Source organism: Janthinobacterium saanense, from assembly GCF_014200675.1.
In the GTDB taxonomy this organism is placed as follows: domain Bacteria; phylum Pseudomonadota; class Gammaproteobacteria; order Burkholderiales; family Burkholderiaceae_D; genus Janthinobacterium.
Genome location: NZ_JACHCI010000022.1, coordinates 1 through 57,032, shown reverse-complemented (window position 1 = coordinate 57,032; position 57,032 = coordinate 1). Strand labels below are relative to the sequence as shown.

General features: G+C 61.0%; 52 protein-coding genes and 3 tRNA genes (1 of these 55 running past the window's edge). 18 read left to right on the top strand and 37 right to left on the bottom strand.

The features are described from left to right. From HDE72_RS23240 to HDE72_RS23230, 3 genes are all read left to right on the top strand, one after another. A protein-coding gene (locus HDE72_RS23240; RefSeq protein WP_183746578.1) for a glycoside hydrolase family 65 protein crosses the window boundary here: on the top strand, positions 1-1,928 show its 3' portion. Its footprint begins 439 nt before the window's first position; the window shows 1,928 of its 2,367 coding nt (coding positions 440-2,367); the start codon falls outside the window, past its left edge; the stop codon is at positions 1,926-1,928. 15 nt (positions 1,929-1,943) lie between these two features. Beyond that, positions 1,944-2,594, top strand: a complete 651-nt coding sequence (gene pgmB / locus HDE72_RS23235) for a beta-phosphoglucomutase (RefSeq protein ID WP_183746575.1) — start codon at positions 1,944-1,946, stop codon at positions 2,592-2,594. Positions 2,595-2,672: 78 nt separating this feature from the next. Next, positions 2,673-3,926, top strand: coding sequence for an MFS transporter (locus HDE72_RS23230; protein ID WP_183746572.1), 1,254 nt, complete (start codon positions 2,673-2,675; stop codon positions 3,924-3,926). A 72-nt stretch (positions 3,927-3,998) separates the two neighbouring features. Here HDE72_RS23230 and HDE72_RS23225 read toward each other — a convergent pair whose 3' ends face one another. The 12 genes from HDE72_RS23225 to HDE72_RS23170 all read right to left on the bottom strand — a co-directional run bounded on the left by HDE72_RS23225 (position 3,999) and on the right by HDE72_RS23170 (position 16,532). After that, a complete protein-coding gene (locus HDE72_RS23225) occupies positions 3,999-5,141 on the bottom strand; it encodes a PA0069 family radical SAM protein (RefSeq protein WP_183746678.1) in 1,143 nt (380 codons plus the stop codon). Positions 5,142-5,299: 158 nt separating this feature from the next. After that, positions 5,300-5,740: a hypothetical protein gene (locus HDE72_RS23220; RefSeq protein WP_183746569.1), complete on the bottom strand. Its 441-nt coding sequence runs from the start codon at positions 5,738-5,740 to the stop codon at positions 5,300-5,302. A gap of 191 nt (positions 5,741-5,931) precedes the next feature. Continuing rightward, the gene (locus HDE72_RS23215) at positions 5,932-6,585 is read right to left on the bottom strand and encodes a tRNA-uridine aminocarboxypropyltransferase (protein ID WP_183746566.1); all 654 of its coding nucleotides are present in this window, start codon (positions 6,583-6,585) and stop codon (positions 5,932-5,934) included. A gap of 86 nt (positions 6,586-6,671) precedes the next feature. Continuing rightward, the gene (locus HDE72_RS23210; RefSeq protein ID WP_183746563.1) at positions 6,672-8,366 is read right to left on the bottom strand and encodes a methyl-accepting chemotaxis protein; all 1,695 of its coding nucleotides are present in this window, start codon (positions 8,364-8,366) and stop codon (positions 6,672-6,674) included. A gap of 149 nt (positions 8,367-8,515) precedes the next feature. After that, positions 8,516-9,028, bottom strand: coding sequence for a lipocalin family protein (locus HDE72_RS23205; RefSeq protein ID WP_183746559.1), 513 nt, complete (start codon positions 9,026-9,028; stop codon positions 8,516-8,518). Between the two features lie 39 nt (positions 9,029-9,067). After that, a complete protein-coding gene (tssA, locus tag HDE72_RS23200; RefSeq protein ID WP_183746556.1) occupies positions 9,068-10,105 on the bottom strand; it encodes a type VI secretion system protein TssA in 1,038 nt (345 codons plus the stop codon). 21 nt (positions 10,106-10,126) lie between these two features. Continuing rightward, entirely contained in the window at positions 10,127-12,760 is a 2,634-nt protein-coding gene (tssH, locus tag HDE72_RS23195) for a type VI secretion system ATPase TssH (RefSeq protein WP_183746540.1), read from the bottom strand. Then, complete coding sequence (tssE, locus tag HDE72_RS23190) at positions 12,757-13,242, bottom strand: type VI secretion system baseplate subunit TssE (RefSeq protein ID WP_183746675.1); 486 nt, start codon at positions 13,240-13,242, stop codon at positions 12,757-12,759. The genes tssH and tssE overlap by 4 nt, the downstream gene beginning before the upstream one ends. A gap of 78 nt (positions 13,243-13,320) precedes the next feature. Beyond that, on the bottom strand, positions 13,321-13,812 hold the full coding sequence (locus tag HDE72_RS23185) for an Hcp family type VI secretion system effector (RefSeq protein WP_034750126.1): 492 nt from the start codon (positions 13,810-13,812) through the stop codon (positions 13,321-13,323). Positions 13,813-13,848: 36 nt separating this feature from the next. Next, positions 13,849-15,345, bottom strand: a complete 1,497-nt coding sequence (gene tssC / locus HDE72_RS23180) for a type VI secretion system contractile sheath large subunit (protein WP_183746537.1) — start codon at positions 15,343-15,345, stop codon at positions 13,849-13,851. 1 nt (position 15,346) lies between these two features. Next, positions 15,347-15,856, bottom strand: a complete 510-nt coding sequence (gene tssB / locus HDE72_RS23175) for a type VI secretion system contractile sheath small subunit (RefSeq protein WP_183746522.1) — start codon at positions 15,854-15,856, stop codon at positions 15,347-15,349. Between the two features lie 64 nt (positions 15,857-15,920). Next, positions 15,921-16,532, bottom strand: coding sequence for a tetratricopeptide repeat protein (locus HDE72_RS23170; protein WP_260176881.1), 612 nt, complete (start codon positions 16,530-16,532; stop codon positions 15,921-15,923). Positions 16,533-16,801: 269 nt separating this feature from the next. Between HDE72_RS23170 and tssJ the strand changes: the two genes are divergently transcribed. The 3 genes from tssJ to icmH are packed head-to-tail and all read left to right on the top strand — an operon-like array spanning position 16,802 to position 19,601. Next, a complete protein-coding gene (tssJ, locus tag HDE72_RS23165; RefSeq protein WP_183746509.1) occupies positions 16,802-17,392 on the top strand; it encodes a type VI secretion system lipoprotein TssJ in 591 nt (196 codons plus the stop codon). A 44-nt stretch (positions 17,393-17,436) separates the two neighbouring features. Next, positions 17,437-18,813, top strand: a complete 1,377-nt coding sequence (gene tssK, locus HDE72_RS23160) for a type VI secretion system baseplate subunit TssK (RefSeq protein ID WP_183746506.1) — start codon at positions 17,437-17,439, stop codon at positions 18,811-18,813. Next, positions 18,810-19,601 (top strand): type IVB secretion system protein IcmH/DotU, encoded by a 792-nt coding sequence (gene icmH, locus HDE72_RS23155; RefSeq protein WP_183746489.1) that lies wholly within the window; start codon positions 18,810-18,812, stop codon positions 19,599-19,601. The genes tssK and icmH overlap by 4 nt, the downstream gene beginning before the upstream one ends. Positions 19,602-19,616: 15 nt before the next feature. Here the strand turns inward: icmH and HDE72_RS23150 are convergent, their stop codons facing one another. The 4 genes from HDE72_RS23150 to HDE72_RS23135 all read right to left on the bottom strand — a co-directional run bounded on the left by HDE72_RS23150 (position 19,617) and on the right by HDE72_RS23135 (position 26,216). Beyond that, positions 19,617-20,372, bottom strand: coding sequence for an OmpA family protein (locus HDE72_RS23150; RefSeq protein ID WP_260176880.1), 756 nt, complete (start codon positions 20,370-20,372; stop codon positions 19,617-19,619). Positions 20,373-20,402: 30 nt separating this feature from the next. Further along, a complete protein-coding gene (tagF, locus tag HDE72_RS23145; protein WP_183746482.1) occupies positions 20,403-21,383 on the bottom strand; it encodes a type VI secretion system-associated protein TagF in 981 nt (326 codons plus the stop codon). Then, entirely contained in the window at positions 21,380-25,153 is a 3,774-nt protein-coding gene (gene tssM, locus HDE72_RS23140) for a type VI secretion system membrane subunit TssM (protein WP_183746479.1), read from the bottom strand. The genes tagF and tssM overlap by 4 nt, the downstream gene beginning before the upstream one ends. A 223-nt stretch (positions 25,154-25,376) precedes the next feature. After that, positions 25,377-26,216, bottom strand: coding sequence for a M15 family metallopeptidase (locus HDE72_RS23135; RefSeq protein ID WP_183746461.1), 840 nt, complete (start codon positions 26,214-26,216; stop codon positions 25,377-25,379). A 146-nt stretch (positions 26,217-26,362) separates the two neighbouring features. On the opposite strand from HDE72_RS23135, the gene HDE72_RS23130 reads away from it, so the two are divergent. Continuing rightward, positions 26,363-27,052, top strand: coding sequence for a hypothetical protein (locus HDE72_RS23130; RefSeq protein ID WP_311735278.1), 690 nt, complete (start codon positions 26,363-26,365; stop codon positions 27,050-27,052). Here the strand turns inward: HDE72_RS23130 and HDE72_RS23125 are convergent. Next, complete coding sequence (locus HDE72_RS23125; RefSeq protein WP_183746458.1) at positions 27,049-27,846, bottom strand: alpha/beta fold hydrolase; 798 nt, start codon at positions 27,844-27,846, stop codon at positions 27,049-27,051. The genes HDE72_RS23130 and HDE72_RS23125 overlap by 4 nt on opposite strands. 331 nt (positions 27,847-28,177) lie before the next feature. On the opposite strand from HDE72_RS23125, the gene HDE72_RS23120 reads away from it, so the two are divergent. Continuing rightward, complete coding sequence (locus tag HDE72_RS23120) at positions 28,178-28,561, top strand: hypothetical protein (protein WP_260176879.1); 384 nt, start codon at positions 28,178-28,180, stop codon at positions 28,559-28,561. 188 nt (positions 28,562-28,749) lie between these two features. Here HDE72_RS23120 and HDE72_RS23115 read toward each other — a convergent pair. Next, positions 28,750-28,825 (bottom strand) — tRNA-Asn (locus HDE72_RS23115). A 93-nt stretch (positions 28,826-28,918) separates the two neighbouring features. Further along, complete coding sequence (locus HDE72_RS23110) at positions 28,919-29,383, bottom strand: MarR family winged helix-turn-helix transcriptional regulator (protein WP_183746455.1); 465 nt, start codon at positions 29,381-29,383, stop codon at positions 28,919-28,921. Positions 29,384-29,444: 61 nt separating this feature from the next. Between HDE72_RS23110 and HDE72_RS23105 the strand changes: the two genes are divergently transcribed. Then, a complete protein-coding gene (locus tag HDE72_RS23105) occupies positions 29,445-30,584 on the top strand; it encodes an FAD-dependent oxidoreductase (protein WP_183746452.1) in 1,140 nt (379 codons plus the stop codon). On the opposite strand, the gene HDE72_RS23100 is transcribed toward HDE72_RS23105, so the two are convergent. Both HDE72_RS23100 and HDE72_RS23095 read right to left on the bottom strand, forming a co-directional pair. Continuing rightward, positions 30,562-31,863 carry an NCS2 family permease gene (locus HDE72_RS23100; RefSeq protein WP_183746448.1) on the bottom strand — a complete coding sequence of 434 codons (1,302 nt, stop codon included), beginning with the start codon at positions 31,861-31,863 and terminating at the stop codon, positions 30,562-30,564. The two genes, HDE72_RS23105 and HDE72_RS23100, sit on opposite strands and share 23 nt — an antisense overlap. A gap of 32 nt (positions 31,864-31,895) precedes the next feature. After that, positions 31,896-32,294 carry a GtrA family protein gene (locus tag HDE72_RS23095; protein ID WP_183746445.1) on the bottom strand — a complete coding sequence of 133 codons (399 nt, stop codon included), beginning with the start codon at positions 32,292-32,294 and terminating at the stop codon, positions 31,896-31,898. A 263-nt stretch (positions 32,295-32,557) separates the two neighbouring features. Here HDE72_RS23095 and HDE72_RS23090 point away from each other — a divergent pair, with 263 nt between their 5' ends. The 4 genes from HDE72_RS23090 (at position 32,558) to HDE72_RS23075 (ending at position 36,985) form a co-directional block, all read left to right on the top strand. Then, a complete protein-coding gene (locus tag HDE72_RS23090; protein ID WP_183746442.1) occupies positions 32,558-33,079 on the top strand; it encodes a GNAT family N-acetyltransferase in 522 nt (173 codons plus the stop codon). After that, positions 33,076-33,807 (top strand): aspartyl/asparaginyl beta-hydroxylase domain-containing protein, encoded by a 732-nt coding sequence (locus HDE72_RS23085; RefSeq protein WP_183746439.1) that lies wholly within the window; start codon positions 33,076-33,078, stop codon positions 33,805-33,807. The genes HDE72_RS23090 and HDE72_RS23085 overlap by 4 nt, the downstream gene beginning before the upstream one ends. Continuing rightward, positions 33,804-34,832, top strand: coding sequence for a sulfotransferase family protein (locus HDE72_RS23080; protein ID WP_183746436.1), 1,029 nt, complete (start codon positions 33,804-33,806; stop codon positions 34,830-34,832). Before HDE72_RS23085 ends, HDE72_RS23080 begins: the two co-directional genes overlap by 4 nt. A gap of 95 nt (positions 34,833-34,927) precedes the next feature. Continuing rightward, entirely contained in the window at positions 34,928-36,985 is a 2,058-nt protein-coding gene (locus HDE72_RS23075; RefSeq protein ID WP_183746433.1) for a M13 family metallopeptidase, read from the top strand. A 63-nt stretch (positions 36,986-37,048) separates the two neighbouring features. On the opposite strand, the gene HDE72_RS23070 is transcribed toward HDE72_RS23075, so the two are convergent. Both HDE72_RS23070 and HDE72_RS23065 read right to left on the bottom strand, forming a co-directional pair. After that, the gene (locus HDE72_RS23070) at positions 37,049-37,717 is read right to left on the bottom strand and encodes an NAD(P)H-binding protein (RefSeq protein WP_183746431.1); all 669 of its coding nucleotides are present in this window, start codon (positions 37,715-37,717) and stop codon (positions 37,049-37,051) included. Next, positions 37,714-38,541, bottom strand: coding sequence for an inositol monophosphatase family protein (locus HDE72_RS23065; RefSeq protein ID WP_183746428.1), 828 nt, complete (start codon positions 38,539-38,541; stop codon positions 37,714-37,716). Before HDE72_RS23065 ends, HDE72_RS23070 begins: the two co-directional genes overlap by 4 nt. Positions 38,542-38,621: 80 nt before the next feature. On the opposite strand from HDE72_RS23065, the gene HDE72_RS23060 reads away from it, so the two are divergent. Continuing rightward, complete coding sequence (locus tag HDE72_RS23060; protein WP_183746426.1) at positions 38,622-39,239, top strand: TetR/AcrR family transcriptional regulator; 618 nt, start codon at positions 38,622-38,624, stop codon at positions 39,237-39,239. Positions 39,240-39,287: 48 nt separating this feature from the next. On the opposite strand, the gene HDE72_RS23055 is transcribed toward HDE72_RS23060, so the two are convergent. Beyond that, on the bottom strand, positions 39,288-39,587 hold the full coding sequence (locus HDE72_RS23055; RefSeq protein ID WP_221291376.1) for a hypothetical protein: 300 nt from the start codon (positions 39,585-39,587) through the stop codon (positions 39,288-39,290). A gap of 216 nt (positions 39,588-39,803) precedes the next feature. Here HDE72_RS23055 and HDE72_RS23050 point away from each other — a divergent pair, with 216 nt between their 5' ends. Continuing rightward, positions 39,804-40,100, top strand: coding sequence for a type II toxin-antitoxin system TacA family antitoxin (locus HDE72_RS23050; RefSeq protein WP_183746423.1), 297 nt, complete (start codon positions 39,804-39,806; stop codon positions 40,098-40,100). Further along, positions 40,101-40,619 carry a GNAT family N-acetyltransferase gene (locus HDE72_RS23045; protein ID WP_183746421.1) on the top strand — a complete coding sequence of 173 codons (519 nt, stop codon included), beginning with the start codon at positions 40,101-40,103 and terminating at the stop codon, positions 40,617-40,619. Between the two features lie 121 nt (positions 40,620-40,740). On the opposite strand, the gene HDE72_RS23040 is transcribed toward HDE72_RS23045, so the two are convergent. The 4 genes from HDE72_RS23040 to HDE72_RS23025 form a co-directional block, all read right to left on the bottom strand. Further along, positions 40,741-40,816, bottom strand: a tRNA-Asn gene (locus HDE72_RS23040). A gap of 91 nt (positions 40,817-40,907) precedes the next feature. Then, positions 40,908-41,237, bottom strand: coding sequence for a Dabb family protein (locus tag HDE72_RS23035; RefSeq protein WP_183746418.1), 330 nt, complete (start codon positions 41,235-41,237; stop codon positions 40,908-40,910). A 148-nt stretch (positions 41,238-41,385) separates the two neighbouring features. Further along, a tRNA-Asn gene (locus HDE72_RS23030) sits at positions 41,386-41,461 on the bottom strand. 129 nt (positions 41,462-41,590) lie between these two features. After that, the gene (locus tag HDE72_RS23025) at positions 41,591-42,805 is read right to left on the bottom strand and encodes an amino acid aminotransferase (protein WP_183746414.1); all 1,215 of its coding nucleotides are present in this window, start codon (positions 42,803-42,805) and stop codon (positions 41,591-41,593) included. A 111-nt stretch (positions 42,806-42,916) separates the two neighbouring features. Between HDE72_RS23025 and uvrB the strand changes: the two genes are divergently transcribed. Continuing rightward, positions 42,917-45,004 carry an excinuclease ABC subunit UvrB gene (gene uvrB / locus HDE72_RS23020; protein WP_260176878.1) on the top strand — a complete coding sequence of 696 codons (2,088 nt, stop codon included), beginning with the start codon at positions 42,917-42,919 and terminating at the stop codon, positions 45,002-45,004. Positions 45,005-45,173: 169 nt separating this feature from the next. On the opposite strand, the gene HDE72_RS23015 is transcribed toward uvrB, so the two are convergent. From HDE72_RS23015 to HDE72_RS22990, 6 genes are all read right to left on the bottom strand, one after another. Then, positions 45,174-47,393 carry a DEAD/DEAH box helicase gene (locus HDE72_RS23015; protein WP_183746411.1) on the bottom strand — a complete coding sequence of 740 codons (2,220 nt, stop codon included), beginning with the start codon at positions 47,391-47,393 and terminating at the stop codon, positions 45,174-45,176. A gap of 16 nt (positions 47,394-47,409) precedes the next feature. Next, positions 47,410-48,717 carry an ATP-binding protein gene (locus HDE72_RS23010; protein WP_183746408.1) on the bottom strand — a complete coding sequence of 436 codons (1,308 nt, stop codon included), beginning with the start codon at positions 48,715-48,717 and terminating at the stop codon, positions 47,410-47,412. Beyond that, positions 48,714-50,585, bottom strand: a complete 1,872-nt coding sequence (locus HDE72_RS23005; protein ID WP_183746405.1) for a TerB N-terminal domain-containing protein — start codon at positions 50,583-50,585, stop codon at positions 48,714-48,716. The genes HDE72_RS23010 and HDE72_RS23005 overlap by 4 nt, the downstream gene beginning before the upstream one ends. A 450-nt stretch (positions 50,586-51,035) precedes the next feature. Next, positions 51,036-51,341 carry an NIPSNAP family protein gene (locus HDE72_RS23000; RefSeq protein ID WP_183746402.1) on the bottom strand — a complete coding sequence of 102 codons (306 nt, stop codon included), beginning with the start codon at positions 51,339-51,341 and terminating at the stop codon, positions 51,036-51,038. Positions 51,342-51,353: 12 nt separating this feature from the next. Continuing rightward, complete coding sequence (locus HDE72_RS22995; protein WP_183746399.1) at positions 51,354-51,863, bottom strand: GNAT family N-acetyltransferase; 510 nt, start codon at positions 51,861-51,863, stop codon at positions 51,354-51,356. A gap of 100 nt (positions 51,864-51,963) precedes the next feature. Then, positions 51,964-52,599: an NAD(P)H oxidoreductase gene (locus HDE72_RS22990; protein ID WP_260176877.1), complete on the bottom strand. Its 636-nt coding sequence runs from the start codon at positions 52,597-52,599 to the stop codon at positions 51,964-51,966. 102 nt (positions 52,600-52,701) lie between these two features. Between HDE72_RS22990 and HDE72_RS22985 the strand changes: the two genes are divergently transcribed. Further along, entirely contained in the window at positions 52,702-53,595 is an 894-nt protein-coding gene (locus HDE72_RS22985) for a LysR family transcriptional regulator (protein ID WP_183746396.1), read from the top strand. Positions 53,596-53,649: 54 nt separating this feature from the next. On the opposite strand, the gene HDE72_RS22980 is transcribed toward HDE72_RS22985, so the two are convergent. The 3 genes from HDE72_RS22980 to HDE72_RS22970 all read right to left on the bottom strand — a co-directional run bounded on the left by HDE72_RS22980 (position 53,650) and on the right by HDE72_RS22970 (position 56,752). Further along, entirely contained in the window at positions 53,650-54,195 is a 546-nt protein-coding gene (locus tag HDE72_RS22980) for a phosphoribosyltransferase (protein WP_183746393.1), read from the bottom strand. Between the two features lie 79 nt (positions 54,196-54,274). Next, positions 54,275-55,588, bottom strand: coding sequence for an adenylosuccinate synthase (locus HDE72_RS22975; protein WP_183746390.1), 1,314 nt, complete (start codon positions 55,586-55,588; stop codon positions 54,275-54,277). Positions 55,589-55,591: 3 nt separating this feature from the next. Then, complete coding sequence (locus HDE72_RS22970) at positions 55,592-56,752, bottom strand: ATP phosphoribosyltransferase regulatory subunit (RefSeq protein ID WP_183746387.1); 1,161 nt, start codon at positions 56,750-56,752, stop codon at positions 55,592-55,594. Between the last annotated feature and the right edge of the window lie 280 nt (positions 56,753-57,032).

Genomic DNA, 57,032 nt, shown 5'->3' with positions numbered 1-57,032 from the left:
CGAGCAAGGGCCAGCGCGTCTCCATCGCCAGCCGCCGCGTGGTGTGCTTCGAACACAAGCATTTGTACGCCATCGAATACACGGTGACGCCACTCAACTTCTCCGGCAAGGTGCGCCTCGTCGCCAGCCTGGACGGCGCCGTCAAGAATATCGAAGCGGGCGACGATCCCCGCATCGGCTCGGCCGTTTCCGGTCCGGCGCTGCAACTGGTCGACAGCGAACAGCAAGACGATTTTTCAGCGCTGCTGCACCACACCACCAACAGCGGCTTTGCGCTGGTCAGCGCCACCGCAAGCAAGCTGGACTATTCGGGTACGCATACGCTGCGCCTGCTGAAAAACGGCCAGCGCCTGGAACAATCCTACGAAGTGCAAGCCACCGAAGGCCAGGCCATCCGCCTGAGCAAGTTCGGCAGCTATTTCTCGTCGCGCGACTATCCTGCCGCCGAGCTGATGCAGCGCAGCCGCGACGTGCTGGCCCAGGCGCAAGCAACCGGTTTTGCCGAGCTGTTGCTGGAACAGGAACAATACCTGGCCAATTTCTGGCAACAAGCCGATGTGGAAATCGCGGGCGACGACGCCCTGCAACAAGGTATCCATTTCAACCAGTTCCATTTGCTGCAATCGGTCGGACGCGACGGCAAGACCAATATTTCGGCCAAGGGCGTCACCGGCGAAGGTTACGAAGGCCATTATTTCTGGGATACGGAAATTTATATCTTCCCGTTCTTCCTGTACAGCAAGCCTGAAATCGCCAAAAAACTGCTGGAATACCGTTACGCCGGCCTGGAGCAAGCGCGTCAACGTGCGCGCCAGATGTCGCACGAGCGCGGGGCGCTGTATCCATGGCGCACGATTGCGGGCGAGGAATGCTCGGCCTACTTCCCGGCCGGCACCGCGCAATACCATATCAACGCCGACATCGCCTATTCGATCAAGCTGTACTTTGAAGCGACTGGCGACGAGGATTACCTGGTCCGCTTCGGCGCTGAAATCCTGATGGAAACAGCCCGCATCTGGCTGGGCATCGGCAGCTACGACCGCGAAGGACGCTTCTGCATCAACCAGGTGACGGGACCGGACGAATACACGGCCTTGGTCAACAACAACTATTACACCAATGCCATGGCGCGTTTGCACCTGAACTTCGCCGCCGACGTGGCCGAGCGCATTGCCGCGACGCAACCGGAACAATTCGCCCGCATCGCCGCGCTGATGGCGCTGGACCATGCGGAACCGGCAGCGTGGCGCCGCGCCGCACAATTGATGAACCTGCCATACGATGCAGCGCTGCAAATCCACGCCCAGGATGACAGTTTCCTGTCCAAGAAAGTATGGGATTTCGCCAACACGCCGCAAGAAAAATACCCGCTGCTGCTGAACTATCACCCAATGGTGATCTACCGCCACCAAGTGTGCAAACAGGCCGACGTGGTGCTGGCCCTGCTGCTCCTCAGCGATGAGTTCTCAAAAGAAGACAAGAAACGCGACTTCGATTACTACGAACCCCTGACGACGCACGATTCCTCGCTGTCATCGTGCATCTACAGCATCATCGCGTCCGAGATCGGCTACCACGAGCAAGCTTACGATTTCTTCATGGAAACCGCGCGCCTGGACCTGGACAACACCCATGGCAACACCCACTACGGCGTGCACACGGCCGCCATGGCCGGTACCTGGATGGGCGTGGCCTACGGTTTCGCCGGCATGCGTGTAGTCAAAGGCGCGCTGCGCTTCGCCCCTACCCTGCCGGCCCAGTGGCAACACTACAGCTTCAAAATTCATTTCCAGGGCGCATTGCTGGAAGTACGGGTCGAACCGGGCCGCACCGAATACCGTTTGCTGCAAGGCGAAACACTGCGCCTGTCGCACCGTGGCGAAGAACTTGCATTGACATTGTCTGCGCCGCTGTTATCGCGCGCTTAAACCAAGGAAAACACCATGTCCAATACCCGATTCAAAGCCGTCATTTTCGACCTCGACGGCGTTATCACCGACACCGCCCATTACCATTTCCTGGCCTGGAAGCGGCTGGCCGACAGCCAGGGCGTGCCATTCGACGCCGCCTTCAACGAGCACCTGAAGGGCATAGACCGCATGGGCTCGCTGGACCTGATCCTGGCCTCGTCAGCCAAGCAATACACGGCGGCCGAAAAACTGGCGCTGGCCGATGAAAAGAATCTGCATTATCAGCAACTGATCGAAACCATGTCGGCCGACAACCTGCTGCCGGGTGCCGCACAGGCGCTGGCGACGGTGCGCGCGGCCGGCCTGAAAATCGGCCTGGCCTCGGTCAGCAAGAATGCCTTCACGGTACTCGAGCGGCTCGGCATCACAGGCGCCTTCGATTACGTAGTCGATGCAGCGCGCATCGCCAAGGGCAAACCGGACCCCGAGATTTTCCTGAAAGCTGCATCCGAGCTGGGCGTGTCGCCAGCCGACTGCCTCGGCGTAGAAGACGCGGTAGCCGGTGTGGCGGCCATCAAGGCGGCCGGCATGTACGCGCTCGGCATCGGCCTGCCGGCAGTGCTGACCCAGGCCGACCTGGTGATCCCGGGGCTAGACCAGTTCGACCTGCAGCGCTACCAGTAGCACGCAAGCGAGCCGCGCCAAATAAAACCAACAATAAAACAATAAAAAAAACCAAAATGATTATCCTACGGAGACACCGTGAAAAACAAACGCATATTCTGCATCCTGCTGCTGATCTACTTCGTCTTCGCCATCCTGCTCAACAGTGTCGGGACGGTGATTTTGCAAGTGATCGGCAACTATGGTGTCAGCAAGGCCAGCGCCAGCGTGCTGGAAGGGTTCAAGGATTTGCCGATCGCCATCGTGTCTTTCGTGCTGGCCTCCTTCCTGCCGCGCATCGGCTATAAAAAAGCCATACTGGCCGGGCTGGCCATCGTCACTGGCGCCTGCGTCGCGATGCCGCTGCTGCCTTCCTTCCTGACCACCAAGATGCTGTTTTTATGCACCGGCGTGGCGTTCGCGCTGGTCAAGGTGTCGGTGTATTCGACCGTGGGCCTGATCAGCAACGACCGCCGCCAGCACGCCAGCACCATGAATACGCTGGAAGGCTTTTTCATGATCGGCGTGCTCAGCGCCTATTGGCTGTTCGGCCACTTCATCGATTCGGGCGACCCGAAATCGCATAGCTGGCTGCAAGTGTACTGGGTGCTGGCAGCCTTGTGCGCGCTGACTTTCCTGCTGGTGCTGGCCACACCGTTTGACGAAAGGGGCGCACAATTGCCAGCCGGGCGCAGCATCGCCCAGGACTTCGCCGCCATGCTCAAGCTGTTCTTCAAGCCGCTGGTGTGCGTGTTCGTGCTGACCGCCTTCCTCTACGTGCTGATCGAACAAAGCGTGGGCACCTGGTTGCCAACCTTCAACAATGAAATCCTCAAGCTGCCCACCGCGATGAGCGTGGAAGTGACCAGTATTTTTGCCGCCTGCCTGGCGCTGGGACGTTTGTCGGCCGGCGTGCTGATGCGCAAGATAAATTGGTATCCGGTCATGAACGGCTGCGTCATCGGCATGGCTGCCATGGTGCTGCTGGCGCTGCCACTGACCCACGACGTAGTGCTCGACCCGCACGTGACTTGGGCCACGGCGCCGCTGGCAACCTTTTTGTTCCCCCTGATCGGCCTGTTCATGGCGCCTATCTACCCGGGCATCAACTCAGTCATGCTCAGTTCCCTGCCCAAGAACCAGCACTCGTCCATGACCGGCTTGCTGGTGATTTTCTCGGCCCTGGGCGGCACTACAGGCTCGCTGATCACCGGCTATGTCTTCGGCAACTTCAGCGGCCATTTCGCGTTTTACCTGACCCTGGTGCCGATCACGATAGTACTGGTCACCTTGTTCTTCTTCAAAAGAGCAGTCGATGGCAGCCCGGAAGTGTTACCAGAGCTGGTGCATTAAGCAAGCCATCAACCGTCATACGCCAGAGCTGTCAGGCGTATGACGGCTCTGGCATGACACCTGCGCCTGCAGTCAGAACAAGTTCAGCTGCCCTTCGCCGCCCCCTCGGGCACGCACACCCGGCGGTGGCACTACCAGCGGACGCCGGAACTGGGTGCTGTCGAGCTGCTTGAAACGGCCACCCTTGCCGTGCAGCCCCAGCCGGTGCACGGCTTTTTCAAAGCGCTGGCGTATCAAGTCAGCCCAGATGCCCTCGCCTTGCATGCGTGCGCCAAAGCTGCTGTCGTAATCCTTGCCGCCGCGCATCTCGCGTACCCTGTTCATGACCCGCTGCGCCCGCTCAGGAAAATGCGTTTGCAGCCATTGCTGGAAGAGTGGATTGACTTCCCAGGGCAGGCGTAGCACCACGTAATGGGCGTGGATGGCGCCTGCATCACGCACCGCTTCCAGCAGTTTTTCAATTTCCGGTTCCGTCACGAAAGGGATGATGGGCGCAATGCTGACGCCGACGGGAATACCCGCGTCCGTCAAGCTGCGGATGGTGCGCAGCCGCCGCGCCGGAGCTGCCGCACGCGGTTCCAGGGTACGCGCAATCGCCGGGTCCAGGGTCGTCATGGTGATGGCGACGGCCGCCAGGCGCTTGGTCGCCATCGGCGCCAGCAAGTCGATATCGCGTTCGATCAAAGACGACTTGGTGATCAGGCCCACCGGATGCGCGCATTCATCGAGCACTTCCAGCACCCGCCGCGTCAGCCGCCACTCTCGCTCGCAGGGCTGGTAGGCATCGGTATTGACGCCCAGCGCAATCGGTTCGGGCACATAACCGGGCTTGGCCAGTTCGCGCCGCAGCAGCTCGGGTGCGTTTTCCTTGGCGAAAATCTTGCTTTCAAAATCGAGCCCCGGCGACAGGCCCAGGTAGCTATGCGTCGGCCTGGCGAAGCAATAAATACAGCCATGCTCACATCCGCGGTATGGATTCAAGGAAACACTGAACGGCAAATCAGGGGATTGATTGCGCGTCAGAATGGTGCGCGCCTGCTCGGCCGTGACTTGCGTCTTCCAGGCCGCCGCTCCTGACTCTGGCTCTTGCCCATCACCATCCAGCACACCCCAGCCATCGTCGAAACCGTCACGCGCATGCACTTCATAGCGCCCCTGCAGATTGGAGACGGCGCCACGCCCCTTGCGCGCCTTCAGCGATGGCGGCGGCAACATGACTTGCCCGGCATCGTAGTCATCGTGTTCTGGAAGGAATGCTTTCATGAACGGCCTCATTTACTGTATATACATACAGTATACTATGCCGTTACAAACGCAAGATCAAGCGCTGTTCTTCAGCTTTTGCTTGATGCGCATCATCTGGAAGACTAGCGCTAAATGACTTTGGTCTGACGCAGCAATGGCCTGCCGCAAAATTGTTCGATCTGTTCAATCGCCGCCATCGCCGCCGCGTCAGAGAGGCCGATACCGAATGGGCAAGCCTTGGTGCTGGTGTAAAAGATCAGTCTTTCACCGCCCAGGCCGAGCATGGCCATCTTGCCATCCGCAGCCATGGGCAGGGGCAGCGGCTTGGGCTCAATAGCGATCAGGTCGCTGCACACAATCGCAGAGACAGTCGCCGTTCCAGCAGGCGTGCCGTCCTTGATCAAGACTGTCTCTTCTTTACCGAAGAGATTCCTGAACAGTACAGCACTCGCTAACAACACGAAGACAAGAATAACCGCCCCGGTTCCCAGCGCGCCCATACTCAATGTCATCAAACTATCGGCATTGTTTTTACCGTAAAGGCAAGGATTGCGAGCGCGAGCATGCACAGCAAGATTCCTTGGGCCCGGAGCGGCGCCGGCGATGTGATGTGCAGAATCGAATCGGTTTGTTGCATTGAACTACCTCTCCTTTGCCAGCGTCTGAACGCATCACAGTATGCGCGCCGACGATTATGGCATGTCCGGATCAGAGCGGCGATCGGATGCATGGGTCGCGATGGATTGCCTCAGGCTACTGCTTACGCTTTTTCCTTGGTAGGCATGACATAGCTCAACTGCTGCCCCACAAAGCCATCAAACGCCGCGATCAGGGGAACAAAGCGGGCTTCCTCATGCTCCAACTGCATCAGGGCATAACAAGTCGCTTCCAGGGTTGATAGCTGGTCCGGAGCATGCGCCTTGCGGATCAAATAGTGTGAATCGGGCGTATCGCGCAGCGGCAAACGCGGCAAGCGCTGCAGCTGGGGATTGAGATACAGCATCTTGCGGCTCTTGCGCCAAGTGGCGTCCAGCACCACCAGGCGCAATTGCGACAAGTCAGTCAAAATGGCAGGATCGAGTGCGGGTGGCGGTGCGATGCCCAAGGAACGGTCACCGGGGGTATCGGGATACAGCAAGACGTTATGCTTGCCAGATAGCAAGGTATCGAGGTCGTCGGGAGCGAAACTTTCGCCGGTCAGCAAACGGCTGTTGGGCAGGCTCAGGTGCAGCAAGCGGGCGCTGCCTTTGGCATTATGGACTTCCAGCGGATGCTGCAATATCAGCACTTCCACCGTATGTGGCACGGGAGCCACCCAGTGGCAGATGCAGCTGGAGGCAGCGCGCAGGCATGCGGGGCAGCGTGCGCGTTTATTCTGGTCGACGATGGTGGTGCTGATATTGCTGCGGGTCATGGCGGAGCGCTTGCTGTGTTTTCAAGCCGCGATTGTAGCGCCCGCGCCATGCCGGGGTGACAGTATCTATCGTTTAAATTGGCTGATTAAAACTCTTCCCACTCGTCATTGCCGGAAGCGACTGGGGCTTTTGCCTTGCGGACACCCGCCACGTCGAGCTGCGTCACCGTTGCCTGTGGAGCGGACACAGAAGGCCGCATAGGCACAGCTGGCCGCGTGCTGTGGCGTAGCTGCGCCTGCGCGGCATCAAGCTTGAACACGCCCACCACCTCGGCCAGGCGCGCCGATTGTTCCTGCATCGCTTCGGCCGCCGCAGCCGCCTGCTCGACCAAGGCCGCATTTTGCTGCGTCACCTGGTCCATCTGGACTATGGCCTGGTTGACTTGTTCGATGCCGGCCCGCTGCTCGTCGCTGGCGTCCGTGATGTCGTTCATGATCTGCGTCACGTGGTTGATGCTTTGTACGATCTCGTCCATGGTGTGGCCTGCCTTGTCCACCAGTTGCGAACCGGCTTCGACTTTTTGCACGGAATCGTTGATCAAGTCCTTGATTTCCTTGGCGGCCTGGCTTGACCGTTGCGCCAGGTTGCGCACTTCCGTCGCCACCACGGCGAAGCCACGCCCCTGCTCGCCCGCGCGCGCCGCTTCGACGGCGGCGTTCAGCGCGAGGATATTGGTCTGGAAGGCAATCGCGTCGATCACGCTGATGATGTCGACGATCTTGCGCGAGGAAGCATTGATGGAACCCATGGTGCTGACCACGTCCGACACCACGGCGCCGCCACGGCTGGCAATGCTGGCCGCATCGATGGCCAACTGGTTGGCGCTGCGGGCATTCTCGGCATTGCGTATCACGGTGGAGGTGAGCTCTTCCATGGATGAGGCTGTTTCTTCCAGGGAACTGGCCTGCTCTTCCGTGCGCGACGACAAGTCCATATTGCCGGCAGCGATTTCACTGGACGCCGTGCTGATGGAATCGGTGCCCACGCGTACCTGGCCGACGATGCTGACCAGCTTGTCGTTCATGTTCTTCAGCGCGTGCATCAATTGCCCCGTTTCATCGCGGCTTTGCACCTCGATCTGGCTGGTCAGGTCGCCCGTCGCCACCGCCTCGGCCACTTGCACGGCCCGCGTGATGGGGCGCGTAATCGAGCGCGTGATCCAGTAAGCGCAAGCGATGCCCAGCAAGATGGCCGCCACGCCCAGCGAGACCAGCAGCAAGCGGCCGCTTTCGTAGCGGGCACGGATCTGCTCGGCAGTCACGTCCAGCAAGCGCGTTTCCAGCGCGGCCAGCTTGCTCAAGGCGCCCAGATAGACATCGCGTTTGAGCGCCATGTCGCCATCAAACAATTGCTTGCCCAGCGCCAAGTCGCCCGCGCTCTTGGCCTTGAAGACATTCTTGCGCACTTCGGTGTAGGTCTTGCGCGCAGCCAGGACTTCCTGATACAAGGCTTTTTCTTCCGCGTTCAGCTGGCTTTTTCCGATATCTTCCTGGATTTCCGTCGCCCTGGCGGATGAGGCCGTCATTTCTTTTTCGAATTGTTTTTGATCTTCGGGATCGCTGACTTTCCAGGCGGCCACGGTGCGCGCCGCATTGACTTCGATCACCTTGGTCCACTCGCTGATCAGGCGCTCGTTGCGCACCTTGACGGTGATCAGCTCATCCGTTTCCCTGCTGGCGCCCTGCATCTGCACGATGCCCACCACGGTGAGGGTAGTCAATAGCAACAATACGGCGGCAAAACCGCCGCCCAGGCGCACGCCAATCTTGAGGTTTTTCATTGCGTGATCCCTATCTGAAAGAAAGAAACAAAACCGCTACAAGGCAAAAGCTGCCCTGTCGTCGATTGTGAGCGCATCAGATAGGCATTGCAAGAAAGGACATGCAGAAAAGCAACAGCGCGGATAAGCTGCCGGGCAACGCGCCCAGCTTAGTCTTGCTTCACATAAATCAACTTCGAGGTATCGAAACCCAGGCTTTGCGCCTTGGCGATCAGACGCTGCTGCAGGGCAGCATCCATGGTGGGCGTGCGCGACAGCAGCCAGAAATAGGACTTGTCGGGGCCGCTGATCATGGAATAGCTGTAGTCCTGCTGGTCCAGGTTAAAGACGATGTAGGAGCCATAAAAGGGGCCGAAAAACGACACTTTCAAGTAACCGACATCTTTCTTGTCGACAAAATACGCCTTGCCTTCTGCCTCTTTCCAGGTGTTGCTGCCATCGTTGTAACCACGGTTGAGCACCTTCAGGCCGCCGTCCTGGCGCACGCTGTAGTCGGCCGTCACATGGCTGAGCCCGCGTTCGAAGGAATGGTCGAGGCGTGCGATTTCATACCATTTGCCCAGATACTTGGTGGTGTCGAAATGACTGACAGGATGGATATTGTCGGGCCGGCCCACACAGCCGCCCAGTAAAACCAGACTCAGGAACAGCAGCTTTTTCACGGTAAGCTCCAGGATTGTTTGACTGGCAATTATAGAGGATCAGTCATGCCCGCTGGCCGTGCCCAGCATTTCGTCGAGCTGCGCCAGCGTGCCCTGGTCCTTGACGACGGCGCGCAGCCACAGATGCAGCGGCATCTCGCCCCAGCTGGCAGCCTTGTCGGCCAGGTAGGCGACGGGGCTGTGCGGCTCGGTGCGGCGGAAGAAATCGGCCACCTGGCGCAACTGGGCCAGCGCCTGATGCCGCTGCAGCAGGGCGCTGCCATTGCCGGTCGCCGGCGCGGCGCCAGGCAAGGTGCCAGACAAGGCGCCGGGCAGCTCGGTCCCCGGCAGCAAGGGAGAAATAAAATGGATGGCGTTTTCCAGCGCTTCGCGGGCGGCGCGAAAACTCGGGCCATCGGCGCCCACGCGGGCATCGACGCAGCGTTCCAGCGCCAGCAGCGACTGCATGCAATAGCGCGCATCCGCCAGCAAGCCATCGGTATAGGCGCGCGTATTGCGCTGGCGCGCCGTCTCCATCTGCGCCAGGGTCACGCCCTCGTCGCGGCGCGTCTCGCCCCAGCCTTCCGACGCGGCCTGCGCCTGGCTGGCCGCTGCGCGCTGGCGGGCGGCATCGAAATCCTGCAGCGAAAACTGGCCTTCGGCACCATCGGTCAAGGGAATCTCGCGCACCAGCTGCGGCGTGCGCGTCAACAGCCAGAACAGATTGCCGATGCGCTGTTCCTGGTCGCCTTCCTCGGCCAGCGGAAACAGGCCGTCCCAGTACTGTTCGCACAGCCCCGCCAGCAAGGCATAGCCGTCGCCGAGGCCGCGAAAGTGGCGGGTACGCGCATGCGCTTCGGCCAGCCAGACGGCCACCCGCAAATCCTTGCTGTGCGAGGCAATCAACTGTTCGCAGCGCGTGGCCACGAAGGGCCAGTCGGCTTCCTTCAGCGCCACCACCCATTCACCCTGGTCCAGGCTGGGGTCATCATGCTGGCGCGCGCGGGCGACAACATCAAGCTCCTGGCTGAAACTGATATCCTCGCCACAGGGATGCACGGCGCTGACGGGCAACAGCAACTGATCGAGATTGAACATGGCGCTCTCCGAAGAATGTCTTTATTTGATCGTGTATTTGAACTGGCCTGATTTATTGGCGCCCACGCGGATGCTGGTGATCGGCTCGCCGCCAGCCATGCGTACCAGTACCGCTTCGGCGATCTCGGGCAGCACGCTGCCGTTGAGGATCTGGTCCACATTGCGGGCGCCCGAATCGACTTCGGTGCAGCGCGCCAGCACCGCTTCGACCAGGGCCTCGTCATGGCTGAACTGCGCCTGGTGGTTGTGCGCGATGCGCCGGCCGATGCGCGCCAGTTTCAGGGTGATGATACGGACCAGCACCGCATCGTTGAGGGGATAGAAAGGCAGCACTTTCAATCGGCCCAAAAAGGCAGGCTTGAAATGCTTGACCAGCTGCGGGCGCACCAGCTCTCCCAGTGCCTGCGGCGTGGGCAAGTTCTCGGCCGGCTGGTTCAGACAGGCAGCCATCATCGCCGCAGAACCCAAATTCGAGGTGGCGATGATGACGGTGTTGCGGAAGTCGATTTCACGTCCTTCGGCGTCATCGAGCACGCCCTTGTCGAATACCTGGAAGAACAGTTCCAGCACATCGGGATGGGCTTTCTCGGCCTCGTCCAGCAGCACCACGCTATACGGCTGGCGGCGCACGGCTTCGGTCAGCACGCCGCCCTCGCCATAACCGATATAACCGGGTGGCGAGCCTTTCAGGCCGGCCACGCTGTGCGCTTCCTGGTACTCGCTCATATTGATGGTGATCAGCTTGCGCTCGCCGCCATACAGCAAGTCGGCCAGGGCCAGCGCCGTCTCCGTCTTGCCCGTGCCCGACGGCCCCGTGAACAGGAACACGGCTTGCGGCTTGTTCGGATCATCGAGGTTGGCGCGCGCCGTACGCACGCGCTGCGCGATCGCCTCCATCACATGATCCTGCCCCAGGATGCGCTCGCGCAGCGCGGCGCCCAGGGTCAGCACGGTGCGGATGTCATCCTTGACCATCTTGCCCAGCGGGATACCGGTCCAGCCGGCGACGATACCCGCCACGACTTGTCCATCGACTTCCAGCGGCGCCAGCGGCGACTCGCCCTGCAAGGCCGCCAGTTCTTCTTTCAGCGCCAGCAAACGGGCCGCGCCATCTTCACCCGGCCGTTCACCTTGCAGCCCGCTGCGCAATGCGGCAATCTGTTCGACCAGTGTTTTTTCACGCTCCCAGCGCTGCGCCAGCGCCGCCACCGTGGCCTGTCCCTGTTCACGCTCGCCGCGCAGCACGAGCAGGCGCGCAGCAGCGCCACGGCTGTCACCGTCAAGCTGCTCGCGTTCCAGCGCGGCGATTTCCGTAGCCACCCTTTCAAGCTGGCGGCTGGCGTTTTCCAGCTGGGCCGGCGTGGCGCTCTGGCCCAGCGCCACCTTGGCGCAGGCCGTATCGAGCACACTGATGGCCTTGTCGGGCAGCTGGCGTCCGCTGATGTAGCGGTGCGACAAACGCACCGCATCGGTGATGGCTTCATCGCGCACGCGCAGATTGAAATGGCGCTCCATCAGCGGCGCCATCGCGCGCAGCATGGCGCAGGCGATTTCTTCACTCGGCTCTTCCACCTTGACGACCTGGAAGCGGCGCGCCAGGGCCGCATCTTTTTCAAAATACTTTTTATATTCACTCCAGGTGGTGGCGGCGATGGTGCGCAGCGCACCGCGCGCCAGCGCAGGTTTCAGCAGGTTGGCCGCATCGTTCTGCCCCGCCTGGCCGCCCGCGCCTATCATGGTGTGCGCCTCGTCGATGAAGAGGATGATGGCATGCGGGCTTTTCGCCACTTCATCGATAACGTTTTTCAGCCGGCTTTCAAACTCGCCCTTGACGCTGGCGCCGGCCTGCAGCAGCCCCATGTCGAGCGTGTGGATGTGCGCGCCCTGCAGCACTTCGGGCACGTCGCCGGCAGCGATGCGCAAGGCCAGGCCTTCCACCACGGCCGTCTTGCCCACGCCAGCCTCGCCCGTGAGGATGGGATTATTCTGGCGCCGGCGCAGCAAAATATCGACCGCCTGGCGGATTTCATTTTCGCGGCCGATCACGGGATCGAGCTTGCCCTCGCGCGCCAGCTGCGTCAGGTCGGTGGTGAACTGGTCCAGCGCCGGCGTTTTTGCGGCCAGCGCCGTGAGACCATCGACCGGCGTTATGGAAGCTTCTGCTACCGACGGCGTATCCTCATCTGATCCTGCCGTCAGCTTGTCCGGATAATGCTTCAGCTGTTCCACGCTGAAGCGCGCAAACAGTTTGGAACTGCGATAGGCCAGCTGCGACAATTCCGGCTCCGTCAGCAAGGCCAGCAGCACATGGCGGCTGCGGATGGCGGCCGGCTGCGCCGTGCCCAGCGAGGCAATCAGCCAGGCGTGTTCGAACAGCAGCGGCAGATGGGGCGAGAACACGGGCGTGCGCGCACTGCCTGTCTTGAAGCCGCCGATTTCGCGGCGCAAGTCTGCTTCCAGCGCCGACAGGCTGATTTCGCTGCGGCGCGCAATGACGACGAAGTCGCTGCGTTCCTGCTCCAGCAAGGCCAGAAACAGGTGTTCGATATCGACTTCATACTGGCCCAGCCCCACGCAGATGGACGCGGCGCGCGTGGCGGCCGTGCGCAGAGTGTCATTCAATTTGGCGATCAGGGTCTTGAGATTGGCGCTCATGCAGAAACTCCCTTGCGGTTGATCGAATAGCGCAGCGAGGATGGCTGCAGCACGGCGTCGAAATTGACGGCCTCGCAGGCGGGAAAAACGGCCAGGGTGCCGCTGATGACAAAGCTGACCCGGTTGATCGAGCCCGCTTCGCGTTCCAGACGGGCGCGCACATTGCGCAGGCGCGGCTCATGGCGCTCGATGGCCGCCTTCAGGCAAGCGCAGATGCGGGCCCGGTCATCGCTGCTGGACAAACACATGCCGGCAAAATCGATCAAGCCATAATTGACGATGGAGGCGGCGCATTCGGGATAGTCGTCGAGCGCGCCAGCAGGCAGCGCCACGCGGGTGTTGAGCAATTCTTCGAGGTCGCGCGCCACCGCGTCTTTCAGCTGCTCCAGCGACAAACGCAGCACCACGCCGCCTGGCGCCGCTGCTACGGCTGCGCCCTCACCCATCAGGCGGTCAAACAATCCGGGAATATAGGTAGGCAACTGAGCCTGCATGTGCACACTCCTCAAAAGAAGACGCGGCGCGCGCAGGCAACACCCGACACGCGCCGCGCCGCAACATCAAGCCACGCGGTTGGCGGCCAGGTCCCAGCCGCCCGAGGTATTGCCACCGGCGCCGCCCGTCACTTTTTGCTGCGTGTATTTCCATTTCACTTTCGAGAACTTGAAGCCCACGTGCTCGCCCAGGATGTCGCCTTCTTCCACGTTGGGCGTGACGGCGCCGATCAGCACATTCTCGATCTCGATTTCAAAGTACTTGACGCGCTCGCCCTGGCCATCGGCGCGCATGAATTCGAAGCGTGCCTTGGGGATGGTCTTGCCGGCCGAGCAGGTCTGCAGCAGCACCGGCGAGGCCAGGTCGGCCAGCTTCGAGATCACGATATCCTTGTGCTCGCAGCGTTCGGCCGTGTGGCCGCCACCCGTCGACGCCGTGGCCGACTTCGGCTGCTCCACGCTCCAGCTGACCGATTTGCACTCGATCCAGTCCTTGTGCTTGTCATCGGTCGATTCGCCCTTGATACCGTCTATCTGCAGATATACATCGATTGCCATGTTGTGCTCCTCTGGTTGAAAGATGATCCCGGGGGATCAGGAATTGGTCGACTTCGGCAACTCCGCGACCAGTCGGAGCGAAACGGATAATTCATCGAGCTGGAAATGCGGCCGCAGGAATGACACAGCGCGGTACACGCCGGGCCGGCCCGGCACTTCATGTACCTGCACCGAGGCTTCGCGCAGCGGGAACTGGGCCTTCTGTTCCTGGCTGGCGTTATCGTCGAGCAGCACATAAGTCATCAGCCAGCGGTTCAGAAAATCTTCCACGTTCGACGCGGCAGCAAAACTGCCGATCTTGTCGCGCATCATGGCCTTCATGTAATGGGCGATGCGCGAGACGGCAAAGATGTATTGCAGCTGCGACGACAGCACGGCGTTGGCGTTGGCCGCCTCGCTGTTGTACTTGCGGCTTTTTTGCGCCGACTGCGCGCCGAAGAAGGCGGCGTACGCCGTGTTCTTGCAGTGCACCAGCGAAATGAAGCCCAGGTCGGACAATTCTTTTTCGCGCCGGTCGGTAATCGCCACTTCGGCCGGGCACTTCAGGGCCACGTCGCCATCGTCCGTCTTGAAGGTATGCGTGGGCAGGTCGTCCACCAGGCCGCCGCCTTCCACGCCACGGATGGCGGCGCACCAGCCATAGTCGGCAAACGCGCGCGTCAGCTTGCTGCCGAAGGCATAGGCGGCGTTACACCACAGGTATTTGTGATGGTCGCTGCCATCGACTTCCTCGACAAAATTGAAGCCTTCCACGGTGGTGCCGTCGGCCGGGTTGAATGGTAACCGGCCCAGGAAACGGGGCAAGGTCAGGCCCACGTAGCGCGAGTCTTCCGATTCGCGGAAGGCTTTCCATTTGACGTATTCGACGGTGTCGAAGACTTTCGCCAGGTCGCGCGGCTTGCCCAGGTCGCCGTAGCTTTCCAGGCCAAACAGTTCGGGTGCGGCCGAGGCGATGAACGGCGCGTGGGCGGCGGCGGCAATATGCGACATCTGATCGACGAAATACATGTCTTCGGGCTGGCGCGAGATGGCAAAGTCGCCCAGCAGCGCGGCAAACGGGGCGCCGCCGAAGGTGCCGAATTCCTCTTCATAGATCTTCTTGAACATGCAGCTCTGGTCAAATTCCAGCGCAGCCTGAAAATCCTTCACCAGTTCGCGCTTGGTGGCGTTGAACATGCGGATCTGCAGGCGCGTACCGGTGTCGGAATTGCGCACCAGGTAGTGCAAGCCCGTCCAGCTCTGCTCCAGCTGCTGGAACGGCGCCGCATGCATCACTTCACTGAGCTGCGCTGAAATCAGGCGGTCGATTTCCGCCACGCGCGCGTCCAGGGTGGCCGACAGGCTGTTCGACATCAGCACCGTGCCATCGAGCACCTGCGCCACCAGTTCCGAGATCAGGTCACGGGCGCGCGCATGTTCGGTACCGGACTTGGCGACCCGGCTTTGCTCGACGATCTGGTCCAGCAAATCGGTGGTGGTGGAGACGACAGCGGCGGCTGGCGCGGCTGCATTCACTTCTGCCTGGGCGTTCATCTCAATCCTCCTGCACAGGCAGCAAAGGCTGCAAGGTCGCCAGGCTGTCGGTGTTGTTGAGCACCTCCGTCAGCAAGTCTTCCAGTTTGTCGTTACCGGCCAGCTTGTTGCGCAGGTCGGCCAGCTTGGTGCGCGCGTCTAACAACTTGCGTAAGGGCTCGACCTGCTGCACCACCGATTCGGGGCGGAAATCGGCCATCGTGCGAAAGTGCAGCTCCACCGGAAAATTGCCGCCTGCCGCGCTAAAGCGGTTCTGCACGGCGAAGCGGGCCACCGGCTCGACGCCAGCGAGCACTTCATCGAAATTATCCTGATCGATGGCGACGAACTTGCGGTCTTTCAGGCGCTTCTTCTCGCTATCCGGATTACCGCCAAAGTCGCCCAGCACACCCACCACAAAGGGCAATTCCTTGTTTTCAATCGCGTCGCCGATTTCGACGTCATACGTCATTTGCACGCGCGGCGCACGGATCTTTTGCAGGCGCTTCTGCACACTTTCAGACTTGGGCATATCGTTTCCTTCGCAAAGTAGATAGAGAGGGCGCAGCACGGGCGCCAGACACGCAAGCGGCCGCCTATTTCAGGCCGCTGAACGGATCGGCCGCACCCTGTGTGGGCGCGCCTTTTGCCGCTGGCGCGGCCGCTGCAGGGCGTTTTACCGCTGGCGCTGCCGGACGCTTGGCCGATGGCAGCAGCACGTCTTCGCCGATGCTGGCGCGCAGCAGCTTGGCCAGTTCCTGCGCTTCCGAACGCAAGGAACCATTCAAATTGTTTTGCCGCGACAGGTCAGCCAGGGCCTTGCCAGACAAGCGCAAGCCACTGACGGCGACGATGCTGTTGGCGACCTTGTCCTCGGGATCACGCTCCAGGGCTTCCAGCGCATCGACGATCGCGTCGCCGTAGTGGGCGCGGTCAAACTTCATTTGCGCCATCTGCAGCCACGGCGCCTTATCCGACGGATACGCCGTGCCGCTACCTTTGAGCAGGGCTTGCGCCTTGTCGTACTGGCCGGCCCGGACCGCCGCATCGGCTTCGCTCAGCATTTGCGCCAGGGTGGGCACGGGAGCCGGCTTGGGCGCCTGCGCGGCCGGCGTGGTACAGGCGGTCAGCACCAGGGCGCCGGCCAGACAGGCAAGGCGGGGCAACATCGAGGTCATGCTACGGGGCAAGCGGGCGACTGGCTTCATCTGTCCATTCCTTCACGTGGAGGACGCTACCGCTAGGAAAGATGGGCCGCGTCGTGGTGAGGGCCATTATTAACTGCGCTGATTTTTGCCAAGTTGAGGATGATCAGCAAAGAAGAAGTTCCACTCAACAGCCTAGTCTAAGTATGACAAACCTGATCTGGCGCAGTAATAGCAAGGATCGCAGGCGGCTTTTGTCTCAGCGCAAGTAGCTTGCAGCGGCATGCGTTTAAATGGCAGCACGACTTTCTTTCTGCAAAGGCCAAGCCGCCATGCCTGTTTCCCACCCTTCCCCTTGGCGCACTTGCAGCGCGATTTTACTGATTCCCTTGCTGCTGGCCGGCTGCGCGGGCGGCGCCATCGGCAGCCTGGCCAGCACAGCACTCCAGATGGCGGGCATCAGCAAACCACCGCCGCCACCGGAACTGCCGGACGCGCAAAAACCGCCGCGCACGGTCAGCATCCGCCTGCATGCGGGCCAGCGCCTGAACACAGACCCGCAAGGCCGGCCGCTGGCGCTGGTGGCGCGCATTTACAAACTGCGCCAGAAGAGCACTTTCGAACAAGCGCCGTACGACAGTTTTCTCGATGCAGAAAAAGAAAAACAGGTGCTGGGCGCCGACCTGATGGAAGTCAAGGAAGTGCTGCTGGTACCCGGTCAGCGCTACGAAGTCCAGGAAAAAGTCAGCAAGGAAGCGTATTTCATCGGCGTCGTGGCGCTGTTCCGCGCACCGGCCCCGCAGCGCTGGCGCGCCACCTTCGGCGCGGCCGAAGCGGAACGCAGCGGCATCACGGTGGGCCTGCATGCCTGCGCCATCAGCACGGACGGTGGCGCAGCCTTGTCGGCAGTGCGCTGCGAGTGACAGTAATAGTAGTCCAGATCAAGCAGTCATCCAGGGAGAATAGTATGAGCATGGCAGCGAAAGTCCTGTGGGGCGAGGGCCTGTTTTTGCGGCCCCAGCATTTCCAGCGCCAGGATCAGTATCACGAAGCGCGGCTGCACCATACGGCCAGCGCCCTGCACCCTTATCTGTGGGGCGTGGCGCACATGGAATGGGATACGGAAGCGCTGAAAACCAATACCTTGCGCCTGCACGCGCTGTCGGCGATTTTCCGCGACGGTGAAGTGTTCGATGCAGCCGGTGACGGTGCGCCAGGCGGCGACGCCCTGCCGCCAGCGGTGGACCTGTCGGCACTGCCGCCAGCGATGCAGGAAGTGACGTATTACGCGGCGCTGCCAGCCGTGAACCGCGAAGGCGCTAATTATTCGCCGCAAAATTCGCCGCAAGCGGGCGACGCGCCAGCCCACACCCGCTTTGTCCATACCCTGCGCGCCACGCCCGACTTGTTTACCGAATCGGCCGTGGCCGACGTGGCCTATCTGAAGAAAAACCTGCGTCTGATACCCGATAGCGAGTCGCGCGGCTCCTACGATTGTTTGCCGCTGATCACGCTGCGGCGCACGGTGTCGGGTGGCTTCGAAGCCGTGCCGTCCTTCATGCCGCCCATCCTGGCGATCGCCGGTGCGCCGCGCCTGCATGGTTTGCTCGAACGCCTGCTCGACGCGCTGCAAGCCAAGGTCGACGCCCTGCATGGACACCACCGCGAACCGAGCCGCAACGTGATCGAATTCCGCTCGGGCGATGTGTCCTCATTCTGGCTGCTGCATACGATCAGCACGGCCGCCGCCGGCTTGATGCACTACGCGCGCCACCCTGCGCTGCACCCTGAGCGCCTGTACGAAGCGCTGCTGGCATTGGCCGGTGGCCTGCTCAGCTACTCCAAGCACTACACGCTGGCCAGCCTGCCCGCCTACGACCATGCACAACCTGGTCCCTGCTTTGCCGCCATCGACGGCATCATCCGCGAACTGGTCGACACGGTGATCTCGTCCAAGTATTTTTCCATCGCCCTGCTGGAAGACAAACCGTCTTATCACCTGGGCAAACTCGATTCGGGCAAGATCGACCAGCACACCACCTTGTACCTGGCCATCCGCGCCGCCATGCCGGCCATCGAGCTGGTGGAAATCGTGCCGCTGCGCGTAAAAGTGGGCGCGCCAGATGACGTGGACAAATGCGTGCTGTCGGCCATGCCCGGCGTGAAGCTGTCGCACGCGCCGCAAGTGCCGGCCGCCATCCCCGTGCGGCCCGATACCTATTATTTTGCGATTGAAAACCGGGGTCTGCTGTACGAGCAGATGCTCAAGGCGCAATCGATTTCGGTGTATGTGCCAGCCGGCATACGCGATTTACAACTTGAACTGATCGCGGTGACAGCATGAGCCAGCTCATCGAACGGCGCGCCGCGCCATCGCTGCTGGGCGGGCGCGGCGGCGCCCCTGCCAATGCAGGCGCCACGCGTCAAACCGGCAGCGCCCTGCTGGACCTGATGCATGAAGGTTTTTACATGCTGTTCATGCTCAAGCATGGTTCGGCGCCCGGCGATGAACAGGGTTTCATGGACAGGATCACCGCCTTCCTCGAGGACTTCAGCCGCGAGGCAAAAAAGATCCGCGCCGATGGCGACGATATCGAGGCTGCCAAATATGCGTTTTGCGCGGCCGTCGATGAAATCATCCTGGCCTCGCCATTCACCATCCGCAAACAGTGGGAACGGCGTCCGCTGCAGCTGCTGATCTTTGGCGACCAGCTGGCCGGCGAACATTTCTTCGACCGCCTCGACGCCCTGCGCGGCAAGGGCGCCATGCGGGTGCAGGCGCTGCAGGTTTTTCATATGTGCTTGCTATTGGGCTTCCAGGGCAAATATGCCAGCGAGGGCAGTGAAAAACTCAGCTATCTGACGGGTCGCCTGGGCGATGAAATCGCCCACATCAAGGGCAAGAGCCGTGGCTTCGCGCCACGCGCCGACCGTCCCGACCAGGTGGTCAACAAACGCCGCAGCGACGTGCCGCTGTGGGCGCTCACCAGTGTCTTCGCGCTGCTGGCCATCTGCGCCTACCTGGGCCTGAAAACCCATTTGACGGGCAGCACGCAAACCACCCTGGCCGCGTACGCCGACCTGGTAAAGCTGGCGCCCAGCCCGGCGCACCTGACGATCACTTTACCTTGAATCTGAGCCCCCTCTTTATTGGGCAATCCTGAACTCGATGCGCCGGTTGCGCGCCCGGCCATCGGCGGTGGTATTGGCCGCCACCGGACGGTCCGGGCCCTGGCCGGACGCGATCAGCATCTCCGGCTTGATGCCCTTCGTCGCCAGATAGGTGCGCACGGCTTCGGCGCGTGCCTGGCTCAGGGCCAGGTTGCTGGTGCGCAGGCCGGTATTGTCCGTGTGCCCGATCACCTCCACCTTGCGCTCCTTGAGCTTTTGCATCACGGCCGCCATCTCGTCAAGGATGGCCAGCCCGGCCGGCGTGATGCTGGCCTGGCCGCTGTCAAATTCCACGATGCGCTTGTCCAGGGCTGTGTCCAGCAGCCCCTGCTCCGAGGCGCTGACGCGCAAGCCGTTGTTGACGACGTAGGTGGGATTGAGGCTGGTGGCGATGTCGCTGGCGATCTGCTGGCGCTGGGCCTCGTTGGCCACCTCGCCGCGCACGCTGACGTTACTGCCGGCGATGCTGATCTGCCCGCGTGAAATCAGCTTCAGGTTGGGCGTGATCAGCTTTTGCACATAGGCGTTCCAGTTGGCCGGCACGGCCACGTTGCCGATGGCGATCTGGTCGACCACCCGCTCAGCCCCATACAGCTCGCGCAGGCGCGCCAGCACGGCCGCCTTGGACGCTTCATCGGCCAGGGTGCCCGTCACCAGGATTTGACCCGGCAAGGGTGTCACGGGCGCCGGCGCTTGCGCGCAGGCCAGTGTCCAGGGTAAAGACAGGAGCATGGGAAGAATCAGGGATTTCATCATCATCCTTCAGGCAAAAGCGTCGGTAAACATGGCGCAGGCCGAGCGCAGCGACAGCTGCTCCTGCTGCAGACAGGATGACAAACGGCGCAGGGCCGCATCCTGCTCCAGCTGGCCATCGACCCAGTCCAGCTGGTCGAACACGATCAGGCGTTCACTGGCCGCCTGCGGGTCGATCAGCGCGCGCAGGGTATGCGGATCGGCGCCGCAAAAGCCGATCACCAGCACCGGCGCTTCATCGACATGGGCAAAAAACAGCGCCAGCTCGAATTCGCCCTGGCGCAAAAAGGGCGTGATCAGATGCAGCCAGAAACTGGCGACCAGCTCGCGCTGCTGTTCATCACGCGGCAGCGGCAGCACCAGGCTTTTTTCCAGGCGTGGACGGCCGCTGCGGCGCACCGGGCGCAGCAGCAGTCCCAGCCCCAGCAGCAATTCGCGCACCGTCACGGGAAAGGCCGGCGAGGCCAGCATCGCTTGCAGCTCGCGCAGCGTATGCGTTTGCAAAAAGCCGGCCAGTTGCGCCGCGTGGCAGGCGGCGCCGGGATCGATTTCCACCACATTGCCGGCCAGCGCCAGCAATGCCGGCGCCGGCTCGGTGCTGGCCAGGATGCCCGCCGACAGACGCTCGCAACTGCTCCACAAAGGCGATAGCACCAGCGGGCTGCACACCACGAAGCTGTCGGCGTCATCGATTTCCAGCGCGCTCATGGCCATGAAGGGAAAGCGGCGCTGCGACTGGTCGCTGCTCGCTTCGATGCGGCCGGCGATGGCGCGCCGGCTGCGCGTGCCGACAAAGGCAAAACGCAGCGGCGGCAAGGCGTCGTAATTGAGTTTCCAGCGTGGCGCGGCCGTCAGCGCATTCATCACTTGCGCCAGCCAGTCGTCGAGCAATTGCACCAGCGCGTGGTTGTCGGCCGCCTTGATGAAATCACCGCGCGCGGGGATCTTGCCGAAGTAGCCGAGACGCACCTGCTGTGGTGGCCGCGTCATTTTGCCTCCCCTGCTGCAGCGACTGCGATGGCCGGCGCAGGGGCGCCGCCGACGATGGTTTCCGGCAGCTTCATGCCGCGAAAGCCCTGTTCCTGCACCACCGTGTCGGCGCCCGCCCCCGTGGTTTCGGCGCTGCTGGTGATCTTCAGGTCCAGCGCCACGACGACCTCGCCGCGCGACCAGCGTAATTCAAACACGCCGCCGTCCTTGCGCTTCTTGGCGGCCGCGTCGATCATGCGCTTCAGGCCGAACTGGCCCGCTTCGTTGAACAGTTCCACCGTGCGGCCGTCGAAGGTCACGGCAGTAATTCTGGCACCGGCAGCGCCCTGCGCACTCGGGTGTACCATATTCGTCCACTGCGCCGGCGTGTTGCGGTAGCGTAGCTGCTGGCCGTCGACTTCCACCGTGTATTCCAGCGTGCCGGGCGCCGGCGACGGCAGTATCTGGAACACGGTTTGCGCCGCGCTGGAAGTGGCCGCCACGCCGCCCGCGCCCAGCGGCGCTATCCAGCCGGGAAAACGCGCCACCATCTGCGGCGACAGATTGATGCCCATGTCGGCCCAGGTGCGCGGCGCCAGCATGTCGCCGCGCCGCACCACCAGCGGACCCATCGAGGTGGTGACGAATTTCGCCACCAGGCCTTCCGGACCGAAGAACTGGCCAATTTCCAGATTGCTGGCCTCGATGCGCGCCGTGGGCGCAAACGGATATTTATTTGCCAGCGAACGCTGGAACGGTTCATACACCTGCGCCGTCCAGGTCTTGTTCACTTCCAGTTCGGCCGGCGCCACGATGACGGCAAAGGTCTGCGTCAGCGGGCGTACCAGGATGGGACGGATGGCCAGTTTTTGTGCGTCGCTCATGCCCGTCAACATCTGCTCGTCGACCAGTTTCAAGGCGTCGGCCAGCTCCGAGCCGGCGCCTTCCAGCGTCTGCTGCATGAACTGCTTGGCGCCCGGCCCCGCATCGCCCTGGTTTTTCAGCTGGTTCAAGCGGCTGCGCAGTTTCGACAACGCTTCCAGGTAAGAACGCATCAAGGAAGCGTCCTGCCCTTGCGCGGCCACCAGCTTGCCCACGCCGGCAAATTCGCGGCCCACTGGTCCCATCGGTTTATCCAGGCGCGCCGGATCGATCTGCGCGTTCAGGCCGGGATTCGAGGTCAGCTGCGATGGCGCGCGGCGCAGCACGGTTTCCTTGAACCAGGCGATGATGCCCCGCTCGGCCTTGCGCAGTTCCGCATTCTGCAGGGCCGGATTGTCCCACGAGGTTTCCTGGTATATCGTCGTCAGCAGCTTGGCGATCGGCGACGATTGCGGGTCGCCCAGCCGGTTCATCGCCTGCACCGCGCCGTCAAAACCTTTCAGGTCGGCGATGGCCACGCCCTGCACGAATTTTTGCCATTCGCGCGCATAGTCGGCCTTGTACAGCGCCACCAGGTTTTTCTCGATCTGTTCCGGACTGCCTTCCAGGGTCAGGTCGTCGGTCGACGCGCTTTTCAAGACCCAGTCGGCGCTTTGCAGTTCGCGGTTGGCGGCGTCGCGGAAGGCGCCCTCGACAAATTTCTCCCAGGCCTGGCGCGTGAAGGCGCCGGAAATCGCATGACTGCCGGCCAGCAGCGCCTGGTCCTGTTCGCCGACGATGCGCGCCACCGTCACGCCGGGAAACCGGGTCGAGGCGCGCGCCTTGATGTCGGCGTACACGCGCTCGCGGGCCGGCATGCCGCGCACCACGCGGCGCAGGTTTTCACGCGCCTGGTCGACCAGCGCCAGCTTTTGCGTGATGCGCGGCCACGACGGGTCGTTCACCTGCGCCAGGTAAAACGTCATCAGCCGCTCGGCGCTGCGTATCATCTGCTCGCGCGGCATGGCGCCCCGGTTGCCTTCCAGCCAGCCACGCCAGAAACGCGTCATCTGGTCGTTCAGATGGCTGCTTTCGGCATGCGTTTTATCGGCCAGCATCAGATAGGTTTTCAGCGCGTTGTAGCCATCTTCCACGTTGGTCGGCGACGCCGCCTGATATGTAGCGCCTGTCGCCGGGCGCGCTGCCTCGGGCGTGCGCGAAGCCGGCTGCAACTGGTCGGCGCTGCCATTCATTTCCGCCAGCAAGCCTTCCAGTCCCGCCACCACCGGTTCGAGCATCACATGCCGGGCGCCATTGAAATATTCTTCGCGCAGCTTGCGTTCGAGCAAATCGCCCTGATACAAGCCCATGCGCAAGGACCAGGGACGCTGCGTGCGGTAAGCCTCCAGCTGCTCTATGCGGTCCTGCAAGATTTCCAGCGCTTCGAGCCGCGATTGCAGGTCCAGGCGCTGGTCTTGCAGCCGCACCACCTTGTTCAGGTCGGCCTCGACATTGGCCACCAGTTGCCGGTTGCCCAGGTAAGACCAGCTCCAGGCGCCCAGGCTGCCGCCCAGGGCCACGGTGGCGGCAAAAAACACGGCATACTTGAAGCGTTGCTTGGCCCGGCTGGCATAGTTGGCCACCAAATGCTTGTCGGCAAAAATCACCTTGCGAAACAGGTCGAGCAAAAAGTAACCGTGCTGGCGCTGGCCGGCTGGCGTGGGGACGGGCGCGAAAGCCAGGTCGAAACGGCGCGCCACCTGCTGCGACGAGGCGCTGACGGGCTCGCCTTCCTGCAAGGCGCTGGTCAGATAAAAGCCGCGGAACACGGGCTGGAACTGAAACGGATTTTCTTCGAACAGGGTGGCGATGAAAATGCGCAAGGAATTCTTGATGGCGGCAAATTCGAGTGGAAAAGTAAACACGCCGGGCGCCATGGTCGTGCGTTGCCGATGCGCCATATTTGCCAGGCTCAGTTCCGTCAAGCCATCGTGCAGCTCGTCGAAACTCTGGTCGAAAAACGTCAGCAGCTGCTGCGTCGGCAACTTGCGCTGATAGGGCATGGTGGCGCCCCAGGCGCGCTCGCGTTCGCTGCGCTCGGCATCGGCGAAAAATTCCGTGAAGCCGGCGATCAGGTCGGCCTTGGTGAAGACGATATACAGGGGCGCGAATACTTCCAGGCGCTCGATCACATCCTGCACCCGCTTGCGCAAGCTGCGCGCCAGTTGCATGCCGGCCTCGGGATCGCCGCTCAGTTCGGCAATGCTGACGGCGACGATGATGCCGTTGATGGGCGCCTTGCGCCGGTATTTTTTCAGCAGGTCGAGAAAGCCGAACCACTCGCCACGGTGTTCGTCGACCACCGAATAGCGGCCCGCCGTGTCGAGCACGATGCCATCGGTGGTAAAAAACCAGTCACAGTTGCGGGTGCCGCCCACGCCTTGCACGATCTTGCCGTCGGCGAAGGGAAATTGCAGGCCCGAATGCAAAATCGCGCTGCTCTTGCCGGCTGCCGGGTTGCCGATGATCATATACCACGGCAATTCGTACAGGGCTGCCGCGCCCGACTTCAAGCCCAGCTTGGAACTCTTGATGGTGTCGATCGCTTCAAGCATGCCGGCGCGCAAGGTGTCGAGTTCACCATGCTGCGCGTGCTGGGCATGTTGTGCCTGGGCAGCGTTGGCGGCGGCGATTTCAGCCTGGTTCAAAATGGCCTGGCCCAGCGCCTGCGCATCGCGCCGCGCACGGCGACGGCGCAGCAGCCAGAAACCCAGCCATGCCAGCAGCGCCAGCAGCAGCAAGGCCAATGCCCAGATCAGGGCTACTTCCAGCAGCTCGGCGCCCAGGTAGAGGGACAGGGCCAGCGCCACGAAAGCAATAATGGTCAGATGGCGGCTATCAGTGAGGAAATTCCAGATTCGTCGCAGCATGGTAGTCCCAGGTAAAGGTCGGGATAGCGAGGTAGTCGCATTGCAATAACGGACCCGGCCCATGCTGACAGCAATAAAGCACGTGTTTCTTGACTTGCAACAAGCATCGGGAAACCATCAAAAACGCGGTGGGCGCCGTGATTGACGCTGCGCAAGCATGCGGCCGCCAGCAGAAAACACCGCCACGGCGCAGGCTAGAATGGCTGGCGCAGCGCAGGATTCATTACTTGCCCAGCACGCCGGGCTGGCGCAGTTCCGTATGGCCGAAATCCATCATGGTCCAGCGCCCGCCCCAGCGCAGGCCCACTGATTCAGCCGTCACGCCATACAAGTGATAACCGCGCATGGCCCAGGCATTTTTTTCAGAAATGATGAGTTTTCCTTCGTGCATGAAAGCGCAATCGGCCGCCAAGCCGTACTGGTGATAGCTTTGAAAAGCCTTGGCATTCGTCACCTGCGGTCCGGCTGCGGCCAGCAAGTTTTGCCGCGCAGGACTGCGATAGCCTTCCAGCAAGACCATGTCGTAGCCATGCATTTCTTTCATGATCTTGAACACCAGCAGCAAACGCTGCGCGTAATCATGGTCGAGCAATTGCCAGTTGCGGCTGGCGCCGTCGAGCATGGGACGCAGCTGGGTCACTTCCGTCGTCGTAAAAAACAGCGGCGGCAAGGTCGGTGGCGGCACCAGCTGTTCGCCGCGCAGCAAGTCGCTGACCTGCTCGTTGATGGCGTGCTGCTGGTCGCTATAGCCGCGCAAGGCGATGCGGTCGCTGGACAGCCAGGCCAGCAGCGGTGGCGTCACGATCAGCAAGGCGCCCGCCAGCGACAGCCAGCGGTGCCGCAGCAGCAAGCGCCAGCCCTGGACCAGGCTGCTACCCGTGTCGCGCTGCAAACGCTGCCATTGCGCGCCGCCGCCATGCTGCAGACGTTGCGCGCGCCGCTGCAAACGCCAGCCCAGGTTGACCATCGCTTGCAGCAGCAAGGCGCGGCCCGCCGGAAACACGAATATCCAGCAAGCAAAACAGGCCAGCAAGAAGTACATCAGGACCAGGGCGATGAACATGGGACGCTCCGTGTGGGGATGGGCGCGATGGCGGTGCATCAGAGGAAGTCAGCAGCGTTGCTGTCTGGTATCACGCAATCGTAGGCGCGGACGCGGCAGTCGGGCGCGGTTTACATCAAGCTTCGATTCAATCCGGAGGTAGTATTGTGTCTTCATCAAAATCCAGGGGCAGCCGTCCATCGGGTCCCGATCTGCTGGGCAAATCATCGATGGCGGCCGAAGGCCAGCGCATCCTGTCGCAGCTCGAGCATGGCGTGGCGCCGCCCGCAATGGCCGCCCCGTCAGGCCAGCGCCCGGCGTGGTGGCGTCCGGCGGGCGCCGCACTGTGCGTAGTGCTGGTGGCGCTGACCTTGCTGATCTTGCTGTCCACCCGCAGCGGGGAAGAGAACGAGCCAGCCGCCCCTGCGCCCATACCTACCGCCGTGCGCGTCCCCACACCTGCCCCGGCAACGCCTCCAGTTGCCCCCGCCACGGCCACCATCGTCAATCTGGCGCCACCAGTACCGGCCCCAGCTGTCGCCGTGCCTGCCGTGAAGGCAGCCGAACGCAAGGCGACGGTTCCGGAGCGCAAGGCGGCCGCACGGGCGATCCCATCAAAGCCGCTGCCAGCAGGCAACAGCGATGGCGACGTCGCCCTGCTGACGGCCATGGTGGCCCATGCGCACCGGCAAGATGGTGGACGCGCGGAGCCGCTGCGCGACGTGGTCGTGCGCAAGGAAGAAGAGGAAACTGTCAGCCTGCTGCAGCGCTGCAAGCAGCTGGGCCTGATAGAAGGCATGCTGTGCCGCTCGCGCATCTGCTCCGGACGCTGGGATAGCGATCCCGCCTGTCATTAAGATGGCGATGGCGACAAATGCGGCGCCGCATCCATGCGGCCCAGCAAAAAGCCGGCCATCAGCGCCAGCAAGGCTTGCGGCTGTTCCTGGTGGGGCGTGTGGCCGCATTGCTCCACCATCGCTGGCACGGCGTTCAAGGCCAGGCCCACGATGGTCTCGACTTGCTCCGCACTGCCATACTGGTCTTCACTGCCCTGCACCACCAGCGCCGGACATTCGATCGAAGGCAGCAGGTATTCGATATTCCAGAAGCGGAAGCCATAGCTGAGCCACGTATCGCACCATGCCTTGAAGATGGCTTGTGTCTTGTCGCCATGGTATTGGACCAGCGCGTCCAGCTTGCCTGCACCAAACGCCAGCTCGGCCTTGCGGATGCCATCGAGTGTCATGCCTTCCACGAAGACATGGGCCGCCTCGGTGATGATGCCGCGCAAACGTGGCGCTTGCTGCGCAGCATAAATCAGCGCGATGCTGCCGCCATCGGAATGGCCGATCACAAAATGGTCTTGCCCCGGTATCAGCCACTCCAGCACTTGCGGCAATTCACGCAGCGCGTAATCGTGCAGGTAATGCAGCTGGCGGCGCGCCCTCAACGGCGACGACAAGCCGTAACCGAGCCTGTCATACAGCAAGCCGCGGCAACCCGTGGCCAGGCACAGCTGGGTGGGAAAATCTTTCCACATGGCGCAGCAACCGAGGCCCTCGTGCAGGAACACCAGGCAGGGCTTGGCCGGATCGCCCTCGATCAACTCGTAATGGATATCGTCTTCGGCGCTCAGGTTCAGTATCGGCATAGGCTCAGACTAAGGGGGCTGGATCGACAGGAAAAGCTTGCCTATTGTGCCATTTTCCTGATGCTTGCGCCTGCCGCAACGATAAAAATAGCCCGCCGGAAATTGCATCGCGCGCGGCTTGCAGCATGTTTGCGCAAGCACAAATGCACACCGTTTTTCGCCAGGCAGCCGCCCCAATTCGGCGAAGTACGCGCCTAGAATGAGACTCCTTGCAGATAGCGCAAGCGGCTTCCTTATCAGCCGGGACGCGACACCAGCCGTCGCCATTCCGATAGGGCGTCCCGTCGCGGACGATCTGCGCGGCGTCCACACTATCGATCAGGAGTACATCATGGAAATGAAAGTAGAAAACAAGGGTAGCGACCAAGAGCAGGAAGTCACCGAGCAACCCGAGGAACAGGAAAGCAAAAGCGCAAAAGGCGCAGGTGCTGCCGCAGGCGCTAACCTGAGCGCCGCGTCCTTTACCACGTTTTACACGTGGACTGCCAACGGCGTGATCCATCCGGTGAATTTTGCCAACGCCAACGTGAAGGCCAACTCGCGCGTCTTCGTCAACATCAGCGAATACAGCACGGATGCCCAGCACCGCTTCATCGGCGCCGCCCGCATGGCCGTGTACAACATCGCACCGTATGACGGCGGCTTCCTGGCCTGGGTAGAAATCTCCTGGGGCAGCCCGCTCAAAGTCCGCTTCGACGTCTTCGTCGATCCCTGATACGGGGAACAAACGGCATAGCAATCAGCGGCGGCACGCCTGAGAAGGCTGCGCTGGCTTGGCGCATCAGCCGTATGGGTATCGAAGGGAACTGCAGGCTGCGCGCACCCAAAAAACCGTGCGCAAAAAACAAAAGGGCCACGTGTTGCCACGCGGCCCTTGCTGTTTTTGCTGCTTACTACATGTTCTGGCTCCCCGACCTGGACTCGAACCAGGGACCTGCGGATTAACAGTCCGTCGCTCTACCAACTGAGCTATCAGGGAAGTGAGGCCGAATTATATACGCCCATAATTAAGCTGTCCAGAAGCAATCACTATTGCGGCAAAAAACCTGGCGCTGATGGGAGACTCACGCACTCAGGCACCCTCGCCTGGCGCCACATTGGCAATCACCCGCCTCAGCAGGCTGACCAGTTGATCGATTTCGCCTTGCTCGAAACCGGCCAGTGCTTCGCGATTGCCCTGGAACAGGATCTCGCGCGCCGGGCCCAGCAGAGCGGTGGCTGATTCTGATAAGGAAGTCAGGCTGCTCCTTCCGTCTGCCGGGTCCGGTTCGCGGTGGATCAAGCCGTCGCGCTCCATGCGGGCGAGCAATTGCGCCATCGATGGCTGTTCCACGCCGGCGATGCGTGCCAGCTCTTTTTGCGATAGCTGCGCGCCATCCTTTAATGCCACGAAGACGGGCAACTGGCCGATCGCCAACCCCAGGCTCTTCAGGCGCGTATCGGATAGCCGGGCCAGCGACCTGGCCGCCTGGGAAATCAGCTTCGACGCCACGACTTCGGTTTCCCACGAGGCGAGTTGTATCGGTGAATTTTTCATTTGCATTGGTGCCTATGTATATGCATAATATCCTATATATTAACCCATACGGAAGCACATCATGCAGAACACTCCCTCTATCGCCATCATCGGTGGCGGCCCCGGCGGCCTGACTCTTGCCCGTATCTTGCACTTGCACGGCATCAAGGCGACCGTATTCGAGCGCGACGCGCACGCGCTGACACGGCCGCAAGGCGGTTCGCTGGACATGCATTCCGAGACGGGGCAGCGGGCCCTGCAACTGTCCGGCTTGCATGATGCGTTTCAAGCGCTGGCGCGTTATGGCGACCAGGGCAACCGGGCCTACGCTCCCGACGGCACGCTGCTGTTCGACGATCCCAATCCTGACGGCGACCAGCCGGAAATCGACCGCAGCCAGTTGCGCCAGATCCTGCTCAACGCCCTGCCACGCGACTGCGTGCGCTGGGACCAGAAAGTAGCCGCCTTGCGCGCCCTGCCCGATGGCCGCCATGCACTGGCCGGCGCAGGCATCGAGGGCGTAGCTTTCGACCTGGTGGTGGGCGCCGACGGTGCGTCATCCATCGTGCGGCCCCTGCTCTCCAGCGCCCGGCCGGCCTACGAGGGCGTGACCATGTTCGAATTGGGTATCGATGATATCGACCAGCGGTATCCGGCGCTGTCGGCGCTGAGCGGCCATGGCAAGATGTTTGTGAAGGGCAGCAACACCTTGCTGGCGGCCCAGCGCAACAGCAACGCCCATGTGCGCCTGTATGCCGCCGTCCGCATGCCGCTGGACGCCGTGCGCTCGTACTCGACGATCTCGGCAGAAACCAAAACGTGGCTGGCCAACATCTTTGCCGGCTATGCGGCGCCGTTTCGCGAGCTGATTGAGGTAGGTACTTTACTGGCCGTGCGGCCCATGCTGGCGCTGCCGGTCGGACACCGCTGGTCCAACCAGCCGGGCCTTACCCTGATCGGCGATGCGGCGCACCTAATGTCGCCGTTTGGCGGTGAAGGCGCGAATGGCGCTATGGCGGACGCGGCCGACCTGGCGCTGCTGCTGGCGCGCGGCGGCGACTGGCGCGCAGCGGTTGCCGCTTATGAAGCAATGATGTTTCCCCGTGCCGAAGCAGCTGCGTTCGGCGCCGGGCAAGGCTTGCAGGGCGCCGTCGCCGAAGACGATCCCGACCACGTCGCCCGGCATATGCAAGAAACCGTCAGCCTTCGCCCAGATAGATAAACTTGAACAGGAAGATGGCGGCGATGATGTAGGCCACGGCGGAAACCTGCTTGCCCTTGCCCGTCAGCAGCTTGAGCACCGCGTAAGTAATAAAACCGAAAGCCACGCCGCTGGCGACCGAATAGGTGAATGGCATCATCAGTGCCGTGATGGCGGCCGGGATGCTTTCCGTGCTGTCGTCCCAGTCGATGAAGGTCAGTTCGCGCAGCATCAAACATGCCACATACAGCAGTGCGGGCGCCGTCGCGTACGGCGGCACGGTGTGCGCCAGCGGCGCAAAGAACAAGCTGGCCAGGAACAGGATGGCGACCGCGACGGCCGTCAAGCCCGTGCGGCCACCGGCTTGCACGCCAGCCGCGCTTTCCACGAAGGCCGTGGTGCTCGACGTGCCCAGGCAGGCGCCGGCAGCAATCGCCGTGCTGTCGGCCAGCAAGGCTTTGTTCAGGCGTTCCATCTTGCCGTCTTTCAGCAAGCCGGCGCGGTTGGCCACGCCCATCAGGGTGCCCGTCGCATCGAATAGTTCGACCAGGAAAAACACCAGCACCACGTTGACGATGCCGAACGACAAGGCGCCCATGATATCGAGCTTGAACAGGGTCGGCTCTATGGCTGGCGGCGCCGAGACGACGCCGATGAAATGATTGCCGCCAAAGAAAAAGCTGGCCACGGTAATGGTCAGGATGCCGATCAGGATGGCGCCCGGCACTTTCAGGCGGTCCAGCGCGACGATGATGAAAAAGCCGATGATGGCCAGCAGGGGCGCCGGCTGGTGCAAATCGCCCAGGGCAATGATGGTGGCCGGATTGGACACCACCACGCCCGCGCTTTTCAGCGCAATAATCGCCAGGAATAGCCCGATCCCCACCGTGATGGCGGTGCGCAAGGCGGGCGGGATGCTGTTGATGATCATCTCGCGTATCTTGAACAGACTGACCAGGATGAACAGGCAGCCGGAAATGAAGACGGCGCCCAGCGCCACTTCCCAGCTCATGCCCATGCCTTTGACGACCGTGTAGGAAAAATAGGCGTTCAAGCCCATGCCCGGCGCCAGCGCGATCGGATAGTTGGCGTACAGGCCCATGATCAGGGTGCCGATGGCGGCGGCCACGCAGGTGGCGACGAACACGGCATCCTTGGGCATGCCGGCGTCGCCAAGGATGCTCGGATTGACGAAGATGATGTAAGCCATCGTCAGGAAGGTGGTCAGGCCGGCCAGCAGCTCGGTGCGCACGCTGGTGCCGTTGTCCTTCAGTTTGAAATAGCGTTCCAGGAACTGCATGAGGTAGCCCTTGTTGGTTGATACGATTGAGCTTACTTCGGCACGCTGGCAGGCTTGAAGGCCCACCAGCGGCTGCCGGCAAAATTCCAGATCAGGCCGATGCCCGTGGCCAGCACCTGCGCCAGCCAGTAATACCAGCCGGCCTGGTGTACCAGCAACCACATCAAGCCCGTATTGATGCACCAGCCTATGCCCAGCAAGCTGAAATATTTCGTGGCGGCCTCGCCATGGCCCTTGTCGCTCTTGAAGGTAAAAAAGTAATTGAGCACATAGTTCACTAGCGAGCCCAGGATATACCCGAGGCCGGAAGCGAGGGCGGCGCTGATGGCCAGCCACTCGACGCCTCCCCACAGCACGGCATACTGGACGGCGGTACCGGAAGCGCCTACGGCGGCGAAACGCAAGAATTGGTGATGCAGGGAATGAGACATAAACTCTTTATATGACGGGGACAAGATTCCAGTGTGAATGAAAAATGGCTACGATTGCTCGTAACCATTTTTCAGCCTGCATTTTACTGCAAGTTGCTCGCAACGCGCCCATCGCGACCTTGTCACCGGGTCAAACACACCCTCACAAAATGATTGCAAAAGATGGCTGTGCGTGTAAATATTAATAGTATGGCAAATTCCCGAGCCGCGACCCAGTATGCGATTGCGTATTCCAGCCATCCTCAAAAATGATCGGAGCATAGGTGAGCACCTGTTTCCCTTTTGCAGCGGCCCTCGCTGCGCTAGCATCCCCTTACCAATTACGCGAGCAAAGCATGGGCGATGCCGTCGATGACGCTTTCGCAGCCGCGCTCTACCGCTCCACCCGCAGCGATTTATTGCAGATACCAGGCGATCCCTCAGTGATTGAGCAACTGATCAGCATGCAGCAGCGCGCACAAACCATGGCGTATCAGCACAGCTACCCGCAAGCGGCCTACCTGATAGTGCAACGCGACGCGCAAGCCATAGGCAGAGTGATACTGCAGCATCACAATGCCGTACTGCACATAGTCGATATCGCCATCTTGCCACAAGCGCAGCAACATGGCGCCGCCAGCGCCGTATTCGGACAGTTGCAAGCACTGGCGAGCAGGCAAGGGCTGCGTATAGAGCTGGCCGTCAACAAAAGTAATCTGGCGGCGCGCCGCCTGTACCAGCGGCTGGGATTCCAGTTGCACGGCGAAGATGAGGTACAAGAGCATTTGCGCTGGGTTCCAGCATGATGAGGAGCACCTTCAACGCGCGCCCCAGCACCTGGCTGCAATTACCGCTATCGTTCGACGTAAGGCAGATGCAGCGCGATAGCAGCCAGTTTATTGCCGGCGACTGGATCAAGCACTTCAATACCGGCGCTTATGAATATGGCTGGAGCTGCGTGCCGCTGCGCTCACCCGGTGGCGAGGCTGCCCATATCGTGCCGATCAATGAGGCGCTCTATGCAGATACGCCGCAGCTGCTCCGTTGCCCTTATCTGCGCACAGTCATCGACCAGTTCCGGTGCAACGCCGGCGCCGTGCGCCTGATGGCCCTGGCGCCGGGCGCCGTGATCCACGCGCACCGCGATGCCGGCACGGCGCTGATGGATGGCTTGACGCGCATCCACATCCCCATCCAGACCTCGCCACAAGTGCTGTTCAGCATCGATGGCGAGAGCGTCCATTTCACGGCCGGCCACGCCTGGTATATGGACGCCAGCTGCCTGCACGCGGTAGAAAACCGCGGCATGGCGCCGCGCATCCACCTGGTGATCGATTGCCTCACCAATGCCTGGCTGCAAGCGCTGTTCGCGCGCGCCGGCTTCGTGCCGAAAGCGGCCGCCAGATACGGCGACCCCAGCATCAACGACGGCAATGTGCACGCCGTCATCACGCAATTGCGCGCCTCTGCCACACCGGCCACGCAAGCCATGGCCGACCGTCTGGCGACCCTGGCCCAGGGCTCGGGCACATGAGCGTGCCGCATGGTCTTGCCCTGCAAGAACGCCTGATGAACAAGGGGACAGCAGTGCCCTGGCAAGCCGGCATGGACATGTCCGGCTGGTATCCGGTGAGCGTGGCGCATGGCGCAGACGCTATCGACGTCCATTGGCGCGATATGGGAGAAACACGCTTCAGCGATTCCTTCTTTGAAAACACCCTGGCCCGCCAGCCGCGCGAACAGCGCCGGACCTGCCGCACGCCGCTGGCGGCCTTGGCCCAGTTCAACGATGGACTGCCGCCCGACGCCTTCATCTTCCACGTGTCGCGCTGCGGCTCGACCCTGCTGACGCAAATGCTGGCGACACTGCCGCACTGCGTGGTGATGTCCGAGCCGCCCATTATCGATGCCTTGCTGCGCCTGCACCACGACAGCAGCACCATCGACAGCATCGCCCTGCTGCGCTCAGCCATGCTGGCGCTGGGCCAGCGCCGCTTCGGCGACGAAAGCCATTACGTGATCAAATTCGATTGCTGGCACATCCACAGTCTGGACTTGATACGGCAGGCGTTTCCCGGCACACCCTGCCTGTTCCTCTACCGCGAACCGCAAGCCGTGCTGGCCTCGCACCAGCGCCAGCGCGGCCCGCAAATGGTGCCCGGCATGCTGCACCCGGCCCTGCTGCCGCTGCCCGACCATGCTCTCGCCCCGGGCGACCTGGACGGCTACGCAGCGCTGGTGCTGGCCAGCCTGTACGCCGCCGCCCACCATCATGCGGCAGCGGGAAAGCTACTATTGATCAACTACCAGCAGTTACCGGATATCGTTTTCAGCGATGTGCTGCAACGGCTGGGCATCGGCCCCACGACCGGACAACTGCACGCGATGCGCGAGCGCAGTGGCAGGCACGCGAAATATGGCACGGTCTTTCACGGCGACCAGCACGGGGCAGCGGCAGGCCCGCTGAAGGCAATTGCCGCCTCGCTGCAGCCGGGCTACGCGGCGCTGGAAGCGTTGCGCATACGCCATACGCAACAGCAGTCCCGGCAAGATCTTTAATTGCACCCAAGTAATGCCGACTATAATCTTGCGTCGCATGTCCAGCCACAGCATGTGCTGGACATGACGTCTAACTAAAAAATTAAGGAGTCTTCGTGAAACGTACGCTTATCAGCGCCGCCTGCTGCGCCTTGTTCGCTTTTTCCACCCCGGCACTGCACGCCCAGCAAGGCGCCAATAGCACCAATACCGCCGCGCCCGTATCGGGCATCGATCTGAAATCACTGGACCCGGCGATTCGCCCACAGGATGATTTCTATGGCTATGTCAACGGCGTCTGGACCCGCAACACCGACATCCCGGCCGATAAATCGGTCTGGGGCACGTATATCGAATTGCGCGAAACGGCGCAAGGCCAGCTCAAGGCGCTGATCGATGCGACCCTGAAGAATCCAGGCAAGGCCGGTAGCGATACGCACAAGATCGCCGACCTGTACACCAGCTTCATGGATGAAAAGGCACGCGACGCCGCCGGCTTCAAGCCCTTGAAATCCGATCTGGCCCGCGTGGCCGCCGTCAAGGACAAGAAGGATTTGCCGGCGCTGTTCGCTTACCTGCAAGCCTATGGCGTCCAGACGCCGTTTTCGGCCGGCGTCTCGCCCGATGCCCAGAATCCTGAGCAGTACACCCTCAATGTCAGCCAGTCCGGCCTGGGCTTGCCTGACCGCGACTACTACCTGAAAGACGACGACGCCAAGCTCAAGGCTGCGCGCACCAAATACCAGCAGCATATAGCGACCATGCTGAGCATGAGCGGCGACAAGAACGCCGACGCCCATGCCGTCCAGATTCTCGACATCGAGACCCGCCTGGCCGCCGCCCAATGGACCCGCGTGCAAATGCGCGATCCCGTCAAATCGTATAACCGCGTCGACTTCAGCAAGTTTGCCGAGCTGGCGCCCGCGTTTGACTGGAACGCCTACTTTAAAGCTGCCGGCCTGGCGCCCAAAGCATCGTCGGCCGTGGTACGCCAGCCGAGCTACCTGGGTGGCTTGTCCGAAGTCATCGCCGCCGTCCCGCTGGAAGCCTGGAAGAGCTACTTCAACTGGCGCGTGATCGAAAGCTACGCCCCGTATATGGACAGCGCCACCGTCAAGGAGCGCTTCGCCTTCGAAGGCACGGTGCTGCGCGGCACGCCGCAAAGTGAACCGCAATGGCAGCTGGCCCTGCGCTTTACCGATGGTGCCGTAAGCGATGCGGTCGGCAAACGTTATGTGGAAATGTATCTGCCGCCCGAAACCAAGCCGCGCGTGATGGCCATGTTCAACAACTTCGTGGCCTCATTCAAGGATGGCATCGACAAGCTCGACTGGATGAGCGCAGAGACCAAGAAAGAAGCGCAAGCCAAGCTGGCTGCCTTGAAACCGAATATCGCCTACCCGGAAAAATGGCGTGATTACAGCGCCCTGAAAACCCAGCCGCACGACCTGATCGCCAACGTGCGCGCATCGCGCGTGTGGGGCCGCCAGCAAAACCTGGCCAAACTGGGCAAACCGGTGGACCGCGATGAATGGTCGATGACGCCGCAAACCGTCAACGCCAGCTACAACCCACTGCTCAACGCGATCACGATTCCTGCCGCCATCCTGCAGCCGCCCTTCTTCAACGTCAAAGCGGAAGACGCGGTCAACTACGGCTTGCTCGGCATCACCTTTGGCCATGAGATCAGCCATGCTTTTGATGATTCCGGCAGCCAGTACGATGCCCATGGCCGCCTGCGCAACTGGTGGACGGCAGAAGACCGCACCGCCTTCAAGGCGCGCGCCGCCGGCTTGGTCAAGCAATACGGCGCCTACAGCCCCGTGCCTGGCTATTTCATCAATGGCGAGCTGACCCTCGGTGAAAACATCGGCGACAACTCGGGCCTGTCGGTCACCTACAATGCCTACGAGCGTTCGCTGGGCGGCAAGCCATCGCCCGTGATCGACGGCCTGACCGGCGAACAACGCTTGTATATCGGTTTCGCCATGAAATGGCGCGCCAAATTGCGCCCCGAAGCGGCAATCGCCCAGATCAAGAGCGATCCGCATTCGCCAGGCGAATTCCGCGCCAAGGGCACCGTGATGAACCAGCCCGGCTTTTACAAGGCGTTTGACATCAAACCGGGCGACGCTATGTATCTGGCGCCTGAACAGCGCGTAATCATGTGGTAACAAGCCAGGCATAGTCCGGCAGCGCGCTTCCTTTCAATCAGGGAAGCGCCTGCCCGGCCGAGTTCAACCACCTAGCCACGCAGCCACGGGCCCGGCCTTGTCGGCAAAAACGTCCCATATGCTGTCAGACGGAGCATGATCGGCGGCATCGATCAGCGCCCGCGCCAGCCTGCCGCGCTTGATAGAGCGTTTCATATCGAGCCGCAAGCCAGATTCCTGCCCCGCCAAAACCGCTGCGGTTGCCACCGTATCGACGCCATCCTGCAAACGGGGCGCGCGACAGATCACATACGACAAGCCACTGCCTATCAAGGCCTGCTCGCGTGCAATGATGTTGTCGCGCATGCCAGGCTTCATGGCATTCAATAGCCACCACACCCAGGAAGAACGCTGCGGGCCCATCACCGACAGCAGCACAAACCGTTTTGCCCCGCCGGCTGCAGCAGCCATCATGGCATTGACGCAGCCCTCATACATGACCGCCCGGATTTGCGCGCGCGTCAGCTTCTTGCCATGGATATCGACGGTATAAAACACGCAATCAAAGCCGCCGGCCAGCGCCTCCTTCATCGCTGCGCCATCCCTCACGTCGGCGGCATACGGCTCCACCGTGGCGCTCCCGGGCAGTGGGTGACGGGAAATCGCCCGCACGGCGTCGTTGCGTGCCGCCAGGGTAGCGACAATTTCACGCCCCGTGCCACTGCTGGCGCCTATCACGGCATAACGCTTCATGCTTGCCCCGCATCTGAAAAGTCGGCCGCTGCGCCCAGGCAGGCAACTGCCGCAGCATGGACGCCGGGCGCGGCCGCCAGCATATCCACGCTGGCAAAGCTCCAGGGCTGGCCCTGTGTGTCCGTCACCACGCCGCCCGCCTCACTGACCAGCAAGGCGCCCGCGGCAAGCCCGGAACGCACCTGGCTATATTGCCAAAAGCCATCCATGCGTCCGCTGGCAACCTCGATCAGCTCCAGAGTCGCCGGTACCGCCATCCGTACCAGCAAGGCAGACTCGAGCATTGCGGAAACCGAAGCGCCGATGGCGGCGTACACGGCACGGCCCTCGCCCGGCCGGGCTTGCCCCGTACCTACAATCGCCGCCTGCAGCTGCGTTTTTTTCGACACCTGCAGTGGCATGCCGTTGACCGTGGCGCCCTGCCCCAGCACAGCCGCATACACCATTCCCGTGACAGGCAGCTTTACTACCGTCAACACCGCCAGGCCATCAACCACCAGGGTTGCCGATACGGCCCAGGCCACGCTGCCATGGATGTGGTTGACATTACCTTCGACGGCATCGACGATCCACCATTCACCGTCCGGCAATCGTCCGCCGCCCTCTTCATCGTCCACCCAGCCACTGCCGGGCCGGATGCGCAGCAGGCTATCGCGCAAGGTGCCACTGACTGCGCCGTCGTTTGCCTCGATGGCAGTGAGCAATGCCGCCAGGTCATCGGGCCTGGCGCTACTGGAAAAGCGCGCCAGCAAGGTGCGGCCTGCGACCTCAACTGCCTCTGTCACTGCCGGCAGCAATGCCTTCAAATTGTTCGTATGCATCATGAAAGTTCCTTCGAGATAAAATGCGGAAACAGGTTCATAATACGAGCATATACTCGCATTTGATACTCGCATACGACGCCATGAGCCACCACCCGCCGAACCCATCCACGACGCCCCGCAAACAGCCCCGCCAGCGGCGCTCCACCGTCACCGTGGCCGCCATTCTGGAGGCGGCCGCTCGCATTCTGGAAACCACGGGCTACGATGGCTACACCACCAATGCCGTGGCAGCCAGGGCTGGCGTCAGCGTCGGTTCGCTGTATCAATACTTTCCCAACCGGGATGCGATCACGCGCGCACTGATCGAACAGGAGTCCAGCGCGCTGCTGAGCGACATTCTTGGCATGCCGGTGCACGCTGACGGCCAGCAAGGCGTACGGGCATTGCTGGCAATTGCTGTCCACCACCAATTGCGGCGGCCACGTCTGGCGCGCTTCCTCGACGCCGAAGAAGCGCGGCTGCCTGCCAGCGCAGAGTTACAACACAATGGGGAGCGTGCGGCCGCAGTGCTGCGGGGGTGCCTGGAAAAAATGGGACTGCCGCAAGAGACACTCGCCCATACCGCCGTACGCGACGTGATGGCAATTACACGCGGTATGGTCGATAGCGCAGGCAGCCATGGTGAAACCGATGAACAAGCCTTGCTGCTGCGCGTGACGGCGGCGGTAGGGGGATACCTGGTGGCAATAGCAAAATGACCACTTCAGAGAGGCGGGGGACAAAGCCTGGACCGGAAGATAGTTCAGCTATCCCATACCATTCGCTTGCCGCCACTTGCGCACCATCTCGCCCGTAATCTCGCGCTCGTAACAAATCGGGGCATAGCCACCAGGCCGGCTCCACGCACTGCGGCCGCCACAGGCGCTACCATTCTTGGCGGAATTATAAGGACAGGGGCAGCGCCCCGGATAGGAGGCGATCGATGCATTGATGATCTGCTGCCTGACCTGCGCATCGGACGGCGGCTGGCGCTTTTGTGCATGTGCCTGCTGGCTAGAGGCCATGGCAGCGACTATCATCAACAACAGGGCGGCAATATTTTTCATGGAGTTTCTCTGGACGCTGAAATAGCTAAGCGAGCTAAGCGGCAACGATGGCAACAAGCAGCCCCGACCTTTTTTAAGCGCAGAGAGTATGACAGATACATTTCGGCAAAATTGCGCCAAATGTCACGGCCGTAGTCAGCATATACACCGCTTGACCCGTCCGTACAAATGCCGTACATTTCATGCAGATGCAAACAAGTTTAATGAGGTATAGCCATGCCAGACACTGCTGAAATATCAGACAAAAAGCGCAATGCGCGACTGGAAGCGCGCGTGCCTAGCGATCAGAAGGAATTCTTTCAACGTGCGGCCACACTGGCCGGACGCACCTTGAGCGAGTTTGTGATTGATAGCACGCAGAAGGCGGCCGCCAAGGTCATTGAGGAGCACGAACTTATCCGTTTGTCGCGCGAGGAGCAAATTGCCTTCGTATCTGCCTTGCTCAGTCCCGCTGAACCCGGAGCCCGCCTGCGCCAGGCCGCCGAAAACTATCGCCAGAAATCGGGGCTGTAATTGTCCCTTGGTCTGGCTCCTGAATACATCATCCCGCTTGAAAAAGGGCATCAACGCAGTGCCTTCGACTGCGGGAATGATGACCTCAATCGCTATTTGAAACAACAGGCGCGGCAGGATGCTGAAAAGTATGCAGCGGCGCCTTTTGTCCTGATCGAGTCTGCCGCGCCTATTGTCCGCGGCTACTATACCCTCTCGTCATCACGCATTCCGCTGGACGAGCTACCCACAGATCTGGCCAGGAAGCTGCCACGCTACGCCTATCTGCCGGTGACACTGCTAGGCCGTCTTGCTCGCGACAAAACCATTCCAGATCCAGGCCTGGGAGAACTTCTGCTGCTCGACGCCCTGCACCGCAGCCTGCAACATGCCCGGCAAATTGCCGCCATGGCGGTGGTCGTGGATGCCAAGGATGAACAGGCCGAGCGCTTTTACAAACACTTCCATTTTTTGCCCTTCCAGCAGACACCGTTGCGCCTGTTTCTGCCGATGAAGCAGATTGAAAAACTGTTCTCCTAGCTTGCCAAACCTGACGGTCACGGCAACACGGATAGTGCAAAGCGAAAAACTACCCCTTACATAGCCCCACAATGCAAAAAGCCCAACCGAAAGGCTGGGCTTTTTGATACTACTGATGTTCTGGCTCCCCGACCTGGACTCGAACCAGGGACCTGCGGATTAACAGTCCGTCGCTCTACCAACTGAGCTATCAGGGAAAAGAGGCCGTATTATATAGGGCAGATTTTTAACTGTCCAGATTTCCTGAGGAAAATGTTTATCTTTTCCCTAGGTAACTTTCAGTCCTGTTCAGGCCGCCGCCTCCTGCGCTACATAGTCGATCACCAGCACTCGCCCTATCCAGGGCTTGAGCAAGTCAACGAATACCAGATGATCGGGATGGACCAGGTAGGCGTCGCGCGCGGCGGCAGCGCTGAAGGTGAGCGTGAAGCAATCGGTGTAGCCGTCGTCCAGGCCTTCGGCGCTGACGTTCTGCCCCCATTCGAACTTCAGCACGCCAGGGATGCGGTCTTTCAGCTGGGAAAACTCACGCACGAGTTCGGCGTGCTTGGCGGCGGTGATGTCGTCAATAAATTCGCACAGCACGATGTGGCGCAAGGGGGCGGTGGAACAAGACATGGCTAACTCTCCTGTAGATAGTCTGCTCAGGATAGCGTAAATCGCTGGAAGGCATCGGCGAGCAGCCAAAACCGCCATCGCAACGAGTAAAGACGAGTAGCCCGCACAACGAAAAAAGCCACGTTTTTCAACGTGGCTTTTTGAATTCTGGCTCCCCGACCTGGACTCGAACCAGGGACCTGCGGATTAACAGTCCGTCGCTCTACCAACTGAGCTATCAGGGAAAAGAGGCAATATTATATGTCGTTTATTTCGTATTTACAAGACTCATTTACCATCTTGCTGAACACTCTTATCACAACTTTATATTGCCATCAGCGCGCTTTTGCAAGCAGCGCCGAAGAAGCAAGAGTTTAAAGGACTTTGGCAATGGCGTCAATAACGATGTCGATATTGCGCGAATTCAAGGCTGCCACGCAGATACGGCCCGTATCGACGGCGTAGATCGATTGCTCGCGCAAGGCTGCCACTTGTTCCTTGCTCAAGCCCGAGTACGAGAACATGCCGATTTGCTCGCGCACGAAGCCGAAGTCGTGCGCTGGCGCTTTCTCTTTCAGCTTGGCAACAAACGCATTGCGCATCTCACGGATACGCACGCGCATGCCGGCCAGTTCCTCTTCCCACAACTGGCGCAGTTCGGGCGTGGCCAGCACGGTAGCGACTACCTTGCCGCCATGCGTAGGCGGATTCGAGTAGTTGGTGCGTACCACGCGTTTCAGTTGCGACAGCAAGCGGGCCGCTTCGTCGGCACTGGCAGCGACCACGCTCAGGGCGCCCACGCGCTCGCCGTACAGCGAAAACGATTTCGAGAAGGAGTTCGATACCAGCAGCGGGCCGCCGGCGTCGGCAAAGCGGCGCACCACGGCGCCGTCTTCGGTGATGCCATTGGCGAAGCCCTGGTAAGCCATGTCCAGGAACGGCACCAGGCCGCGCGAGGTGACGACGGAGATGATCTGATCCCACTGGGCCACGCTCAGGTCGGCGCCGGTCGGGTTATGGCAGCAGGCGTGCAGCAAGACCACGGAGCCCGATGGCATCGCGTTCAGGTCGGCCAGCATGCCGTCGAAATTGACGCCGTGGGTGGCTTCGTCATAGTAGGCGTAGTTGTTGACCACGAAACCGGCGCTTTCAAACAGCGCGCGGTGGTTTTCCCAGCTTGGGTCGCTGATATAGACTTGCGCGCCTGGCGCGAAGCGCTGCAGGAAGTCGGCGCCGATTTTCAGTGCGCCCGTGCCGCCGATGGCTTGCACGGTAATCGCGCGGCGCTCTTGAATCACGGCGCTATCGGCCCCAAATACCAGCTCTTGCACCGCTTTGTCGTAGGCAGCCAGGCCTTCGATCGGCAGATAGGTGCGTGGCGCGCCTTGTTCGATCAGGATCGCTTCTGCCTTGCGTACGCAAGCTAACAGAGGCACTTTGCCGTTGTCGTCATAATAAACGCCGACGCCCAGGTTGATTTTGGCGGGATTCTGGTCCGCGTTAAATGCTTCGGTGATGCCCAGGATCGGGTCGCGTGGGGCCATCTCGATGGCGCTAAACAGACTGGCAGAAACAGTTGGGTTCGTCATGATAAGATTGGATTCGATTGGAAGCAGGTTCACAGCGGAGTTGTCGGCAGCGCCCCAAAAACAACGCCAGGGCCGCCAGCAGAGCACTATTCTAACAAAGGTCTGATTCACATGCCCGATTTATCCCAAGCCAAGGACACGGAAGCCACCGTCGTCACCTTTCCCGATTCGCCGTTTCGCCTGCACCAGCCGTTTCCACCGGCCGGCGACCAGCCGACGGCGATTGCCGGGCTGACCGAAGGCATCGCCGATGGCCTGGCTTTCCAGACCCTGCTGGGCGTGACCGGTTCGGGCAAGACCTACACCATGGCCAACGTGATTGCGCGCATGGGCCGGCCCGCCATCATTTTCGCGCCGAACAAGACGCTGGCCGCGCAGCTGTACAGCGAGTTCCGCGACTTTTTCCCGGAAAACGCCGTCGAATACTTCGTCAGCTACTACGATTACTACCAGCCGGAAGCCTACGTGCCGCAGCGCGACCTGTTCATCGAGAAGGATTCCTCGATCAATGAACATATCGAGCAGATGCGTCTGTCGTGCACCAAGTCGCTGATGGAACGGCGCGACGTGATCATCGTCGCCACCGTCTCGGCCATCTACGGCATCGGTAATCCGAACGAATACCACCAGATGATTTTGACCCTGCGCGTCAAGGACAAGGTCGCCCAGCGCGACGTGATCGCCCGCCTGATCCAGATGCAGTACACGCGCAATGAAGTCGACTTCGGCCGCGGCACTTTCCGCGTACGCGGCGATACCATCGATATTTTCCCCGCCGAGCATGCGGAACTGGCCGTGCGCCTGGAAATGTTCGACGACGAAATCGAATCGATACAGCTGTTCGACCCGCTGACGGGCCGCGTGCGGCAAAAAATCCCCCGCTTCACGGTCTACCCCGGTTCGCACTATGTGACGCCCCGCTCCACCGTGCTGCGCGCCGTGGAAACCATCAAGGACGAGCTGCGCGAACGGCTGGAGTTTTTCCGCAAGGAGAACAAGCTGATCGAAGAGCAGCGTCTGGAACAGCGCACCCGCTTCGACCTGGAAATGATGGCCGAAATCGGTTTTACGAAAGGTATCGAGAACTATTCGCGCCATTTGTCCGGCGCCCTGCCGGGCGAACCGCCGCCTACCCTGGTCGACTATCTGCCGCCCGACGCCCTGATGTTCCTGGACGAATCGCACGTGCTGACGGGCCAGCTGAGCGCCATGTACAACGGCGACCGTTCGCGCAAGACCAACCTGGTCGACTATGGCTTCCGCCTGCCGTCCGCGCTCGACAACCGCCCCTTGAAATTCGAGGAATTCGAACAGAAGATGCGCCAGACCGTGTTCGTCTCGGCCACTCCGGCCGAATACGAAAAGACCCATTCCGACCAGGTGGTGGAACAGGTGGTGCGCCCTACCGGCCTGGTCGACCCGCAAATCATCGTCCGCCCGGCCAGCACGCAGGTCGATGACCTGATGTCGGAAATCGTCGAGCGCGTCAAGAAGGATGAGCGCGTGCTGGTCACCACGCTCACCAAGCGCATGTCCGAGCAATTGACCGAATACCTGGGCGACCATGGCATCAAGGTGCGCTATCTGCACAGCGATATCGAAACGGTGGAACGCGTGGAAATCCTGCGCGACCTGCGCCTGGGCACCTTCGACGTGCTGGTCGGGATCAACCTGCTGCGCGAGGGCCTGGACTTGCCCGAAGTGTCGCTGGTGGCCATCCTCGACGCGGACAAGGAAGGCTTTTTGCGTTCAGAACGCAGCCTGATCCAGACCATCGGCCGCGCCGCGCGTAACCTGAACGGCACGGCGATTCTGTACGGCGACCGCATCACCGACTCCATGCGCCGCGCCATCGATGAAACTGAGCGCCGCCGTAACAAGCAGATCGCCTTCAACACGGCCAACAACATCATCCCGATCGGCGTGAAAAAGTCGATCCGCGAAATGATCGACGGCGTCTACAGCCCGCAGGAAGCGCGCGAAACCTTGCAGGTGGCGCAGGAAACGGCCAAGTTCGAAGCCATGAGCGAAAAACAGGTCAGCAAGGAAATCAAGCGCCTGGAAAAACTGATGATAGACCACGCCAAAAACCTGGAGTTCGAAAAAGCGGCGCAGGTGCGCGACCAGCTGCACGTCCTGAAACAGCAGCTGTTCGGCGCACCGGGCAGCGACAATGTGGTGTCGATGCTGGGCAAATAAGTGGGGGAAACAAGCTACTGCGGCAGCGAGTAGCTCAGTGCATAACAATGCTGGCCATCGGCAATGCGGATGGTCAGCGTGCCGCTGACCAGGCCCATTTCCATCGCCAGTTTGTGGAGCTGGTGGCTAGCACGCCGCTTGACTATCGCCGGTCGCAGTCAAGTAGAGGCTAATCACGCGCCGAAGTGTCCGCCAGCGCGTGCGCGTGCTGCTGCGCCCACGCGTGGGCGCCAGCAATATCCATCTGCAAGCTGGCAAACGATTTTTTCAGCAAGTGCTCGGGCAAGGCCCAATCCCATTTTTCCCTGCGCAGGTTGTACGCGCCCTCCAGCAAGGCCTGGGCGTCGGGAAGGGGTTGGCGGGCGAAGGCAAGCAAGCACCCGGCAACGCGCTGCATACTGGTTTCGGCGGCAAAAATCTCTATCATCGGGCCACCGATCGCCACCGTCAATCCGGCGCGCCGCAGCACGGCCGCCAGGGCCTCGTTCTGTTGACCGCCCAGCCATGTCATTAAGAAGATGGCGCCGCCCTGCGTCAGCAGCAAGCGTTCATCCAGACCAAAACGCGCATAGCTGCCGCGCCCTTCCTGCAGCAGGCGGACAGCCTCGGCATCGAGAAAGCGCGGCAGCTCGGTGCTGCGATACAGTGCGCGCATGCGCTCCCTGATCTTCGCATGCAACTGGCCGCCAGAACTTGTAAATGCCGGTGCTTTTCCGGTGGATGTCTTGCTGACCAAAATCGTCTTGCCATCTTCATCGATGTTTTCGACGCGCCAGGTCTTGCCGGCAAAAACAATAAAGTCGCCGATACCGATGGCGCTCGATATGGGCAGGGAGCCCAGCACGCGGCTGTCGCACACCACGCGGTATTCCTCTTCGGCTGCAAAAGCGGCATAGAAGGAATAATGGTTGACGATGCGCTCGCCTTTTAAACCGTGCAATAGCAGGCCGGACGACTCTTGCTGTATCAGTTCGAGTTTGCCCATATGCCGCAGCAAGTCGAGGAAATCGCTTTTTTCCAGCCCGGAAAACGGCCCTTGCACGCACAGCGTGCGGTAGGCGTCGCCCGCCTGCATGCCGCCGCGCTGCGCAATCAAGGACAATAACTGCTGTATCAAAGTGGAAAAATGCAAGCCACCCGTTTTTGGCGGCTCCACCCATTTTTCCAGCAGCAGACTGACCATGGCGGCAAACGTCAACAAGCCGATGCGCAATTGCACCTCCAGCGATGACTGGTCTGTCAACTCATGTTCAATCACATAACCGCGCAAAATCGCCGGCTCGCCGGGCCGCCGTCCTGAGCGGCCCAGCCGCTGGCGCATGCTGGCCACCGATGGCGGACTGCCGACTTGCGCGATGCTTTTCACCGCGCCGATATCGATGCCCAGTTCCAGGGTGTTGGTACAAATGGCGGTGGCAGGGCGCTGCTTGTTTTTCAGCGCCGCTTCCGTCTCCTCGCGAATCTCGCGCGACAGGTTGCCGTGATGCGGCCAGAACTCATTGACGATCTGCTGCGATTCGCACAGGCGGCCCAGGCAATACGCATATTCCTCGACCAGGCTGCGGCTATTCGGGAATACCAGATTGTTCGAGCCGCGCAAGGTGTCGAACAAATGCTGCGCGATCAAGACGGGCGAAGTGGCGACAACGGCATGCTCGGCTTCCGGCAAGTGCGCAGGCTCCACATAGGCCTTGATTTGCAGGTCCAGCCGCGCCGGATCGGCATTGGAATGGATGATCTCGACCTCGGCACCAGCGCGCAGGCGCAGGAATTCGGCCGCCATGCCCAGGTCGCCCAAAGTGGCAGACAAGCCGACGCGCACGACCTTGCGCCCCACAGCCAGCTCGAGGCGCTGCAATAACGACTGCAATTGCTTGCCCCGTTCTGTGCCGATAAAGGCGTGCAGTTCGTCGATCACGATGTAGCGCAGCTTTGCCAGTAACTGCGGCACCTGGAAACCACGGTTGCACAGCATGGCTTCCAGCGACTCCGGCGTGATCAGCACCACGCCGGACGGCTGCTTGAAAAAGCGCTGCTTGGATGAAGAGGAAATGTCGCCATGCCATGGCCACACGCGGATATCGAGCTGCTCGCACAAGCGCTCCAGCCGCAGGAACTGGTCATTGATCAAGGCCTTGATCGGGCTGATATAGATGCATAGCCCCGTCCCCTCGCCATCGGCCAGCAAGTGCGTCAGGATAGGCAGGAAGGCCGCTTCCGTCTTGCCCGCTGCCGTCGCGGCGGCAATCAGCACATCATGGTCGCACGCCAGCAGCGCGGGAATCGCCCGCTCCTGGGCATCGCGCATGGCGTTCCAGTTTTCCGCCCATATCCAGCGCTGGATGCGCCCGTCGAGCAGCGCAAACGAGGATGACTGTGCTTGCGTCATGGCGCCGGCACCTGATTCAGAGCTTGAAGGAGGCCAGTTCCGTATCCTCCTCGGCCTCGATGTCGCCGTCGCTGGCGCCGCCATGATCGGCGCGCACCTCGACGGAACCCAGCAGCTCCTGCCAGGAGGCGCGCGGATTTTGTTCCAGCACCGCCAGCAAATTGATGAAGGCCGTGATGGTGGTGCGCGGCGTGCGGAAATAACTGTCGCCGAGCCGGCGCGCGCAATGCTCCATGAAGACTGGCAGCGCATCATCGGGCAGCAGGAATTTCGCCGCGTCGCCAAAGGCGTACACATTGCGCAGCTTTTGCAGCAGCACATAAAAATCCTCGGGCGCCAGGCTCGATAAACGCAGCACCGGTCCGCTGTAATCGACCAGGCCCGCCTTGGCGAAGGTATTGTCGGCCAGCCGGCTTTGCAATGCAGGATAGCTGAACAAGCCACGGCGCGGGTCAGTCAGGAAGTCGGGCGTGCCGCCCAAAATGAATCCCAGGCCGACCGCCGAACCTTGCAGCGAGTCGTTCAATATCCGCAAGATCTGTTCATAGTTGGCATTGCGGGCGGCGGTATTGGACAGTTTGTACAAATTGACCAGTTCATCGAGGCAAACCACGAAACCGGCATAGCCCGCCAGCCGGACAAACCGCGCAAACAGTTTTAACTGGTCATAAAACGAGGCATCGTCAACGATGGCGCGCACACCGAGCGCCTGGCGCGCCTCGGTCTTGGTATTGAATTCGCCGCGCAGCCAGCGGACCGCATCGGCTTTCAATTGCTCGTTGCCCGCTTCAAAACCCTTGCAATACGCCGCTATCACTTCCGCGAAATCGTAGCCGTTGACCATTTCCGTCAAATGCTCGAGCTTTTCCCGGATGACTTCCTCGCTGCTCTTGTCCTGCGCCTTTGCCTCGGACTTGGCGTTGGTAATGAAGCGCTCGACAATGCCGGCCATCGCCCCGCCATCGGGCTTGGTGCGGGTGGAGAGATTGCGCATCAGTTCAGCATACAGCGAACGCGCCTGGCCGCCGGTGGCGTGCAGGCGCCGGTCGGGATTGAGGTCGGCATTCGCGGTGACCAGTTTTTTCTCCATCGCTACCGAACGTATCAGATTGAGAAAAAACGTCTTGCCAGCACCATATTCACCGATCACGAAACGGATGGTCGAACCGCCATCGGCGATCCGGTCCAGGTCTGCCACCAGGGTTTCCACTTCATGCTTGCGGCCGACCTGTATCAAATGCTGGCCGGCACGGGGAACCACGCCGGCGCGCAAGGACTGTATCACCGCGTCGCGGTCGCGGGGACGAATAACAGGAGCATTCATGCGCTAATTCTTTCATGGATTTCAGGATTGATTTCAATCGGATCGTCGCCTTCGGTACAAGGCATGTCAAACGCATCCAGGCTCGCTTCATTGATGCGTTCCAGCGCGCCATCGAGCATGATGTCCAGTTGCCCCGCCATCGCTAGCAGTTCGCCACGCGACCAGGCCGCACGCGCCAGCAGCTTGCGTACAAAGTGCGAGTGGGCCGCGTCGAGACCGGGCAAGGCGCCTTCTTCAAGGGCAGGCGTGGCCATTGCAGGCGCAGGCGCATGATCGTCGGTAAAAATATCGCCCAGCAAAGTCGCTACCCTGGCGCTGTCTTGCTGGAGTTCAGCGATACGCGCCAGATCGAGCTTGATGCCGCTGGAAGCTGGCTGCTCCAGCGCGATCACAGGCGCACCAAACATCGCATGGACTTGCTGATCCAGCAGCGCCGCGTCGCAACCCAGCAGGGCAAACAAACGCCCCAGTATCGTCACCTCGTCGGGCATCAGGCTGGCGCCAGCCTGCGCCATCGCCAGCAGATTGTTTGCCACGCCATCGCGAACTGCCTGGTCCAGCGCCGCGATCTTGCGCTGCAGCGACGCCATCGGTACCGGTTCGCAGGACAACACGCGGATGCGCGCCTTCAGCCGCTGTTGCCGGGCCGGCGCCAGATGGCGCCACGCAGCGATGTGCGGATCAAGCAAGGCCAGTTTATCGTCGCGCCATACGCCTTCGGCCTGGGCCAGCACGATCAGCAATTCAATGCTGAACGAGGCGGTATCGCAGGATGGCGCCAGCGTTTCATCGCCCGCATCCGGTAGCGATGCATGCAGCGCAAGCGTATTGCCAGCCGGCGCGCTGGACAGCATATCTTGCTGCAGCCGCTGATGGGCATCAAGCTCAGGGGCGCAGGCATCGATCATTTTTTGCAGCGCCATCACCGGCTCGCTCAATACGCTGACGTCGGTGATATCGCCGAGATCCAGAGAGATGCCGATTTCATCGCGCAAAGCGTGCGAGGCGGGAAAATACGTGTATCCCAGTCTGCGGCGCCCTTCCGCTATGCTGAGTCCATCGCCAAACGCGCGGCGATACTGCGCCAGGAACAGGGTACGGAATACATCGGGATGGCGTAGTGCCGCCGTGCCCAACTTCACATCAGGATCGCACCGTATCCAGGCCCACGCCAATTCGGCAGGAATCGGACGTTTATCGGCTATCGCCTGGCCTATCGCTACCCGCAGATACATGGCAAAACCGGCTTCCAGCGGAAACTCGGGTATCGTTTGTTCATATAATCTGGCCGGTACAGAATAAAAAGTCAGGAAATTGAGCAAGGCCTTGCACTGCCTGGTGAAATCAGCCGAGCTGGCGCCGTAATGTTTCAGCAGCCGGTGTAATTCTTTGGAGATTTGACTGAATTCGGCAGAAATGGAACGGTCTGCAACAGCGTCGATAAAAACCCGCCGCTCCAGTCCATAAAAAAATAGCCAGATATTGCTGATATGGGCCTCGGGGCTACTACGCCCATCGGCCAGCCAACGCAGATAAGCGCCGCGTGCGCGTGGCGAGGCGTCGGAATAATTGGGCCAGTCCGTATGCACATGGTGGTCTTGTGTGTAATCAGCCTTCAATTCCACTGGTTTGCGTGGATCGATCAGGCATGGATCGGGCGTGCCATCTTTTCCCGGCAGGCGCTCCCCCACATACAACATGCCGGCAGCGATGGACAAGCCGGCGATATCAATGGATGCATTGCGTGGATACCATTGCGCCATGGATGCTTGCGACGGCGGCGGCGGAATCAGGTAATCGACAGGCGCATCGCTTGTTTCGCCAGGACTGTCAGAAAATAAGTGCTTGCTATCGTCGTTTGCATTCATGGTCACTGGCGTCGCTACGATCAATGGAGGGGTCTGGACTTCAGGCGCCGAAAGCAGTGCTGGCGGCAGCGCCTCCCTGTCGGCACGGGATTTATTGAGTTGATGATAATAATACCTGACACCGGCATACGCACATCCGGCCAGCAGCGATAAAGTGCCGGCAATTCCCGAAACAGGTGCTATCAGGATCAGCACCAGCAAAACACAGATAATCAAGGACCAGAATAATGAAGGACCAAGATTCTTTTGCCCACTATTCTCCCCTGTTTTGACCACCAGCTAATGCATAGGCGACAGCTCAAAAATAGATAGCATAAAAACACCCACGTCCATCATATCCATAATAACAATAAAAAGAAACGCTTTAGCTGCATGTTGCTGTTTTTTACAACGGGCATGAAAGAGCAGAAATACTCGAATGGTTTATCACTCCCTCGATTATTCAGCGGTTCAGGCAAACACCGGCCTGAAAAAGCTGCGCTCATAACTGACGATGCAGCGCGTTACTTCGGCGTACAGAAAGGCGGCCTGGCAGCCGGCGTCCTGCTGCGAGTCGATGCGGTATTGTTCGTACAGGGCCAGGCTGGGAAACGAAAACATGGCAAGCGCCACGTTGCTGGCGCCTTCCGATGGCAGGAAGTAACCGTGGTGCTGGCCGCCGAAGCGTTCGACCAGAGGGATCCACAGTTTGCCGTAGGCTTCGAATTCTTTCAGTTTATAGGGGTCGATGAGGTAGCGAATGAGGCAGGTAATCATGGTTTTCCAGTATCATGGACGCGGCAAGCGGTACACCACCGACTCAAGACCGTAATGCACGCCTCGACCCTGGTACTGCATGCCCAGGCGCGTCATGACCTTGATCGAGGCGGCGTTATCGGGATGGGCCACGGCGACGACTTCGGGGGCTTTGACGACGTCGAAGGCATGCGCGACGATGGCGCTGGCCGCTTCGCTGGCATAACCCTGCCCCCAGCCTGCACGGGCCAGGCGCCAGCCGATTTCATGCGGCTGGTTCTTGTCGCCATCGAGATGCTGCAAACAAGCCATGCCGACCAGCACGCCATCATCGAGGCGTATCAAGGCCCACCACGAATACCCCCATTCGGCCCAGCGCTGCTTGGTACGCTCCACGGCCATGCGGGTTTTTTCTTCCGGCTCCGGCTGGCCCGCGTTCAGATAGGTCATCACTTCGGGATCGCTGTTCATCACCCGCATGCGTTGGTAGTGGGCTTCGCTAATCGGTTCCAGGCGCAGGCGCGCCGTATGCAATACGGTCATGTATGGGTCTCCAGATAAAAGTGATCTGCGATCACTTTGACAAGACTCATTCTAACCGCATGCACCGTGGCGCGACAGCCCTGCACCACAGTTCCGAGTACTATCTGGCCAGACCGGACACCAGGGCACTCGCCTGGCCGATCAGCACCGCATGGTGCTGTTCGATATCATCGGTCGCTTCCTCGAAAGCGATCGTATTGTAGAGGAAGGTGATCAAAGAATCGGATACGCCGCAATACGCGGCAATACCATCGTTGAGCAGTTTTTTCATCTGCTGGTCCCAGCCATGCGCCTCGAATTTTGCCTGCGCCCCACCCACCAGTGCCACCCAGCGGATGGAAGATGCAGGAATGCGCTTGCCATCGCCATACACCAGGCCATAATTCCACACGCGGTCGATATACCCCTTGAGCATGGCGGGAACGGCATACCACCAGACAGGAAAGACCACCACGATATGGTCAACAGCGTCCAGCGACTGCGCCAGCGCCGTCGCCTCGGCAGAATGAACTTGCTGCTCGCTGGCCCAGTCAGGTTCGTCTTCTTCCCGCAAGACAGGATTGAAACCGCAGCGGTACAGATCGAGTTCTTCCACTACCCATCCTTGCGCGCCGGCTTCTTGCCGGATACCCGCCACCACGCGCGCGGTCAACGAATCGCTGCGCGGGTGCGCCCAGATCAGCTGGATTTTTTTGCGCGTATCCACGCCCGCATTCATTTTTTCTGCCGTTTCCATTTTTTCTCCGATTGAAGATGTCATCAAGGCGGCCAGCTTACGCCGCGCCAATTGTCCTGATAAGAGCTAAGATATGACATCAGAACTGAGAAAAATTCATCAATGAAAGCCAGCCTCTCCGACCTTGCCACCTTCGCCGCCGTCGCCAGGCACCGCAGCTTCCGCGCCGCCAGCATCGAGCTGGGCGTGTCTTCGTCGGCCGTCAGCCATGCACTGCGCCAGCTGGAAGAAAGGCTGGTCCTGCGCCTGGTCAACCGCACCACACGCAGCGTCTCGCTGACGGAAGCGGGACAAAAGCTGTACGACAATCTGGCGCCCGCCATGCTCGATATCCACCGCGCCGTCGAGATGCTGTCACCCCTGCGCGATACGCCTACCGGCACCCTGCGCATTACAGCGGCGCGCCAGGCAGCGCGGCTGGTGCTGCTGCCGCTGGCCACCGCCTTCGTCAAACAGTATCCCGGCATGAAGGTGGAAATCGTCGCGGAAGATAAATTATCGGATGTGATCAAGGAAGGCTTTGACGCGGGCGTGCGCCTGGGCGAGATCGTGGGACAAAACATGATCGCCGTGCAGCTTGGGCCAGCCGTGCGTTTTGCCGTGGCCGCCACGCCCGATTACTTCAACAGTGCCCCGCCGCCGCAGCACCCGAAGGACCTGCTGGTCCACAAATGCGTGGTGTTCCGTTTTCCGACCAGGGAAAGCGCCTACCGCTGGGAGTTCGAACAGGGGGCCACGCGGCTGGCGATCGACGTCAATGGCGATATCGCCGTCAACGACATGGACCTGGCGCTGGACGCCGTCTTGCGCGGCGCCGGCATCGGCATCTTTCATGTGGAGCAGGTGCGCGACCTGGTAAGCGCAGGCCGGCTGACAACGGTGCTGGACGACTGGCTGGTCGACCGGCCCGCCTTCCATTTGTACTACCCGAGCCGGCGCCAGATGCCGCATGGTTTCCGCCTGTTCCTGGCGTTTGCCCGCGAATTCAAATGGTAAAAAAGCCGCGCCCAATTTCTCGGGCGCGGCTTTTATGGTGGGTATAACGGGTAATTATTTAGCCGTTTCGCCTTTCTTGATCCAGGCTGCCAGCTGGTGCGGGCGAATGCCATCGTAGTCTTCGAACGGCTGGTGTATCCATGGGTTGTGTGGCAGTTCGTCCAGGAAGTAGTCAGGACGGACCACGGAGCAGCCTTTCAGCCAGATCACGGCCGATTTGACTTCGGTCACGCCTGGGAAGTTTTCCTTCAGGTGACGCGTGACTTTATCCAGGGTGACGCCGGAATCGGCCAGGTCGTCCACCAGCAGGATGCGGCCAGCCAGCGGGCCCTTGGTCATGGTCATGTACTTGGCGATATCGAGGTCGCCCTGGGTCGTGCCCTTGTCTTCGCGGTAGGAGCTGGTCGACAGGATGGCCAGTGGCAAATCAAAGATGCGCGAGAAAACGTCGCCAGGGCGCACGCCGCCGCGCGCCAGGCACAGCACCTGGTCGAATTTCCAGCCCGATTCGTATACCTTGAGCGCCAGGCGCTCGATCAGGCGGTGGTATTCTTCCCAGTTGACCCAAAGGTGTTGATCGTTCGATTGTGGGGTAGTCATGATATTAAATTTTTTGTTATGAATGTGGATATGCGGGGTTAAAAAAATCCGCCTTGCGGCGGATTGTGTCCAACACAGTTTATTCGAATGGGTGGCGCAGGACGATGGTTTCTTCGCGGTCCGGGCCCGTCGACACCATGTCTACCGGCACGCCGACCAGCTCTTCGATGCGCTTGATGTAGGCACGCGCCGTTGCTGGCAAGGCTGCCAGCGATTTCGCGCCGACCGTGCTTTCCGTCCAGCCTGGCATCTCTTCGTACACTGGCACGCAGCGGGCGGCTTCTTCAGCGCCCGATGGGAAGATGTCCACGGACTCGCCGTCGATGGTGTAGCCGGTGCACAGCTTCAGCGTTTCGATACCGTCCAGCACGTCCAGCTTGGTCAAACACATGCCGGTCACGCCGTTGATCTGTACCGAGCGGCGCAACAAGGCTGCATCGAACCAGCCGCAGCGGCGGGCACGGCCCGTCACGGTGCCGAATTCATGGCCGACTTGCGCCAGGTGGTGGCCGACGCCTGCATCGGTAGGCAGTTCCGACGGGAACGGGCCGGAGCCGACGCGCGTCGTGTAGGCCTTGGTGATGCCCATGATGTAGTGCAGCATGCCAGGACCCACGCCCGAACCGGCGGCGGCATTGCCGGCCACGCAGTTCGACGAGGTGACGAATGGATACGTACCGTGGTCGACGTCGAGCAGGGAACCTTGCGCGCCTTCGAACAGCAGGTTGGCGCCAGCCTTGTGGGCTTTGTACAGCGCGCTCGATACGTCAGTGACCATGGGACGCAGACGTGGCACGTAGGCCAGCGCGTCATCCAGGGTTTTCTGGTAATCGATGCGCGGCGCCTTCAGGTAGTGCTCCAGCACGAAGTTGTGGTAATCCAGGTTTTCGGCCAGTTTTTCAGCGAAACGGCTTTCGTTCAGCAGATCGGCGACGCGGATGGCGCGGCGCGCCACTTTGTCTTCGTAGGCTGGGCCGATGCCCTTGCCGGTGGTGCCGATCTTGGCCGCGCCGCGTGCAGCTTCACGGGCCAGGTCGAGTGCCGAGTGGTAAGGCAGGATCACTGGTGCGGCGTCCGACACTTTCAGGCGCGAGGCGACTTCAACGCCGACGGCTTCGAGCTTGTCGATTTCGCGCAGTACGTCCGGCACGGAAACGACCACGCCGTTACCGATGTAGCAGGCGACGCCTGGACGCATGATGCCCGACGGGATCAGTTGCAGTGCGGTTTTCACGCCGCCGATGACCAGCGTGTGGCCTGCATTGTGGCCGCCCTGGAAGCGCACCACACCTTGGGCGTGATCGGTCAACCAATCGACGATCTTGCCTTTACCTTCATCGCCCCATTGGGTGCCGATGACAACGACGTTCTTTGCCATAATTTTCTTTGACATCACTTAACCTAAGTTTTTAAGAATCCAGCTACTACCATTATCGGCAAGTACCAGCGCGCGATCGCACTCGAACTCGTCTTGTTCATTACTGTGACCCGGTAAGCTCTGGATCACGACCTCGCCCGCCTTGCGCAACTCGGCGATTTTTTCCTTCAATTCTGGTGCGCTGCCCCATGGCGCGCGGATCGAATGCTTACGTTCCGCGGTTGGGAGCAAACGCGCCAGTTCGCGCAAATCGAGCGAGAAGCCGGTCGCGGGACGTGCCCGGCCGAACGCTTCGCCGACGTGGTCATAACGGCCGCCGCGCGCTACTGCGTTCGGCAAGCCAGGTACATACAGCGCAAACATCGCGCCACTTTCATATTGGTAGCCGCGCAGGTCGGCCAGGTCGATCGCCACTTCGGCGCGGCCCAAAGCAGATCCTGCCAGCGCGGCCAGTTCGGCCAGCGCCTTGAGTACGCCCGGCAGCGGCGGCAACACGTCGCGCGCACGCGTCAGCACGTCGATATCGCCATACAGGCCAGGCAAGGCCAGCAGCGCATCGCGCGTGACGGCATCGTAGCTCGCGGTCAGCTCGCGCAAGCCCGGTGCATCCTTGGCGCGCAGCAAACTGTACAGTGCAGACTCGTCACGCACCGCCTGGGCATCCTGCGCAATGATAGCGCGCAGCAGGCCCACGTGCGACAGATCGAGGCGCACTGCGTCAAAGCCGGCCAGGGCCAGCGAAGCGAGCGCCAGTTCCTGTATCTCGGCATCGGCTTCCAGGCCAGCATGGCCATAAATCTCGGCGCCGATCTGCAGCGGTTCGCGGGTCGCGTGCAAGCCCGACGGACGGGTATGCAGCACGCTGCCGGCGTAGCACAGACGCGTGACGCTGGCGCGGTTCAGCAAATGGGCGTCGATACGCGCCACTTGCGTGGTCATGTCGGCGCGCAGGCCCAGCATGCGGCCTGACAGCTGGTCCACCAGTTTAAAGGTGCGCAGGTCGGTATCCTTGCCAGCGCCGGTCATCAGCGATTCCAGATACTCGAGCAGCGGCGGCATCACCAGTTCATATCCGTACAGACGGAAATTATCCAGCATGAGGCGGCGCAGCTCTTCAATCTTGCGCGCTTCCGACGGCAAAACATCGGCAATATTTTCGGGCAAAAGCCAATTCGGCATGAGGGAGCGAGATACGGAAGAAAGTTGAAAAATGCACCATGCGAGGCAGCGGCGGGCGCGCCAGGCAAGAGGCCGAACCTGATATTTTACGCGAAAACAGCGCCGTTTAGGGATAAGTTCTCGCCTTGCGTGGCATATCCGGTGAAAAAAAGGCCATTCTACGCCTTCCTGCAAGGCCCGGCCCCGCAATCGGCATAGGGGACAGCCGTGAAGGCCGCTCCCCTGCCACACCACCCGGCATGCGGGTCCGCACCGGGCGGTTCGAGTAGTTGAGGTCAAG

Excerpts from the sequence above, each read along its gene's own strand:
- pgmB (WP_183746575.1), top strand. The coding sequence starts at position 1,944 with ATGTCCAATACCCGATTCAAAGCCGTCATTTTCGACCTCGACGGCGTT.
- HDE72_RS23225 (WP_183746678.1), bottom strand. The coding sequence starts at position 5,141 with ATGTTGCCGCCGCCATCGCTGAAGGCGCGCAAGGGGCGTGGCGCCGTC.
- HDE72_RS23215 (WP_183746566.1), bottom strand. The coding sequence starts at position 6,585 with ATGACCCGCAGCAATATCAGCACCACCATCGTCGACCAGAATAAACGC.
- HDE72_RS23210 (WP_183746563.1), bottom strand. The coding sequence starts at position 8,366 with ATGAAAAACCTCAAGATTGGCGTGCGCCTGGGCGGCGGTTTTGCCGCC.
- tssA (WP_183746556.1), bottom strand. The coding sequence starts at position 10,105 with ATGTTCAATCTCGATCAGTTGCTGTTGCCCGTCAGCGCCGTGCATCCC.
- tssH (WP_183746540.1), bottom strand. The coding sequence starts at position 12,760 with ATGAGCGCCAATCTCAAGACCCTGATCGCCAAATTGAATGACACTCTG.
- HDE72_RS23185 (WP_034750126.1), bottom strand. The coding sequence starts at position 13,812 with ATGGCAATCGATGTATATCTGCAGATAGACGGTATCAAGGGCGAATCG.
- tssC (WP_183746537.1), bottom strand. The coding sequence starts at position 15,345 with ATGAACGCCCAGGCAGAAGTGAATGCAGCCGCGCCAGCCGCCGCTGTC.
- tssB (WP_183746522.1), bottom strand. The coding sequence starts at position 15,856 with ATGCCCAAGTCTGAAAGTGTGCAGAAGCGCCTGCAAAAGATCCGTGCG.
- HDE72_RS23170 (WP_260176881.1), bottom strand. The coding sequence starts at position 16,532 with ATGAAGCCAGTCGCCCGCTTGCCCCGTAGCATGACCTCGATGTTGCCC.
- tssJ (WP_183746509.1), top strand. The coding sequence starts at position 16,802 with ATGCCTGTTTCCCACCCTTCCCCTTGGCGCACTTGCAGCGCGATTTTA.
- tssK (WP_183746506.1), top strand. The coding sequence starts at position 17,437 with ATGAGCATGGCAGCGAAAGTCCTGTGGGGCGAGGGCCTGTTTTTGCGG.
- icmH (WP_183746489.1), top strand. The coding sequence starts at position 18,810 with ATGAGCCAGCTCATCGAACGGCGCGCCGCGCCATCGCTGCTGGGCGGG.
- HDE72_RS23150 (WP_260176880.1), bottom strand. The coding sequence starts at position 20,372 with ATGCTCCTGTCTTTACCCTGGACACTGGCCTGCGCGCAAGCGCCGGCG.
- tagF (WP_183746482.1), bottom strand. The coding sequence starts at position 21,383 with ATGACGCGGCCACCACAGCAGGTGCGTCTCGGCTACTTCGGCAAGATC.
- tssM (WP_183746479.1), bottom strand. The coding sequence starts at position 25,153 with ATGCTGCGACGAATCTGGAATTTCCTCACTGATAGCCGCCATCTGACC.
- HDE72_RS23135 (WP_183746461.1), bottom strand. The coding sequence starts at position 26,216 with ATGTTCATCGCCCTGGTCCTGATGTACTTCTTGCTGGCCTGTTTTGCT.
- HDE72_RS23125 (WP_183746458.1), bottom strand. The coding sequence starts at position 27,846 with ATGCCGATACTGAACCTGAGCGCCGAAGACGATATCCATTACGAGTTG.
- HDE72_RS23120 (WP_260176879.1), top strand. The coding sequence starts at position 28,178 with ATGGAAATGAAAGTAGAAAACAAGGGTAGCGACCAAGAGCAGGAAGTC.
- HDE72_RS23110 (WP_183746455.1), bottom strand. The coding sequence starts at position 29,383 with ATGAAAAATTCACCGATACAACTCGCCTCGTGGGAAACCGAAGTCGTG.
- HDE72_RS23105 (WP_183746452.1), top strand. The coding sequence starts at position 29,445 with ATGCAGAACACTCCCTCTATCGCCATCATCGGTGGCGGCCCCGGCGGC.
- HDE72_RS23100 (WP_183746448.1), bottom strand. The coding sequence starts at position 31,863 with ATGCAGTTCCTGGAACGCTATTTCAAACTGAAGGACAACGGCACCAGC.
- HDE72_RS23095 (WP_183746445.1), bottom strand. The coding sequence starts at position 32,294 with ATGTCTCATTCCCTGCATCACCAATTCTTGCGTTTCGCCGCCGTAGGC.
- HDE72_RS23085 (WP_183746439.1), top strand. The coding sequence starts at position 33,076 with ATGATGAGGAGCACCTTCAACGCGCGCCCCAGCACCTGGCTGCAATTA.
- HDE72_RS23080 (WP_183746436.1), top strand. The coding sequence starts at position 33,804 with ATGAGCGTGCCGCATGGTCTTGCCCTGCAAGAACGCCTGATGAACAAG.
- HDE72_RS23070 (WP_183746431.1), bottom strand. The coding sequence starts at position 37,717 with ATGAAGCGTTATGCCGTGATAGGCGCCAGCAGTGGCACGGGGCGTGAA.
- HDE72_RS23065 (WP_183746428.1), bottom strand. The coding sequence starts at position 38,541 with ATGATGCATACGAACAATTTGAAGGCATTGCTGCCGGCAGTGACAGAG.
- HDE72_RS23060 (WP_183746426.1), top strand. The coding sequence starts at position 38,622 with ATGAGCCACCACCCGCCGAACCCATCCACGACGCCCCGCAAACAGCCC.
- HDE72_RS23055 (WP_221291376.1), bottom strand. The coding sequence starts at position 39,587 with ATGAAAAATATTGCCGCCCTGTTGTTGATGATAGTCGCTGCCATGGCC.
- HDE72_RS23050 (WP_183746423.1), top strand. The coding sequence starts at position 39,804 with ATGCCAGACACTGCTGAAATATCAGACAAAAAGCGCAATGCGCGACTG.
- HDE72_RS23035 (WP_183746418.1), bottom strand. The coding sequence starts at position 41,237 with ATGTCTTGTTCCACCGCCCCCTTGCGCCACATCGTGCTGTGCGAATTT.
- HDE72_RS23025 (WP_183746414.1), bottom strand. The coding sequence starts at position 42,805 with ATGACGAACCCAACTGTTTCTGCCAGTCTGTTTAGCGCCATCGAGATG.
- uvrB (WP_260176878.1), top strand. The coding sequence starts at position 42,917 with ATGCCCGATTTATCCCAAGCCAAGGACACGGAAGCCACCGTCGTCACC.
- HDE72_RS23015 (WP_183746411.1), bottom strand. The coding sequence starts at position 47,393 with ATGACGCAAGCACAGTCATCCTCGTTTGCGCTGCTCGACGGGCGCATC.
- HDE72_RS23010 (WP_183746408.1), bottom strand. The coding sequence starts at position 48,717 with ATGAATGCTCCTGTTATTCGTCCCCGCGACCGCGACGCGGTGATACAG.
- HDE72_RS23005 (WP_183746405.1), bottom strand. The coding sequence starts at position 50,585 with ATGAATGCAAACGACGATAGCAAGCACTTATTTTCTGACAGTCCTGGC.
- HDE72_RS23000 (WP_183746402.1), bottom strand. The coding sequence starts at position 51,341 with ATGATTACCTGCCTCATTCGCTACCTCATCGACCCCTATAAACTGAAA.
- HDE72_RS22995 (WP_183746399.1), bottom strand. The coding sequence starts at position 51,863 with ATGACCGTATTGCATACGGCGCGCCTGCGCCTGGAACCGATTAGCGAA.
- HDE72_RS22990 (WP_260176877.1), bottom strand. The coding sequence starts at position 52,599 with ATGGAAACGGCAGAAAAAATGAATGCGGGCGTGGATACGCGCAAAAAA.
- HDE72_RS22985 (WP_183746396.1), top strand. The coding sequence starts at position 52,702 with ATGAAAGCCAGCCTCTCCGACCTTGCCACCTTCGCCGCCGTCGCCAGG.
- HDE72_RS22980 (WP_183746393.1), bottom strand. The coding sequence starts at position 54,195 with ATGACTACCCCACAATCGAACGATCAACACCTTTGGGTCAACTGGGAA.
- HDE72_RS22975 (WP_183746390.1), bottom strand. The coding sequence starts at position 55,588 with ATGTCAAAGAAAATTATGGCAAAGAACGTCGTTGTCATCGGCACCCAA.
- HDE72_RS22970 (WP_183746387.1), bottom strand. The coding sequence starts at position 56,752 with ATGCCGAATTGGCTTTTGCCCGAAAATATTGCCGATGTTTTGCCGTCG.